This window comes from Pseudonocardia sp. 2-7 (assembly GCF_056341085.1).
The window spans coordinates 3126292-3183962 of sequence record NZ_CP094507.1 but is presented as its reverse complement, the minus strand read 5'-3'; the positions used below and the strand labels follow the sequence as shown (position 1 = coordinate 3183962).

The window sequence follows — 57671 nt, the reverse complement described above, 5'->3', positions numbered from 1 at the left end:
CCGTGGCGCCATGCCACGCGACGGGACCGGCCCGGACTTCATCGAGGCGCTCGCCCGCGGCCTGGAGGTGATCACCGCGTTCCGGCCCGGCCGGCCGGAGATGACCCTGGCCGACCTCGCCGCGGCGACCGGGCTCGCCCGGCCGACCGTGCGCCGGGTGCTGCTCACCCTCGCCGAGCTCGGCTACGTCCGCGCCTGCGAGCGCGGGTACACGCTCACCCCGCGGGTGCTCGACCTCGGGGTCGCCTACGTCCGCTCCACCGGGCTGTGGGACGTCGCGCGTCCGCACCTGGAGCGCCTGGTCGAGCGCACCCACGAGTCCTGCTCGATCGCCCAGCTCGACGGCAGCGACATCGTCTACGTCGCGCGGGTCGCGGTGCCCAAGATCGTCGCGCTCTCGGTCCAGATCGGGACCCGGTTCCCGGCGGCGTCGACCTCGCTGGGGAAGGTGCAGCTCGCCGCGCTGGCCCCCGACGAGCTGGAACGCGTGCTGGCCGAGCCGTCGCGCTCCGGGCTCACCCCGCGCCGCGACCCCGACCCGGCCGAGCGCGTGGCCGAGCTGCGCGAGGTCCGCGCCCGCGGCTGGGCGCTCACCGACGAGCAGCTCGCGCCCGGCATCCGCTCGGTCGCCGCGCCCCTCCGCGACGGCGAGGGCCGGGTGATCGCCGGGGTCAACGTCAACTGCCACGCCGCGGAGACCTCGCTGGAGACCCTGCTCGAACACCATCTGCCGCTGCTGCTGCAGACCGCGGGCGACATCAGCGCCGACTTCGCCCGGCTCGCCACCGCCCCGCACGTGACGGTGTCCGCCCCCGCTTGACCTCCCGGCCCGGACGGGTCCACGATCATCTGGCGGACAAGCGTCCGCACAGCGATCACTTCGGAGGGAACCGATGGCGGAAGCCGGAACCGGCGGGCCGCTCGAGGGCATCCTCGTGGCCGACTTCTCGCGCATCCTGGCCGGCCCGTACGCGACGATGCTGCTGGCGGACATGGGCGCCGACGTCGTCAAGGTCGAGGGACCGGCGGGCGACGACACCCGCACCTGGACCCCGCCCGAGCGCGACGGCGAGGCCACCTACTACCTCGGCATCAACCGGGGGAAGCGGTCGATCGCGCTCGACCTGCGCGACCCCGGCGACCTCGCCGCGGCCCGCGAGCTCGCCCGCCGCGCCGACGTCGTCATCGAGAACCTGCGGCCCGGCGGGATGGCCCGCTTCGGGCTGGACCACGCCTCCGTCGCCGCCGACAACCCCGGTGTCGTCTACGCCTCGATCTCCGGGTTCGGCTCCGGTGCGGGCGCGCACGTCCCCGGCTACGACCTCATGGTGCAGGCGATGTCCGGGCTGATGAGCCTCACCGGCGACCCGGACGGGCCGCCGTACCGGGCCGGGATCTCGGTGTTCGACGTGATGGCGGGCAACCACGCCGCGATCGGCGTCCTCGCCGCGCTGCGCCACCGCGACCGCACCGGCGCCGGTCAGCACGTCGAGGTCAACCTGCTGTCCTCCGCGCTGACCGGCCTGGTCAACCACAGCTCCGCCTGGGTCGCCGGCGGGACGGTGCCCTACCGGATGGGCAACGCCCACCCCTCGGTCTTCCCCTACGAGCCGATGCCCACCGCCGACGACGACCTCATCGTCGCCGCCGGCAACGACGCCCAGTTCCGCAAGCTCTGCGGCGTGCTCGAGGTGCCCGGCCTCGCCGACGACCCCCGCTTCGCCCGCAACGCCGACCGCACGGTCAACCGGGAGGAGCTGCGCCCGCTGCTGGTCGAGCGGCTGGCGACCCGGGGGGCCGTCGAGTGGTTCGAGCTGCTCACCGCCGCCGGCGTGCCGGCCGGGCCGATCCAGACCATCGACGGCGGGTTCGCGATGGCCGAGCGCTTCGGGCTCGATCCCGTCGTCACGGTCGGGGAGGGGGACCGCGCGGTGCCCACCACCCGGCACCCGGTCCGGTTCTCCGCCACCCCGGCCGTCTACCGGCTCCCTCCGCCGCGGCTCGACGAGCACGGCGCCGACCTGCGGAAGTGGCTCGACTCATGACCTACCCCACCGCTCTGGGCGCCTCGTCGAAGGACGCCATCACCCTGCTCGGCCACGACCTCGCCGACGACGTCATGGGGAAGGTCGGGTTCGGCGAGCTCGCGTTCTGGCTCGCCACCCAGCGTCGCCCCACCCCCGGTGAGACCCGCGTGTTCGAGGCCGTCCTCGCCGCGCTGGCCGACCACGGGTTCACCCCGACCGCGATCGTCACCCGGCTCACCCACCTGTCCGCGCCGGACTCGGTGCAGGGCGCACTCGCCGCCGGGCTGCTCGGGGGCGGGTCGCGCTTCCTCGGCGTGACCGAGGACTGCGGCCGGTTCCTGCACGACCACCTGCCCGCCGAGCGCCCCACCACCGACGACGGCTGGAACGCCGTCGCCCTCGACGTCGTCACCGCGCAGCGGGCGGCGAAGCGGTTCGTGCCGGGCCTGGGCCACCACGTCCACAAGGACGGCGACCCCCGCACCCCGCGGCTGTTCGCGATCGCCGCCGAGGAGGGCCTGCTCGGCGACCACCTGAGCCTGTTCGCCGCGATCGGCCGGGTGCACCCGCAGGTCCTCGGCCGCACCCTGCCGCTCAACGGCGCCGGCGTCTGCGGCGCCGCGCTCGCCGACCTCGGGCTGCCGCTCGAGCTGCTGCGCGGCTTCGCCCTGCTCGCCCGCACCGCGGGCCTGATCGGCCAGCTCGCCGAGGAGCTGCGCCATCCCGTCGCCAACGACATTTTCCTGTCCGTGGACCTGCACAACCGGTCCGTCGACCCCGACCCGTACCAGCCCGAGGGAGACCTGCGATGACGCAGCCCACCACCGTCACCGAGGACACGATCACCGACGCCGCCGTCGCGCGCTGGGCGACTGCGCACGACCCGCGCACCGCCGAGCTGATGACCGCCCTGGTGCGCCACCTGCACGACTTCGCCCGCGAGACCCGCCTCACCGAGGACGAGTGGATGGCCGCGGTGCGCTGGCTGACGGCCACCGGGCAGATTTCCGACGACAAGCGCGAGGAGTTCATCCTCGCCTCCGACGTGCTCGGGCTGTCGATGCTCGTCGTCCAGCAGAACCACCGGCTCGACCCGGCCGCGACCCCGGCGACGGTGCTCGGCCCGTTCCACATCGACGGCTCCCCGGAGAAGGCCTCCGGCGAGGACATGTCCGACGGGCTGCCCGGCGACCCGCTGTTCGTGCACGGCAGCGTCCGCGCACTCGACGGCACCCCGGTGACCGGAGCCGTCCTCGACGTCTGGCAGTCCGACGCCGACGGCACCTACGAGGCCCAGCTCGACGTCGACGAGGCCCGGCTGCGCGCGAAGTACACCACCGGCGACGACGGCGGCTACTGCCTGCGCACCATCGCCCCGCTCGGCTACGCCATCCCGATGGACGGCCCCGTCGGCGACCTCGTCTCGCGCACCGACATCAGCCCGATGCGGCCCGCGCACATCCACTTCCTGCTGGCCGTACCCGGCTACGAGCCGCTGATCACCCACCTGTTCCGGGAGGGCACCGAGTTCCTCGACTCCGACGTCGTGTTCGGGGTCAAGCGCGAGCTCGTCGTCGACTTCACCCGCCGCGAGCCCGGCCCCACGCCGGACGGCGGGCACAGCGAGGTGCCCTGGTACGAGGCCCGCTACGACTTCGTGCTCCAGCCCGCCGGGTAGGTCGCCGGGCCGGACTCAGCGCCGGCCGACGACGAGTGCGGCCAGCCCGGTCGTCACCGGGACGGCGGCGACCAGCCCGATGCTGCCCACCAGGGTCCGCACGATCTCGGTCGCCACGTCCTGGCTGGTGAGCACCTGGGTCACGCCGCCCGCCGCCACCGTGAACAGCAGCAGCAGCGGGAGCGCGGCGCCGGCGTAGGCCAGCACCAGGGTGTTCACCGCGGACGCGACGTGGTCGCGCCCGATCCGCATCCCGGCCGCGAACAGCTCGCGCACACCCAGCTCGGGGTTCGCCGCGCCCAGCTCCCACACCGCGGAGGCCTGGGTGACGGTGACGTCGTCGAGCGCCCCGAGCGCGCCGATCACCAGTCCGGCCAGCACCAGGCCGCGCGGGTCGATCGGTACCCCGGGGCCGAGCGTGCCGATCAGCGTGGCGGTGGTGTCGTCGAGCCCGGTGAGCCGCGAGGTGACGGTGAACAGGTAGCCCAGCACCCCGATCAGGGCGAGCGAGGCCAGCGTGCCGAGCACCGCGCACGAGGTCCGCGCGGTGAACCCGTGGGTCAGGTACAGCACCACGAACATGATCAGGCAGGCGCCGGTGACGGCGACCGCGAGCGGGGAGCCGCCGGACAGGATCGCCGGCAGCACGAACCACAGGAGGATCCCGAAGCTCAGCGCCAGGCTGACCAGGGCCGCGAACCCGCGCAGCCGCCCGAGCACCACGACGGCCAGCGCGAACGCCGCCGCCAGCCACCCCAGCGGAGCGCCGCGCTGGAAGTCCACGAGCTGGTAGGAGCCCGCGTCGTCGGGGTTCGCGCCCGACCAGGACAGCGTGACCGGGTCGCCCACCGCGAACCGCGGCGTCGACGGCTCGTTCGGCACCAGCTGCACCAGGTCCCGCCCGGCGCGCGGCCCGTCGGACAGCGCGACCGTCACCCCGGTGCAGCGACGGTCCCCGGCGCCGGGGGAGCAGTCCGCGACCTGCACCGCGGTGACGGTCCCGTGCACCTGCTGGGTGGGTGGGATCTCCGGGACCGGGGTCGCACCCGGCCACAGCAGGGCCACCCCGGCGAGCGTCGCGAGCACGCACGGCACGAGCAGCGCGACCAGCAGTCTGCGCACCCGTCTCCCGGCCGGGGACGCGGCGCCGTGCCCGTACCCGTGTCCGTGCTCGTGTCCCGGCCGGTGTCCCCGGCCGGCTGCGGGCGGGGCCGCCGGGCCGGGTGTGGCGCCGAGGTCGGCCTGGCCGGGGCAGTCGCCCCAGCCGCCCGGGTGCCCGGGGTGGGGGATGGGACCGGTCTCGGCGCCGTCGGCGGGGTCCGCCGCCGCGCCGCGCGCCGGTGCGGGCCCGGGGCGGTCCTCCACGGGGGCCGGACGCCGCGGGGCCGGAGCGTGGCGGGCCCGGTGCCGCGCCGGTTCGCCACCCGGGAGCCGGTGCCCGCCCGAGGCGCCCGGGGGCCGGTCCTCGGCGCGCCGCCGCCCACCCGTCCGCGGGGCGGCGGGCCGCCCGCCGTCGGGGGCGGACGGGTCACGCGGCACGGGCGGGGGCGGGGGCACGTCCGCATCCTTGCAAACGATCTTCGACCTGCGGGGTGCCGTTCGCCCGGACGCGACCGCCCGGCGACGACCGGTTGTCCGACGTTCGAACTTGTGTTCGACTGACTCGGTGCGATGGGACGGACAGCAGGTCGGGGTGGACGGTGTCGGGAACGCGACGGCGCTGCCGGGGATGCGGGGGTTGCTGCGCTCGGTGCGCACGCCGGGGTTCGCGGACACGGTGTTCCACGAGGTCGAGGCGCGCTCGGTGCTGAACCGGGTGCCGTCGTCGTCACCGGTGCCGTTCGGCTGGACGGTCAACCCCTACCGCGGCTGCTCGCACGCGTGCACCTACTGCCTCGTCCCGGAGACCCCGGTACTCACCGCCGACGGCCGGTCGCGGCCGATCGGGGAGCTGCGCCCGGGCGACGAGGTGGTCGGCACCGTCACCGACGGCGGCGGTCGGCGCCGCTTCGTCCGCACCCCGGTGCTCGGGCGCTGGTCGACGCGGCGCCGCGCCCAGGAGGTGACCCTCGACGACGGCACGCGGCTCGTCACCTCCGCCGAGCACCGCTTCCTCACCACCTCCGGCTGGGCGCACGTGCGACCGGGGCGCTGCCGGGCCTCCGCGGACCGGCCGCACCTGAGCCCGGGGACGGCGCTGGTCGGGCCCGGTGCGGCCGCGGTCCCGGGCAGGGCCCGGCCCGACGGATACGCCGAGGGCTGGCTGTGCGGGCTGGTCCGGGCCGACGCGGTGCGCGGCCGGGTGCGGGCCGAGCCGTTCCCGACCGCCTGGGTCGAGCTGGAGGCGCTCGCCCGCGCCCACCACCTGCTGACCGCACGGCCGGCGCCCGTGGCCGCCGGGATGATCGCGGCGCCCGCCCCGTCGCCGACGGCCTGGCCGCAGCGGCCCGCCCGCGGCTGGACGGCCGGGTTCGTCGGCGGGATCGTCGACGCCTGCGGTGAGGTCTCCGCCGGTGTGCTGCGGATCGTGCCCGGCGACGAGGAGCTCACCCGGGCCTGTGTCGACGCGCTGCGCCGGCTCGGGTTCCGCGTGGCCTCCGAGCCGTCGGCCCGGCCCGGGGTGCGGGCGCTGCGGGTGTTGGGCGGGGTCGCCGAGCAGCTGCGGCTGGTCGCGGTGACCGACCCGGCCGTGGCCCGGGTGCGCGACGTCGGCGGCGCCCGCGTCGAGGAGCCGCCGGGGGGAGCGCCGCGGGTCGTGGCGGTCCGCGACACCGGCACCCTCCGCCCGATGGTCGACATCACCACCGGCACGGGGGACTTCGTCGCCGCCGGGGTGGTCAGCCACAACTGCTTCGCCCGCAACACCCACACCTACCTCGACCTCGACGCGGGCGCGGACTTCGACTCCCAGATCGTGGTCAAGGTGAACGTGGCACGGGTGCTGGAGCGGGAGCTGGCCCGGCCGTCGTGGCGGCGCGAGCACGTCGCGATGGGTACCAACACCGACCCCTACCAGCGGGCGGAGGGCCGCTACCGGCTGATGCCCGGGGTGATCACCGCGCTGGCCCGCTCCGGCACGCCGTTCTCCATCCTGACCAAGGGCACCGTGCTGGGCCGGGACCTGCCGCAGCTCGCGGCCGCGAACGCCGACGTCCGCGTCGGCACCGGGGTGTCGATCGCGCTGCTGGACCGGGAGCTGCAGTCGCACCTGGAGCCGGGCACCCCCGGTCCGCTCGCCCGCCTCGACCTCGTCCGCCGGATCACCGACGCCGGCCTGCCCTGCGGGGTCATGGTGGCCCCGGTGCTGCCGTGGCTGACCGACTCCACCGAGGCCCTCGACGCCCTGCTGGCGGAGATCGCCGCCGCCGGGGCGAGCCGGGCCACGGTGCTCGCGCTGCACCTGCGTCCCGGGGCCCGGGAGTGGTTCCTGGCCTGGCTGGGGCGGACCCACCCCGCGCTGCTGCCGCGCTACGAGCGGCTCTACCGCGGCGGGGCCTACGCCACCCGGGACTACCGCGGGACCCTGGCCCGGCGGGTCGCCCCGCTGCTGGCTCGGCACGGCCTGGACCGGCCCGAGCCGAACCCGCGCGACCCGGGGTGGTCCCGGCAGCCGGTCGCGTCGCCGCGGGCTGCGGAGCCCGGGGACGGGCAGCTGAGCCTGCTCTGAGAACCCGCCGGAAACCTGGTGGCAGACGGCCCGGGGGATGCCGATAGCCTTGACCGCCGTGATGCGAACCCACCCCGTCGGCACGCTGCGTGCCGAGAACGCCGGCCAGACCGTGACCCTCGCCGGATGGGTGGCCCGCCGCCGCGATCACGGCGGCGTGATCTTCATCGACCTGCGGGACCGCTCCGGATCGGCCCAGGTCGTGTTCCGCGAGGGCGAGATGGCCGAGCGGGCCCACCGGCTGCGCTCCGAGTTCTGCATCCAGGTCGTCGGCGAGGTCGTCCGCCGGCCCGCGGGCAACGAGAACTCCGACCTGCCGACCGGCGACATCGAGGTCACGGTCACCGAGCTGACCGTCCTGTCGGAGTCGGCGCCGCTGCCGTTCCCGATCGACGAGCACACCGGCGTCGGCGAGGAGATCCGGCTCTCCCACCGCTACCTCGACCTGCGTCGTTCCGGGCCCGCCGCGGCGATGAAGCTGCGCAGCGACGTGAACAAGGCCGCCCGCGACGTGCTGGCCGCGGAGGACTTCATCGAGGTCGAGACGCCGACCCTGACCCGGTCCACCCCCGAGGGCGCGCGCGACTTCGTCGTCCCGGCGCGGCTGCGCCCCGGCTCCTGGTACGCGCTGCCGCAGAGCCCGCAGCTGTTCAAACAGCTGCTCATGGTCGGCGGGCTGGAGCGGTACTACCAGATCGCGCGCTGCTACCGCGACGAGGACTTCCGCGCCGACCGCCAGCCGGAGTTCACCCAGCTCGACATCGAGATGAGCTTCGTCGAGCAGGACGACGTCATCGCACTCGCCGAGAAGGTCCTCACCGCGCTGTGGCGCCTCGTCGGGTACGAGATCGAGACCCCGATCCGCCGGATGCCCTACGCCGAGGCGATGGCCCGCTACGGCTCGGACAAGCCCGACCTGCGCTTCGACATCGAGCTCACCGAGCTCACGTCGTACTTCGCGGGAACCGGGTTCCGGGTCTTCCAGAACCCCTACGTCGGCGCGGTCGTCATGCCGGGCGGGGCGTCGCAGCCCCGCAAGGTGCTCGACGGCTGGCAGGAGTGGGCCAAGCAGCGCGGCGCCCGCGGCCTGGCCTACGTGCTGATCGGTGAGGACGGGCAGGTCGACGAGCGCGGCCCCGTGGTCAAGAACCTGTCCGAGGCCGAGCGGTCCGGCCTGGCCGAGGCCGTCGGCGCGCACCCCGGCGACTGCATCTTCTTCGCCGCCGGCAAGCCCACCGAGGCCCGCGCGCTGCTGGGCGCGGCCCGGGGCGAGATCGCCCGGCGGACCGGTGCGATCGACTCCTCGGCCTGGTCGTTCGTCTGGATCGTCGACGCGCCGCTGTTCGAGTCGGCCGCCGACACCGACGACGTCGCCGTCGGCGGCGGTGCGTGGACCGCGCTGCACCACGCGTTCACCTCTCCGACCCCGGAGTGGATCGACACCTTCGAGAAGGACCCGGGCAACGCCCTGGCCTACGCCTACGACATCGTCTGCAACGGCAACGAGATCGGCGGCGGCTCGATCCGTATCCACTCGGCCGACGTGCAGAAGCGGGTCTTCGAGATCATGGGCCTGTCCGCGGAGGAGGCACAGGAGAAGTTCGGCTTCCTGCTCGACGCCTTCTCGTTCGGTCCGCCGCCGCACGGCGGGATCGCGTTCGGCTGGGATCGGATCACCGCGCTGCTCGCCGGCGTCGACTCGATCCGCGAGGTCATCGCGTTCCCGAAGACCGGCGGCGGGTTCGACCCGCTCACCCAGGCCCCCGCGCCGATCACCGCCGCGCAGCGCAAGGAGGCGGGCGTCGACGCGAAGCCGACGGCGCCCGCGCCCGGCGGGTCGGCGCCCGGCCGCCCCGGGGAGACCGGCGGCGGTGCCCCGGAGAAGCCCGGCCCGGCCGCGTAGGCGCTGCACCTGCGGGTGGTCTGCCCACCCGGGCGGACGGTCGAAGGTCCGCAGCGTCCTCGACGCCCAACCCGGGGTGGGCCACCTGGTGGTCCACCCCGGGGTGGCGGTGTACCCGGCCGGTGACCTGGTCGAGGCCGACGTGGTGGGCGCCATCGATGCGGCGGCCGCGGTGCTGGTGCTCACCCGTCGCGGATCGCGTCGTCGGGGCGCGGACCGCGCGCTCTCCGAAGGGTAGGGTCCCCTTCGATGACCGATCCGCAGTCGACTCCCGGCGCGGTCGCGGCGGTGGCCGGGGCCGCGCGGTTGCTGTCGCGGCGGGCGGGCTCGGAGGTCGAGCTGTTCGAGCCCGAGGACCTGGGCGGCAGCGGCCGTTCCGTCGTCGCCCGGGCCCGGATGGCGAAGAACCCGTTCTCCGACCGGCGCAGCGTCGTCGTGAAGCACTACGCGCCGCCCGAGGACGGCACGGACCTGGCGTCGGACCCGTTCCGCTACGAGGTCGCGTCCTGCCAGCTGTTCACCGCGCTGCCGAGCGACGTCCGGCCCAGCCCTGTGATCATCGCGCACGACCCGGTGCAGCGGCTGCTCGTACTGGAGGACCTCGGCCGCAGCCTGACCCTGGCCGACAAGCTGTTCGGCCCGGACCCCCAGGCCGCCCGGACCTGCCTGCTCGGCTGGGCCCGCGGCCTGGGCCGGATGCAGGCCGCGACCGCCGGCCGGGAGGGCGACTTCGGGGCGCTGCTGCGCCGGCTGGGGGAGAAGGCGCGCCGGGACCCGGTCGCCGACCAGGCCCGCGCCGCGCTGGCCGGTCTGCCGGAGCTGCTGGCCGGGATCCTCGGCGTCGAGGTGCCGGAGATGGCGCTGTTCGAGGCCCAGGGCGGGGTGCGCCTGCTCGGCGGCACCGGGTTCCGTGCGTTCAGCCCGTCCGACACCTGCCCGGACAACAACCTGGTCACCAGCCGCGGGGTGCGGTTCGTCGACTTCGAGTGGGGCTGCTTCCGCGACGTCGTCCTCGACGCCGCCTACGTGCGGGTGCCGTTCCCCGGCTGCTCGTCGAGCTTCGCCCTGCCCGACGCCGTCGCCCACGCCATGCTCGACGCCTGGCGGGCCGAGGTCGCGCCGGTGTGGCCCGAGCTGGACGACCCCGAGCTGCTGGAGTCGCGCCTCGCCGACGCCCACGTGCTGTGGGTGTGGTGGTCGACCTGGCAGCTGCTGCCGCGGGTGCCCGAGCGCGACGGCCCGATCGGCCCCGACGCCGGCCGGTCCCCGCGGATCTCCACGGCGCTGCGGCACTACTGGCGGGGCCTCGGCGTCACCGCGGAGGCGACCGCCCGGCCCGGCACGGCCGCGCTGGCCGCGGCCGTGGTGACCGCGCTCGACACCCGTTTCCCCGACGCGTCGTCGACGCTGCCGCTGTTCCCCGCCTTCCGCGGCGGCGAGTGGTAGGGCCCCGCCCCGAGAGTTCCCACGGCGGTACGGGACCCGTCACCGGTTGCACACGGAAACGGTGGCTGCGGCGGTGATCGTGTCGGCGTGTCCCCGATGACCGTGCGCCCGTCCGTCGTCGATCCGGTCCTCCGCCCCGTCGCCGTACCGCACGTGACCGGCCGGCCCGTCCGGCACCTCGTCCTGCTGGGCGACTCCACCGCCGTCGGGCTGGGTGACCCCCTGCCCGGCGGTGGCTGGCGTGGGTTCGGCCCGCTGCTGCGCGACGCCCTCGACGATCCCGCCCACCCCGGCTCGGTCCGGCTGGACAACCACGCCCGGACCGGGGCGCGGATGGCCGACGCCCGGCACGGGCAGGTGCCCGCGGCCGCGGCGTCGGGGCCCGACGTCGTCGTGCTGTGCGCCGGGATGAACGACACCCTGCGCTCGGACTTCGACCCGGCCGCGATCCGGCGGGACTGCGCCGGGTCGCTGGAGCTGCTGCTGCGGGCCGGTGCGACCGTGCTGCTGCTCCGCTTCCACGACCACACCCGCGTCTGGCCGCTGCCGGGGCCGTTGCAGCGGGCGCTCGCCACCCGGATCGCCGCCCTGAACGGGGCCGTCGACGGAGCGGTGGCCGACGCCGTCGCCGCGACGGGACGGTCCGCCGTCGGGATCCTCGACCTCGACACCGCCGGCAGCTACGACCCGGCGGCGTGGAGCGTGGACCGGTTGCACCCGTCCGAGCTGGGGCACCGGTTGCTGGCGCGTGGTTTCGCCGCGCTGCTCGGCGCCGCAGGGTTCGTGGTGCCGGGGGAGATCGGGCTCGACGCCGCCGGCGGGCGGGAGGTGACGGCCTGGCAGCGGGGGGCGTGGCTAATGGTGCAGGGGGTGCCGTGGCTCGTGCGGCGGTCCCGGGACCTCGGGCCGGTGATGGTGCGGGGGCTCGTGGAGGGGGCGCGGGCGCGGAAGGTGCCCGCCTGATCCCGCCGACCCGGTCGCAGTCGATCACTCCGGCGCGGGGCGTGCCCGCCGTGGTCGGACCCGACGCGATCCGGGGGAGCGGCTGCCGGCGTCAGACCCTGAGCACGTCCGTTGTCCTCGACCGTCCCGAGACATCTCATCACCTCGGGTAGTGCATCATCGTTGCAGTTCACGAGTTCGCGATAGCGAACGAGAACTGGCGATCGAACGCACGTTCGAGTATCGTCGATGATGTGACCGCCACCCAGGAACCACCCGCCCACGCCACCGGCGTGCGCGGCGACGGGTTCCCTTCCGGTGACCTCACCCTGCTCCAGTTCCAGGTCGAGCAGGCACTCGCCACTGACACCGAAGGGCTGTCCGAGGCCGAGCTGATCGACCAGATCCAGGAGATCGAATCCCTCCAGGCCTCCCTGGCTGCCCTCCAGGCGAGCCGGATCCGCGCCTTCGCCCAGGCCCATGTCGACAGCCACCGCGTCGATGACCGGATCGACGTCGACAAGGTCCACCGCAGCGTCGTCGCCCAGATCCAACTGGCCTGCCGGGTCTCCACCACCGAGGCCCGCACCCGCGTCGCCGACGCCCGCGACCTGCACGCCGGGCTCGACGACGTCCGGCGCCTCCATGAGACCGGGCAGCTCAGCGCCGCCAAGGTCACCGCGATCGCCGTCGAGTGCCGCGACCTCGACACCACCCAACGCGCGCGGGTCGACGCCCGGCTCGCTGCCGTGCACGACCTCACCCGCTACGGCATCGGGCGCCTGCGGGCGATGACGCGGCGTCTGGTCGCCGAGATCGCTCCCGACCGGTTCCGCGCCCGCGTCCACGCGGCCAGGGTCGAGCGCCGGGTCACCCTGCGGCCCGCGCCGGATGCGATGAGCTACCTGACCGCGTACGTGCCGGTCGAGCAGGGCGCCGCCTGCCTGGCCGCGCTGCAGAAGGCGTTCGTCGAGATCCAGGTCGACCCGCAGCCCCTGACCCGCACCCGCGGACAGGTCCTCGCCGACACCCTGGTCGAACGCGTCACCGGGCAGGCCACCGCGACCGCCGTGAACCTGGAAGTCCAGGTCACCGTCCCCGTCCAGGCGCTGCTCGACCCCACCTCCCCGCTGCCCGCGGAGATCCCCGGCTTCGGACCGGTCCCGGCCGACCTGCTCGCCACCCCCGAGGGCGCCAAGTCCCTGCGCCGTCTGCTCACCGACCAGGGCATCGTGATCGGCGGGGACTCCCGGAGGCGTACTTTCACCGGCCTGCTCGCCACCCTTGTGAAGGCCCGGGCGCAGAACCGGTGCACCGAGCCCTACTGCGACGCACCCGTCCGCCACCTCGACCACATCCGGCGGGATGCCGACGGCGGACGCACCGAACTCGACAACGGGCGCGGGGTCTGCGAGTTCCACAACCACGTCCGCGAACAACCCGGCTGGCACATCGCCCGGGCCCCGGACGGGACCGTTGTCACCAGGACCCCGACCGGGCACACCTACCGCGGCCCGGACTGATCGCCTGCCGCCCGCGGTCGTCGCGGGGTCTCGTGTGCCGCCTGCCGGGCGTGCCCGGGCGTGCCCTCGTGCCGCCCGGTCGCGGGCGCGACCCGGCTACAGGCGTCGCAGGAAGTTCCCGATCCGCTCCACGGCCTGCTCCAGCTGCGGCAGCGCCGTCGCGTACGAGCAGCGGATGTGCCCCTCGCCGGAGGGCCCGAACACGCTGCCCGGGACGACCGCGACCGACTCCTCCCGCAGCAGCCGCTCGGCGAAGGTCTCCGAGTCCAGCCCGGAGGCGCGGATCGAGGGGAACGCGTAGAACGCGCCCGCCGGCTCCGGGCAGTCCAGCCCGGCCTCGCGCAGCCCCTTCACAAACACCCGGCGGCGACGGTCGTAGTCGGCCACCATCTCCGCGACGTCGCCCTCCGCGCTGGTCAGCGCCTCCACGGCGGCGATCTGCGAGATGTGCGGCGCGCACAGCATCGTGTACTGGTGCACCCGCAGGCACAGCTCCGCGATCGGTTCCGGCGCGGCGAGCCAGCCGACCCGCCACCCCGTCATCGCCTGGGCCTTGGAGAACCCGCCCAGGACCACCGTCCGCTCCCGGGCACCCGGGACCGCGCCGAGGCAGGTGTGGGCGCCGGTATAGGTGAGGCGGTCGTAGATCTCGTCGGAGAGCAGGTACAGGTCGTGCCGCTCGGCCAGCGCGACGAGCTCGCGCAGCACCTCGGGCGGCTGCACCGCGCCGGTCGGGTTGGCCGGGGAGCCGATCAGGATCGCCTTCGTCCGCGGCGTCATCGCGGCCTCGACCGCGGCGATGTCGATCGCGAACCCGTCCTCGGCGCGGGTCGGCACCCCGACCGGCACCCCACCGGCGAACGCCACGCACGGCTGGTAGGCGACGTAGCAGGGCTCCGGGACGATGACCTCCTCGCCCGGGTTCAGCAGCACCCGGAACGCCAGGTCCAGCCCCTCGGACACCCCGGTCGTCACCAGGCACTCGGTGGCGGGGTCGTAGTGGGCGTCGTAGCGCGACGCCAGGTCCGTGCACACCAGCTCACGCAGCTTCGGCAGGCCCGCGTTCCCGGTGTAGGTGGTGTAGCCGCGCTCCAGCGCGTAGATCCCGGCCTCGCGGATGCGCCACGGCGTCACGAAGTCGGGCTCACCGACACCGAGGGAGATGACGTCGTCCATCTCGGCGGCGATGTCGAAGAACCGCCGGATCCCCGACGGCGGGATCGCCGAGATCGTCGCGTTGAGCGCCTTCACGGGGTCACCGGCAGCCGGTGGTCGGGCTCCGGCTCGGCGAAGGAGTCGCCGTCGCGCTTGTGCGTGGCCAGCACGAAGTGCGTGGCGGTCGAACGGACCCGGTCGATCGTGGACAGCTTCTGGGACACGAAGTCGCTGATCGCGCGGATGTCCGGGCCGACGACCGTGCAGCGCAGGTCGTGCCCACCGGAGACGAGGTAGCAGTCGCGGACCTCGTCGAAGCGGGAGATGCGGGCGGCGACGTCGTCGAACCCGACCCCGCGGGCCGGGGCGACCGACACGTCGATGAACGCCGTCACCTGCGCCCCGGCGCGGCCGGCGCCGGAGTGACCGTTGCCGCCGTCCTCGTACCGGGCCCAGTCCACGACGGCCTTGTGCCTGCGGATCACCCCGGAGCGTTCCCACTCCGCGATCCGGGCGTCGACCTCGTCCCGGGGCAGACCCAGCATGGTGGCGACGGTGTCGTGGCTCAACGACGCGTCACGTTCGAGCAACTCGAGGATCTCGCGCACGGCGTGACCCTACGACGACCGCCCGTCGCCGTGCCGCGGGCCGGGCGGGTCGGTGGTGGCCCGCCCCGTCCGACCGGTCAGGCCGCGTGCGGCAGCGGGGCCGCGGCGTCCGGAGCGACACCGCCGCGTGCCGGGTCGAGCAGCCCGCACTCGAGGTCGACGAGGTGGGTGCGCGTGCACGGACCGCACACGTACACCGTGCCGGCCGGGCCGTGGTGGCTGCTCCAGGCGAGTCCGCGGACGTCGGCGGGGGTGCGCGGACGGGAGCAGAGCGGGCAACTCGGGATCGTGTCCATGCCCCATGAGCGTGCACGGGGTCTGTTGCGGGCCGGTGACACCGCGCGTCCGCGGCGTTGCGTTCCGGCGACGATCCGGGGTCGGAGACGATCACGCTGCGTACGCGTCGGTCACGAATCGGGGGCGAGCCGGTGAATTCGGCACCGTCCCACCCCGCCCGCAACTAGGGTCCGCGCGCATGAGCAGCAACGAACCGCCGCGGGGCGAGGACCCGCAGGCCGGTCCCGGGGGAGCCGCGACGCCCGGTGGCGCCCAGGAGCCCGGGCAGGCGGCCGGGAGCGGGGACCGGCCGGGCACGCCGTACCCCGGCGGGCAGCAGGCCGGGCAGGACGACGCCACCGGCGCGCAGGAGCCGGGACAGCACGGCACCGCCGCCCCGTCCCCGCACGGCCAGCAGTACGGCCAGGACCCCGGGCAGCAGTACGGCCGGCCGTACGCGCAGGACCCCGGCCAGCAGTACGGCCAGCAGTACGGCCAGCAGTACGCGCAGGACCCCGGCCAGCGGTACGGCCAGCAGTACGGCCAGGCCCCGTACGGCCAGGCCCCGTACGGCCAGGACCCGGGGCAGCAGTACCCCGGCCAGCCCTACGGACAGCAGCAGTACCCCGGCCAGTACCCCGGCGCAGGCCAGTACGGCGGCCAGCAGCAGTACGGGGCCCCGTACCCCGGCCAGTACTCCGGGGCCGGGCAGCAGTACCCCGGCCAGTACCCGACCGGCCAGCAGTACGGCGGCCAGTACCCGCAGGCCGGCTACGGCCAGCCCGTCCACCCCTCCGGCGGTGCCCCGCCCGGCGGTACCTCCCCGGACCCGCTGGTGCCGTTCTCCTTCGGCGACTGGTTCGCCAAGGTCGTGGCGGGTACCAGACGAAGCTGGAAGCCCCTGCTGGCTATTCAGGGGATTCTCTTCGGGGTGCTGGCGCTGCTGGGCCTCGTCGTGGCGGCGATCGTCGGGGCGGCGATCATGAACATCCTCAGTTCGGTCCTCACCGGCCGGATGGGCTTCGGGTCGATCGCGGGGATCGTCGTCGCCTACATCGCCTTCGTGCTCGTGGCCATCGTGCTCGGGGCCGTCGCTCAGGCCGCCTCGGAGTTCGTGGTGGTCCGTGACGCGGCCCAGCGTCCGTACACGGCAGGACAGGCATTCGCCTTCGCCCGTAGCCGAGCGCTGCCGTTGATCGGCTGGTCGCTGCTGCTCGGGCTGCTCTTCGGGATCGTCTACTTGATTGGGATAGCACTCGTCGCGTCGGAGTCGGCGATCGCAACGGTCCTCGGCGTCCTGGTCGTGCTAGGGGTGTTCCTCTACTTCGGAACAGTCACCTTCGCCGCGTTCGGCGGCACCGTGGTGATCGAACGTGGAGGCCTTGGCCGGATGTTCCAGCTGGTCAACCCGCGTTTCCCGTCGATCCTGGGCCGGATGGCGACTCTGTTCGTCCTGTCCGGTGTGATCGTGCTGATCACGATGGCGATCGTGTTCTCGCTGGTCCAGTCCCAGGTTGTCGTGCTCGCTGTGCTCGGGGGACTGATCTATCTCGCGGTGATCGTGGGTCTTTCCCTGGTGGGGACGGTGGCTACTGTGGTCACCTACGCCGAGTGCCGCTTTCGCGAGCACAACCCGGTGCACACCCCCGTCCTCGCCGACGAGATCGACCGCGCCTGAGAGCGTGTTGTGAAACCTGGTGTCCCCGCGGCGTGGCGTAGTTGGTGGGGGCCGTGTGGTGGTGATCATCCGGTCGGGTGTGCCCATGCTCCTGCCGTCCGGCTTATGACTCGTCGTTGACCGATGCGCAGTGGGCGGTGGTCGAACCGCTGCTGCCGGTTCGGGCGCCGGTTCTAGGTGGCTGGCCGCGCCGGTACTCCCCGCGGTTGGTGATCGACACGATCAGCTGTGTGCTGGTCAGCGGGTGTGCGTGGCGGATGGTCCCGCGCGACCTGGTCCCGTGGTCCACGGCGTATCGCTGGTTCGCCGCTTGGACCGCCGACGGGACCTGGGCGCGGGTACACGACGTTCTGCGCGATCGGGTCCGGGTCGCCGACGGGCGCGATCCGCAGCCCTCGGCGGCGGTGTTGGACTCCCAGTCCGCCTGCTCGGCCGAGGGCGGTGCGGAGATCGGCTACGACGCTGGTAAGCGGGTGAGGGGCCGCAAGCGGCATCTGCTGGTCGACAGCTGCGGGTTGGAGCTGCGGGCGGTGGTGCACTCGGCGTCGGTGCAGGACCGGGCCGGGGCCAAGCTGGTGCTGGCCGGTCTGCACCGTGAGTTCCCGCAGGTCGGGCTGGTCTGGGTTGACGGCGGCTATGTCCACTCCGTGGATGCCCGCCTGATCGACTGGGCGCACGAGCATGAGCAGCTCGAGGTGGTGTGCGTTCCGCGGAACGCGGACGTGAAAGGCTTCCAGGTGCTGCCCCGCCGCTGGGTGGTGGAACGGACCTTCGCCTGGATCTCGAGGTGTCGACGGTTGGCGCGCGACCATGAACGTAAGACCTCGCACTCCGAGGCCATGCTCAAGGTGGCGATGATCCGTCTGATGGCGGCCCGTCTGGCCGGCGAGCAGCTTCCTGCGCCCCCGCAGTGACGTGGAGAAAGTAGCAGCCCGCCGCCTAGCAGAAGACCTCGAGAGCTGACCTCACGAGGTTTCACAACACGCTCTGAGGTGTCCGTCCCCCGGGCCCGGTGTCCTGGCAGGCTGGAACGGATGAGCACCGACGGCCTGTTCGACATCGACCCCGGGGGCGACGGGCGCGACACCGGTGACGGCGACGCCGTCCGTCCCGACGCGCCGCTCGCCGCGCGGATGCGCCCGCGCACCCTTGACGAGGTCGTCGGCCAGGCCGACCTGCTCACGCCCGGCGCGCCGCTGCGCCGCCTGCTCGACGGCGGCGCCGCGGCGTCGGTGCTGCTCTACGGCCCGCCCGGCACCGGCAAGACCACCCTCGCCCGGCTGATGGCCGGCGCCGGGGGAGCGGAGCGGCACTTCGTCGCCCTGTCGGCGCTCTCGGCCGGGGTGAAGGAGCTGCGGGCCGTGATCTCCGAGGCCCGCCGGCGTCGCGACCGCAGCGGCACCACCACGGTGCTGTTCATCGACGAGGTGCACCGCTTCTCCCGCACCCAGCAGGACGCCCTGCTCGGAGCGGTCGAGGACCGGCTCGTCCTGCTCGTCGCCGCGACCACCGAGAACCCGTCGTTCTCGGTGGTGTCCCCGCTGCTGTCCCGCTCCCTGGTGCTGCAGCTGCAGTCCCTCGGGGAGGACGACGTGCGCACCCTGCTCCGGCGCGCCGTCACCTCCGAGCGGGGCCTGAACGCGGCCGTCCAGCTCGCCGAGGACGGCGAACAGGCACTGGTCCGGCTCTCCGCGGGCGACGGGCGCCGCGCGCTCACCGCGCTGGAGGCGGCCGCCGACGGTGTCCTCGGTGCCGGCGGCGAGCCGGTGATCGACCTCGCCGCCGTCGAGCGCGCCGTCACCGAGGTCGCCGTGCGCTACGACCGCGCGGGCGACCAGCACTACGACGTCATCAGCGCGTTCATCAAGTCCATCCGCGGCTCCGACCCCGACGCCGCCCTGCACTACCTGGCCCGGATGCTCGTCGCGGGGGAGGACGCCCGGTTCATCGCGCGCCGGCTGATGATCCACGCCTCGGAGGACGTCGGGCTGGCCGACCCGACCGCGCTGCCCGCCGCGACGGCGGCCGCCCAGGTCGTGCAGCTCGTCGGGATGCCGGAGGCGCGGATCGCGCTCGCCCAGGTCACCGTGCACCTGGCGACCGCACCCAAGTCGAACGCCGTGATCACCGCGATCGACGCCGCGATGGCCGACGTCCGCTCCGGCAGGGTCGGCGGGGTGCCCCCGCACCTGCGCGACGGCCACTACGCCGGCGCGCAGAAGCTCGGCAACGCCGTCGGCTACCGCTACCCGCACGACGACCCGGACGGGGTCCTGCGCCAGCAGTACCCGCCCGACGACGTCGTCGGCGTCGACTACTACGCGCCGTCCGGGCGCGGGCACGAACGCGTCCTCGCCGAGCGCCTGCCCAAGCTGCGCCGCGTCGTACGCGGCACCCGGGACTGAGCCGGCGCGCTCAGCCGGTGGTCAGGGTCAGCCCGAGCGCCCCGGTCGCGGTGCGGATCGGGGTGAAGTAGCTGGTGCAGTTGCCGTCGCCGCCCGCACCGGTGTGCACGCCCTGGGCCTGCCCGGACGAGGTGATGTAGGGGGCGCCGGAGTCGCCCTCCTGGGCGCACGCCGCCACCGAGGTCAGCCCGGACTGGCTCTGGCCCTCGAAGTTCACCGTCATGTCGGTGCGCTGGACCGTGCCGCAGGACCGCCCGCTGGTGGACCCGTACAGGCAGACCGTGGAGCCCACCGGCGCCGGACGGCTCCCGGCCACCCGGATCCCCGACACGGTCGCCGACACGCTGCCCGACTCGACCGCGATCGCGCCGACGTCCACCCCGCGGCCCGCGGTCTCGACCTCGGAGCCGATCGTCGAACCGTCGGTGGCGTACCAGGACGACGAGCCCCGGGTGCAGTGCCCGGCGGTGATCAGCCAGTCGCTGCTGCCGTCGGAGGCGGCGAACCCGGCCGTGCAGCGGCGGGTCCCGTCGGTGATGGTGTCGCCCCCGCCGACCGCGGCCTGCCGGTGCGCCGGCGCCGCCACCCGCTCCACCCGCACCGCGGACGGGTCGAGACCGCCGGTCAGGTCCGCGGCCAGCGCGTCGGCGCCCGGCCCGTCGACGACGCTCACGACGACCTGCTCGGTGCGGGGGTCGACACCGTAGGAGTCCAGACCGGCGGGCATCCCCGTCGCGGTGCGCCCGGCCAGCGCCGAGAGCACCGCGGCCGGGTCGCGGCGCGGCTCGTCGCGCACCACCGGCGTCGCGCCGAGCGCGGTGACCAGCGGGGCGGCCGCGGCGTCCCAGGTGCCCACCATCAGCCGCCCGTCGGCCAGCCACGTCCCGGCCAGCGCGGGCCCGAGGGCCTCGGTCACCGCGGGCACCAGCGCCGCGGCCGCGTCCTCGCCGACCGTGACCGGGGGGAGCGCCGGGGCCGCGGTCGCCGGCACGGCCACCCCCACACCGATCGCGACGGTGCCGAGAGCGGCGAGCAGGAGGCGGTGCGGGCGACGCAGAGACACGAGCGGTCCTTCGGGCGAGCGGAGCGTGACACCCGGCCCAACGACGCCGCCCCGCCCGGGTCACGGCCCGCAGGCGGAGGACACCCCTCCGACAGGGGTGGACGCCCGCCCGAGCCCGAGGTTGCCCCCATCAGGACCAAAGTCCCTACTTTCCGTCGACGTATACCGCAAATTGTGCATGTTGATTGACCCCGAAAGGGTGCACCGGAAGGGTTGATCGCAGGCCGGGGCGCGGCCGAGCGGACCTGCCGGCAGCGCCGACCACCACCGGCGGAGGACAGCGCGACAGTCGCGCCGCCCGACCTCTCCTGGGTCGGACGGGCGGTGCCGGCGCCTGACGCGGCCCCCGGGTCGCGACCGAGGAGAGCTGGGCAGATGCACGACGGACCCGTGGCCATCGCGACCGCACCCGAGGACGCCGCCGAGGAGGTCGACTCCCGGCAGGCGGCGGACCTCCTCCCGCCGGAGATGCTGGCCGCGGCCGTCGCCGGCGACGAGCGCGCGGTCGCGCTGCTCCTGGCGAAGGTGCACCCGCAGGTGGAGCGCTTCTGCCGGGCCCGGCTGGGCCGGCGCGAGACGATCCTCGGCTCGGCCGACGACGTCGCGCAGGACGTCTGCATGGCCGTGCTCTCCGTGCTCCCGGACTACCGGCCGTCGGGGATGTCGTTCCGGGCGTTCGTGTTCGGCATCGCCCGGCACAAGATCGCCGACGCGTTCCGGGCGATGGCCCGCAACCGCTGCGACGCCGTCGAGGAGCTCCCCGAGCGGCTCAGCCGCGAGGACGACCCGGAGCAGGTCGTGCTCGACGCCGAGCGCAACGACCGCCTCTCCGAGCTCATGGGCCTGCTCGGCCCGCGCCAGGTCGAGATCCTCACGCTGCGCATCGCGGTCGGGCTGACCGCGGAGGAGACCGCCGACGCGCTCGGCTCCACCCCCGGTGCGGTCCGCGTCGCCCAGCACCGCGCGCTGCAGCGGCTGCGCCGCGAGCTCGAGGAGCGCGCGTCCCGCCGGGCCGGCGTCCGGGTCGTCGCCGTCCCCGCCCCGCGGACCCCCGTCCGCGCCCACCGCGTCCTCGTCCCCGCGCCGCGGACCCCCCTCGACGCCCCGCTGCCGGTCGCGGTCTGACCGGAGCGAGACGGCGGACCCGCCGGCCCTCCGGTCGACCCCCCGGACCGGGAGCACGGCGGGACCCGCAGACGGCCGGTGCCGGTGCGCTCGGGCGCGCACCGGCACCGGCCGTTCCTCCTCCGGGTGCCGGTAACCTGGTACGACCGGCCTCCCGCGGCGTCCCCACGCCGCGCGGCCTACGGTGTGGCGCGGGCGCAGGGCGCCCGCCCCGTCGCCGACCCGTCGCCAGCCGTACCCGTCACGAGAGACCCACCGGTGCAGACCCACGAGATCGTCCGTCGTTTCACCGCCCACTTCGAGAGCAACGGGCACACGCCCGTCCCCAGCGCCTCGCTGATCCTCGAGGACCCGCAGCTGCTGTTCGTCAACGCGGGCATGGTGCAGTTCAAGCCGTACTTCCTCGGCGACGTCCCCGCGCCCTACCCGCGCGCGACGTCGATCCAGAAGTGCGTCCGCACCCCGGACATCGACGAGGTCGGCAAGACCACCCGGCACACCACGTTCTTCCAGATGGCCGGGAACTTCTCCTTCGGCGACTACTTCAAGCGCGGCGCCATCGAGTTCGCCTGGTCGCTGATCACCCGCAGCCAGGACGAGGGCGGCTACGGCTTCGACCCCGAGATCATCTGGGTCACCGTCTACCACGACGACGACGAGGCGATCGCGCTCTGGAAGGAGATCGCCGGCCTGCCCGAGGAGCGCATCCAGCGCCGCGGCGGCGACGACAACTACTGGGACATGGGCGTCCCCGGGCCCGGCGGCCCCTGCTCGGAGATCTACGTCGACCGCGGCCCGGAGTTCGGCGCCGAGGGCGGCCCCGAGGCCGACGAGGACCGCTACCTCGAGATCTGGAACCTCGTCTTCATGCAGGACGAGCGCGGCGCGCTGTCCCCGAAGAAGGGGCACCCCCCGATCGGCACCCTGCCGCACAAGAACATCGACACCGGGATGGGTGTCGAGCGGGTCGCGTTCCTGCTCCAGGGCGTCAACAACGTCTACGAGACCGACCTCGTCCGCCCGGTCATCGCCAAGGCCGAGGAGCTGTCCGGGAAGCGCTACGGCGCGGGCGGCCCGGACGGCGAGATCGACGACGTGCGCTTCCGCGTCATCGCCGACCACGCCCGCTCGTCGCTGATGATCGTCGGCGACGGCGTCACCCCCGGCAACGAGGGCCGCGGCTACGTGCTGCGCCGGCTGCTGCGCCGCATCGTGCGCTCGGCCCGGCTGCTCGGCGTCACCGGGCCGTGCCTGGGCGAGTTCGCCGCCGTCGTCCGCGACACCATGGCGCCGACCTACCCCGAGCTCGCCACCGACTTCGAGCGGATCTCCGCGGTCATCCGGGCCGAGGAGGACACCTTCCGCGCCACGCTGACCGCCGGCGAGCGGATCTTCGAGGGCGCGGTGTCCCGCGCCCGTTCCGCCGGCAGCGACACCCTGCCCGGCGACCAGGCGTTCGCGCTGCACGACACCTACGGCTTCCCGATCGACCTGACGCTGGAGATGGCCGCCGAGGCCGGGCTGACCGTCGATCGGGAGCGCTTCACCGCGCTCATGGACGAGCAGCGCTCGCGGGCCAAGGCCGACGCCGCCGGGCGCAAGGTCGGCTTCGTCGACGCCTCGGTCTACCGCGCCGTCCTCGACACGCACGGCGCCACCGACTTCCTCGGCTACCAGACGCTGCAGTCGGAGTCCCGCGTCGTCGGGCTGCTGCGCGACGGCGCCACCGTGCCCGCCGCCCACGAGGGCGAGCAGGTCGAGGTGCTGCTCGACCGCACCCCGTTCTACGCCGAGGCGGGCGGCCAGCAGGCCGACACCGGCCTGCTGCGCGGCGCGTCCTTCGAGGTCCGGGTCGACGACGTCCAGTCCCCGGTCGCCGGGCTGCGGGTGCACCGCGGCGTCGTCACCGCCGGCACCGTGACCCTCGACGCCGAGGTCGTCGCCGAGGTCGACCGCACCCGCCGGTCCGCGATCTCGCGCGCGCACACCGCCACCCACCTCGTGCACGCCGGGGTCCGCGGCGCGCTCGGCAGCGCCGCCGCCCAGGCCGGGTCGCTCAACGCCCCGGGCCGGCTGCGGTTCGACTTCACCTCCCCGACCGGAGCCGTGCCGCCCGCGGCGCTGGTCGAGATCGAGGAGGAGGTCAACTCGGTGCTCCAGGAGGACCGGGAGATCCAGACCTACGAGACCTCCATCGACGAGGCCCGCACGCTCGGCGCGATGATGCTGTTCGGCGAGAAGTACGGCGACCGCGTGCGCGTCGTCGACATGGGCGACTACTCGCGCGAGCTGTGCGGAGGCACCCACGTCGGGCGCACCGGTGAGCTCGGCCTGGTCCGGGTGCTGTCCGAGGCCTCCATCGGCTCCGGGGTGCGCCGCGTCGAGGCGCTGGTCGGGCTGGACGCCTTCAAGCACGCCACCACCGAGCACCTGCTGGTCAACCAGCTCGCCGACCAGCTCAAGGCCCGCCCGGAGGAGCTGCCGGAGCGGATCAACGGGATCGTCGAGCGGCTGCGGACCGCCGAGCGCGACCTGGAGAAGCACCGCGCCGACGCCGTCCTGGCCTCGGCCGGGGCGCTCGCCCAGCAGGCCGAGGACCTCGACGGGACCGCCCTGGTCGCCGTCACCGCGCCGGACGGTGTCGGTGGCAACGATCTGCGGACCCTCGCCGCCGACGTCCGGGGCAAGCTGGGCGACCGGCCCGGCGTGGTCGTGCTGTTCGGCGTCGACGGGGAGAAGGTGTCGTTCGTCGTCGCCACCACGAAGGCGGCCCGGGACAACGGGATCGCCGCCGGGAAGCTGATCGGGGAGTTCGCCGCGGCCGTCGGCGGGCGCGGCGGCGGCAAGCCCGACCTCGCCCAGGGCGGTGGCACCGACCCGGCCGGGATCGACGCCGCGGTGCAGAAGCTGCGCGCCGCGCTGCGTCCGTGACCCCCACCCGCGGGCGGCGCCTGGGCATCGACGTCGGCGCCGTCCGCGTCGGGGTCGCCATGTGCGACCCGGACGGGATCCTCGCGACCCCGGTCGAGACCGTGCCCCGCGACGCCGAGGGCGGCGCCGACGTGCGCCGGATCGCCGCGCTGGTGGCCGAGCACGACGTCGTCGGCGTCGTGCTCGGGCTGCCCCGGAACCTGCGCGGCGAGGACGGCCCGGCCGCCGTCGCCGCACGGGAGTTCGCCGCCGCACTGGAGGCGGGGCTCGCCGCGGCCGGCTGCGCGGTCCCCGTCGAGCTGACCGACGAGCGGATGACGACCGTCGTCGCGACCCGGCAGCTGGCCGGGCGCGGCGTGCGCGGCCGCAAGCAGCGTGCGGTCATCGACCAGCAGGCCGCGGTGGCCATCCTGCAGGGCTGGCTGGATACCACCCGCGGGACCTGATCACCGTGACCGGGGGTGACCACGGGCCGTGCCCGCGGCGGATACCCTCGAGCCCGTGACCGGCGCCGGCGAGAACGACGTGACGTCCCGGGGCCCGATGTGAGCGTGACCGCGGGGCCCGTACGACACCGTCCGACCCCGGTGCATTTCCGGCGTCGGCGGCTCGCCCTGCTGGGGTCGGCGTTGCTGGCCGGTGCGGTGCTCGTCGCCGTCGGCCTGTACCTGCGCGGCGCCGACGACTACTCCGGCTCCGGCAGCGGCTCGGTCGTGGTGCGCGTCGAGTCCGGCGACACCACCAGCGCGATCGGGGAGACCCTGACCGGGCTGGACGTGGTGAAGTCCCGGGCCGCGTTCGTCGAGGCCGCCGCCGAGGAGCCCGGCATCCAGCGGGTCCAGCCCGGCTACTACGAGCTGCGCTCGCAGATGTCCGGCGACTCCGCGGTCGAGGGGCTGCTCGACCCGGAGCGGCGCGTCGGGTTCTTCGACGTCAAGGGCGGTGTCCAGCTGGACGACACCCGCGCCCCGGACGGCACCGTCTCCCCGGGCGTGCTGTCCCAGATCTCCCGTGCCACCTGCCTCGGCACCGCGGACGGGGACGCCCGCTGCACCGGCGTCGACGCGCTGCGCGCCGCGATGGCCGACGCCGACCCGGCCGCGATCGCCGTCCCCGAATGGGCCCGCGCGGGCTACCGGGCGGCCGCCCCGGAGCGCCGGATGGAGGGTCTGGTCGCCCCCGGGCCGTACGACCTGGATCCGCGCGGCACCCCGGAGCAGGTGCTGCGTCAGGTGCTCACCGCGTCGGCGACCAGGCTGGAGGCCGCCGGGCTGGGCGGGGAGAACGCCTACCGCACCCTCGTCCTCGCCTCCGTCGTGGAGAAGGAGGCGCTCGTCCCCGACATGCCGAAGGTGGCCCGGGTGATCGAGAACCGGCTCGCGGTGAACCAGCGCCTGGAGATGGACTCCACCGTCAACTACCCGCTGGACGTGCAGGCGCTGCGCACCACGGCCGAGGCCCGCAGCACCCCCGGGCCGTACAACACCTACCTCAACACCGGGCTGCCGCCGACGCCCGTCGCTTCGGTGTCCACCGCGGCGCTGTCGGCCGCGGAGTCCCCGGCCGCGGGCCCGTGGCTGTTCTTCGTGCGGTGCACCACCGAGGGCGCCTCCTGCTTCGCCACGACCTACCCCGAGCACCTCGGCAACGTCGACCGCGCCCGCGCCGCCGGAGCGTTCTGACCCATCACCGGGCGCGCATGCAACCTGGGCCCAACCCGTGACGGCGCTCACCCCCCGCCGGTAGACCGGGACCCGACAGCGATGTCAGGCGAGAGGAGCCAGCGATGCGTGCGGTCGTCTACCGGGGGCCCGGGGACCTCGACATCACCGACGTGCCCGAGGGCGAGGTGGGTCCCGGCGAGGTCCGTCTCCGGGTCGGGTTCAACGGCATCTGCGGCTCGGACCTGCACGAGTACTACGCGGGCCCGATCTTCATCCCGAACGGGGAGAAGCACCCGCTGACCGGCCGCGAGCTGCCGCTGACCCTCGGCCACGAGTTCTCCGGCACCGTCGTCGAGATCGGGGCCGGCGTCGAGGGCGTCGCCGAGGGCGACCGGGTCGCGGTGATGCCGCTCTACACCTGCGGGACCTGCTCACGCTGTTCCGAGGGCCGCTACAACGTGTGCGCGCAGATCGGCTTCCACGGGCTGATGGCCGACGGCGGCATGGCCGAGACCACCGTCGTCCCGGCGCACATGCTGCACCCGCTGCCGGAGAACGTGTCGCTGGAGATGGGCGCGCTCGTCGAGCCCATGGCCGTGGCCTACCACGCGGCCGAGCTCGGCGGGGTGAACCCGGGCGACACCGCGCTGGTGTTCGGCGCCGGGCCGATCGGGATCGGCCTGTGGTTCGCGCTGCGCGGCATGGGCGTGGAGGACGTCCGCGTCGTCGAGCCGTCGGCGACCCGGCGCGGCGCGATCGAGCGGCTCGGCGCGCACACCCTCGACCCGACCGCCCAGGACGTACCGGCGATCGTGGCGGAGGCGACGAACGGGCGCGGCGCCGACGCCTGCTACGACGCCGCGGGTGTCGCCCCGGCGGTCGCGACCGCGCTGGAGTCGCTGGGCGCCGGCCGCCCCATGGTCAGCGTCGCGATCTACGAGACGCCGCTGGTGACCCCGCTGCTCAACCTGGTCCTCGGGGAGTCCCGCATCCAGGGCTCGCTCTGCTACACCCACTCCGACTACCGGGCGGTGATCGAGCTGATGGCGAACGGTCACTACGACACCACCGGCTGGATGGAGAAGATCGCCATGCGCGACGTCGTCGAGGAGGGCTTCGAGGCGCTGCACGCGGGCCGGAAGATGAAGGTCCTGGTCGACCCGTCCCTGGCCTGAGCCGGGGGTCACTGCCCCCAGAAGCCCTCCGGCGGCCGGGGCGAGGGTGCGGCGCACGCGTCGGTGACGACGCCCGCGCCGCGCCCGAGGGCGCGGGTGCCGGCGTCGTCGAGGACCCGGGCCGGGAACGGGTCCCCGGCCGCCCGGCGGGTCACCCCGGGCACCGGCAGCTCCCGGTCCGACGCGGCCAGTACGAGGTTGCCGAACCGGCGTCCGTGCAGCACGTCCGGGGCGGCGACGAGTGCGAGCTCGGCGAACGCCGCCCCGGCCGTCGCGATCTGGCCGGGCAGGAACGGCCAGGGGGCGCCGTCGCCGAGGTTCGCCACGTGCATCCCGGTCGGCGCGAGCACCCGGCGGACGGCGGTGAGGAACTCCGTCGTCGTGACCTGGGCCGGGGTGCGGGCCCCGGCGAACACGTCGACGACCACGACGTCGAACGACGCGGGCGCGAACCGGCCCAGGGTGGCGCGCGCCTCCCCGGTGACCACGGACAGCCCGTCGGCGACCCCCGGGCCCGGCAGCCGGTGCGCGACCAGGGCGGCCAGCTCGCCGTCGAGCTCGACGACGGTCTGGGCCGACCCGGGGCGGGTCGCGGCGACGTAGCGGGCCAGCGTCCACGCCCCGCCGCCCAGGTGCAGTACCCGCAGCGGCACCGCGGGCGGCGCGGCGAGATCGACGAGGTGGGCGATCCGGCGGACGTACTCGAACTCGAGGTGCTCGGGGTCGTCGAGGTCGACATGGGACTGGGCCGTCCCGTCGAGCAGCAGCGTCCACGACGACGGCCGCGCCGCGTCCTGCACCAGCTCGGCGACACCGTGGTCGACCTCGGCGCGGACCACCGCCCCGGCCCGGCGGTCACCCTGCGGCGCACTGGAACCCATTCCGGTCATCCTGCCCGCGCCCGGCGGGCTGTCCACAGGCGGGCAACCCGTCGGTCCGGACGGCCCGGCCCGCCCCAGGATCGAGGCATGGACCTCGCCGCCACCGCCACCGTCCTCGTCGCCGCCGTCCTCGGCGGGGGTGCCGGCGTCGCGACCCGGCGCTGGCTGGCCCGGCTGCCGCGCGGCGCACCGGTGCCGGCCGGGTGGTGCGAGGCGGGGCTGGCGCTGTCCGGGGCGGCGACGGCGGGGCTGGTCGTGTCGGGGCTGCTCGACCCGCGGTGGACGGCGCTGCTCGCGGTGCTGTCCTGGCTGGCCGTGGCGGGATCCGCGACCGACCTGCTGGTGCGGCGGCTGCCGAACGCGCTCACCCTGCCCGCGCTCGCGCTGGTGCCCGCGGCGCTCGTCCCGGCCGGGGGTGCTGCGGTGGGGCGCGGCCTGGCCGGGGCGGTGCTGCTCGGCGGCGCCTACCTGGTGGTGCACCTGGTGTCACCGCGGGCGATGGGCGGCGGCGACGTGAAGCTCGCCGGTCCGGTGGGCGCCGCGGCCGCCGGTGCGGGATGGGCGGCGCTGCCGGTGGTCGCGGTGCTGGCCGCGGTCGTCTCGGCGGCGGTGGCGCTCGTCGCAGTCGGGGCCAGGCGGGCCGGGTGGGGGAGCAGGCTGCCGCACGGCCCGGTCCTGCTCGGTGCGGCACTGGCGGTCGTGGTGCCCGCGGTCGTGGTGCTGTCGGGCGCCCGGATCCCCGGGTGAGAGGATGGTCGCCGTGCTGCGATGGATCACCGCCGGGGAGTCCCACGGTCCGGCCCTGGTGGGCGTGCTGGAGGGCATGGTCGCCGGGGTCTCGGTCACCACCAAGGAGCTGCAGGCCGAGCTGGCCCGCCGCAAGCTCGGCTACGGCCGCAGCCCGCGGATGGCGTTCGAGGCCGACGAGCTGGAGGTCATCGGCGGCCTGCGGCACGGCCTCACGCAGGGCGGGCCGGTCGCGGTCCGCATCGCCAACACCGAGTGGCCCAAGTGGGAGACGGTGATGGCCGCCGACCCGGTGGACCCGGAGCTGATCGCGCACCGCGCCCGCAACGCGCCGCTGACCCGGCCCCGTCCCGGCCACGCCGACCTCGCCGGCATGACCAAGTACGGCTTCGACGAGGCCCGCCCGGTCCTGGAGCGCGCCAGCGCACGCGAGACCGCCGCCCGCGTCGTGCTCGGCACCGTCGCCAAGGCGTTCCTGCAGCAGGCCCTCGGCGTGACGATCGTGTCCCACGTCGTGGGCATCGGCGCCGTCGACGCCCCGGACGACGAGCCGCTGCCCGGCCCCGCCGACCTCGACCGCATCGACGCCAACCCGGTGCGCGCCTTCACCGACGCCACCGGCGCCGCGATGGCCGCCGAGATCGACGCCGCGCACGAGGCGGGCGACACCCTCGGCGGGGTCATCGAGGTCATCGCCTACGGGATGCCGGTCGGCGTCGGCACCTACGTGCAGGCCGACCGTCGGCTCGACGCCCGGCTCGCCGCCGCGCTGATGGGCATCCAGGCGATGAAGGGCGTCGAGATCGGCGACGGCTTCCGCACCGCGCACCGCCGCGGCTCCGTCGCTCACGACGAGATGGTCCCCGCCGGTTCGCCCGGGCAGGGACCGGCGGGCACCGTGCCGGTCACCCGGCTCACCAACCGGGCCGGCGGCATCGAGGGCGGCATGACCAACGGTGAGCCGGTCCGGGTCCGCGTCGCGATGAAGCCCATCTCCACCGTCCCCCGGGCGCTGCGCACCATCGACACCACCACCGGCGAGGAGGCCACCGCCATCCACCAGCGCTCCGACGCCTGCGCCGTGCCGCGCGCCGGGGTCGTCGTCGAGACGATGGTGGCGCTGGTGCTGGCCCAGGCCGCACTGGAGAAGTTCGGCGGCGACTCGCTCGACGAGACCCGCCGCAACCTGGCCTCCTACCTGGCGGGGCAGCGGTGACCGCGCCGGCCCCCACCCCGGCCCCCGACGCCGAGGGCCGCCCCTGGGTGGTGCTCGTCGGCCCGCCCGGGTCCGGCAAGAGCACGGTCGGCTCGCTGCTCGCGCAGCGGCTCGGGCTGAACTTCGCCGACACCGACGCCGCGATCGTCGCCCGCATCGGCAAGCCGATCGCGGAGATGTTCGTGCAGGAGGGCGAGGCCGCGTTCCGCGCGCTGGAGCGCGAGGTCGTCGCCGAGGAGCTGCGCGCCGGGCACGGCGTCCTCGCCCTCGGCGGCGGCTCCGTGCTGGCCGCCGAGACCCGCGCACTGCTCGCGGGGCACCGCGTCGTCGCCCTCGAGGTGGACCTCGCCGACGGGATGCGCCGCACCGGGATGTCCACCGCGCGCCCGCTGCTGGCCGGGGTGAACCCGCGGGCGACGTTCCGGGCGCTGCTCGCCGAGCGGGCCCCGCTCTACGCCGAGGTCGCCACCGTGGCGGTCACGACGGTGCGCCGCAGCCCCAACCAGGTCGTCGCCGCCGTGCTGGCCGAGCTCGGGCACGGCCCGTCCGCGCTGCCCGAGGCCTCCCCGGACGCCGCCGACCCGTTCGACCGGCCCACCCCGCGCCAGGACTCGACACTGCCGGCGCCCGGCTTCGGCTCGCCGCAGGACGGGGCCGGCACCGAGCGGGCGGAGGCCCGATGACGTCCACCCCGTCCGGCACGCTGCCCGACACCTCCGGCACCACCGAGTCCGACGGCTCGGTCCGCATCGACGTCCGCACCGAGCAGCCCTATCCGGTGCTCGTCGGCGCCGGGGTGGCCGGGCGGCTGGCCGAGGTCGTCGCCGGCACCGGTGCGGGCCGGGTCCTCGTGCTGCACCCGCCGACGCTCGCCGACCGCGCCGGTGCCGCCCGCGCCGAGCTGGAGGCCGCCGGGCTGGCCGCGTTCACCCACGAGGTGCCCGACGCCGAGGACGGCAAGTCCCTGGCCTCGCTGGCCGACTGCTGGGACGCCTGTGCCGGTGCCGCGCTGACCCGGGCCGACGTGGTCGTCGGGTTCGGCGGGGGAGCGGTCACCGACCTGGCGGGGTTCGTCGCCGCGACCTGGATGCGCGGGGTGCGGGTCGTGCACGTCCCGACCACGCTGCTCGCGATGGTCGACGCCGCCGTCGGCGGGAAGACCGGCATCAACACCGCCGCCGGGAAGAACCTGGTGGGCGCCTTCCACGAGCCGTCCGCGGTGCTCGTCGACCTCGACACGCTGCGCACGCTGCCGCGTCCCGAGCTCGTCGCCGGGTCCGCGGAGGTGTGGAAGGCCGGGTTCATCGCCGACCCGGTCATCCTCGACCGCGTCCGCGCCGACCCGGCGGCCGCGCTGGACCCGGCCGGGCCGGTGCTCGGCGAGCTGGTGCGCCGCGCGATCCGGGTGAAGGCCGACGTCGTCGGGGCGGACCTGCGCGAGTCGCACCTGCGGGAGATCCTCAACTACGGCCACACCCTCGGCCACGCCGTGGAGCGCCGCGAGCGCTACCGGTGGCGGCACGGCAACGCCGTCGCGGTCGGCCTGGTGTTCGCCGCCGAGCTGGCCCGCGCCGCGGGGCGGCTCGACGACGCCACCGCCGACCTGCACCGCGAGGTGCTGGAGCTGGTCGGGCTGCCGACGCGCTACGAGCCCGGCGTGCTCGACGAGCTGACCGAGACCATGCGCGGGGACAAGAAGTCCCGGGCCGGGACGCTGCGCTTCGTCGTGCTCGACGGCCTCGCAGAGCCGGGGCGGCTGGAGGGCCCGGACCCGGCGCTGCTGAAGACCGCGTACGCCGCGATCTCCGGCTGAGACCGCTGTAGGCACACCTCAGCCGAGGGCGGGGTGGGTACGCGACCCGACGGCCTGCACGAGCAGCAGCACCCCTGCGGCCAGGGCGAACGTCCCGACCAGCCACAGCATCGCGAGGATCCCGGACGCGGGCCACAGCAGCAGCAGTACTCCGAACAGCACGTCGAGAACGGCCCGTCCGGCGACCCACCCCCACGGCCCGCCGTGCCTGCGGACCTCGTTGGCCGAGACCGCGGTGACGACTCCGGCGACGATCGCCCAGAACGCGACCACGTAGAGGAAGAACAGCGCCGCGGTCGCGGGCAGCGCGAAGGCCGCCAGACCGGCGACGACCGACACCACGCCCTGCGCGACGGCCCAGCCCCAGCCGGGGCGCTCGCCCCGGTGCCGGATCCCGAGCACGACCGCGACGACGCCGTCGACCAGCGCGTACGCGGCGAAGACGTAGATCAGCACCAGCAGGGCCAGACCAGGGGTCACCAGCACGGCCAGCCCGAACAGCAGGACCAGGACACCGCGGAGCACGACGAGTCCGCGGACCCCGTGTGACGTGGCGTCCTCGGCGGTGGGCGCCCGACCTGTTCCGTCACTCGCGTCGACCATGGTCGTGCTCCGTCCGGGTGGAGGGGTTGTGGCGGGGAACGATCCCACCCGCGCCGGAGCCGCGACCGGGGCGAAGGTCCCCCGCGGCACCGGCGTTCCGGCGCGGATCGCGGTGGGGACCGTGGGAGAGGATGACCGGGTGCGCGACGTGATGCGGGACGGCCTGCGACGGCTCCGGGAGCTCCCCGCCCGGTCGCCTCTGGCGGGGCACGCCCGCCTGGCCGCCGACCGCTACCGCCACCAGCGCGGCAACCACCTGTCCGCCGCGGTCGCGTTCTACACCGTGATCGCGGCGGTGCCGCTGCTGCTCGTCCTGTTCTTCGCCCTCGGGCTGCTCGTGTTCTGGCGCACCACCACCCGCGACGACCTGGTCCTCGCCGTCGAGGCGGCGTTCCCGGCCGGGCTGACCGGCGCCGTCGCCCCCGCGGTGGAGGCCGCCGCCGACCGCAGCGGGTCGCTCGTCGGGATCGGTGCGCTCGGGGTGCTGTGGGCCGGGTCGACGTGGACGTCGTACCTGCGGGAGGCGCTGTCGGCGCAGTTCCGGCTGCCCGCCGAGCGGATCGTCTCGCCGCGCCGGGTCCTGTGGGACCTGGGCGCGCTGGGCGTGCTCGGCGCGGCCGTCCTCGCCTCGGTGGTGGTGACGTTCGCCGTGACCGGGCTGGCCGGGTTCACCCTGGAGCTGGTCGGCGTCCGCGACGCGCTCGGCGGCCGGGTCGCGCTGCGGGTGCTCGGCGCCGTCGTGGTGCTGGTCCTGGACTGGGCCGTGTTCTGCTTCGTGCTGGCCCGGCTGCCGCGCCGGCCGGTCCCGCCGGGCCGGGTCGTGCGTCCCGCCGCCGTCGGCGCGGTCGCGCTGGAGCTGCTCAAGCTCGGGGTCGCGCTCGTCGTCGGCGCCGTGTCCGACACCGCGGGCGGGGCCGTGTTCGGCACCGTGCTCGCGACGCTGTTCTTCCTGTTCCTGCTGTCGCGGCTGCTGGTGTTCTCCGCGGCGTGGATCGCGACCGACGGGACCGACCCCGCACCCCGGTCAGAGACCGACGTCGTCGAGGACCCGGCGCAGCGGGTCCGGTAGCGCCCGCAGGTCCAGCTCGGCGGCGAACAGCGCGCCGTAGCGGGCCTTGCGCCCGGAGCGCGCCGAGAGGAACCGGCGCAGGTTCTCGTCGTCGCCGCGGCCGCGGCGGCCGGGCTGACGGGCCAGGGCGTGCAGCGCGGCGAGCTCACCGCAGGCGTCGAGGACGGCGTGCACCCGCGCGGTGCCGAGCGCGCGCAGCAGCTCGTCCTCCAGGTCGGCGTCGCACACCCGGACCGGCACCGCCGCCCCGGCGGCCCGGCGGCAGTACGCCGCGGCCCCGGCGTCGCACAGCACGGCGACCCGGTCCGGGGCGGCCGGGGCGAGGGCCGCCAGGGCGGTGCCCAGGTCGGTGTAGCCGTGCAGGACGACGATCGCCACGTCGCCGGGCGGGGCGCCGCGACGTCGCGCGAGGGTCTCGAGCACCGTGGCGTCGCCGGCCCCCTCGACGAGCACCACCGCGGCCGGGGTCACGACCCGGCCGTCATGACCCGAACGCGGCCACGAACTGCTCGGCCGAGGTCGCCCGGTAGACGGTGTTGGTGGCCCGCACGTCGTCGAGCGGGGCGTTCGAGGCCGGCGAGTACCGGTGCCCCGGGTAGACCGTCGGGTTGCCCTTCAGCGCTGCCAGCTGCTGCAGCGAGTGGTACATCTGCGCGGTGTCGCCGCCCGGGAAGTCGGTGCGCCCGCAGCCCTGCAGGAACAGCGTGTCCCCGGCGACGAGCCGGTCGCCGTCCGGGCCGGGCACCAGGAAGCACTGGCTGCCCGGGGTGTGGCCGGGGGTGTGCAGCAGCCGGATCGCGACGTTCCCCACCTCGACGACGTCGTCGTGGTCGTGCGGGGTCAGGTCGGTCGCCGACAGCCCGGTCACCCGCGTCACGTAGTCGGCCTCGGCGCGCTGCACGTGGATCGGCACCGGGTGCGACCCGATCAGCTGCGCGACGCCGACGAGGTCGAAGCCCATCATCGTGCCGCCGACGTGGTCGGGGTGGTGGTGCGTGGCCAGCACCCCGGTCAGGCGCATGCCGTCGGCGTCGAGGGTCGCGAGCAGCTCGTCGGGGGAGTAGGCCGGGTCGACGACGACGGCCTCGCGGGTCTCGTCGTCGCCGATCAGGTACGAGAAGTTGACCATCTGGGTGGCCACCGGGTCACCCACGGCGTAGTCCTGGCCCGACAGCAGCTGGCGGAAGTAGAGACCCATGCCGGTGACCCTAGACAGCCGCGACACCGCACATAGGGTTCGGGCCATGTCCCACCCCGCCCGGCGCGACGCCCTGCGCGCCCTGCTCCCCGCCGCCGGACTGGACGCGCTGCTGGTCACCGACCTGCTCGACGTCCGGCACCTGACCGGGTTCACCGGCTCCAACGCCGCCGCGGTGATCGCCGCCGGCCCGGGCGGCGACCTGCTCTGCACCGACGGGCGCTACCGGGTCCAGGCCGCGGAGCAGTGCCCCGGCCTGGAGGTCCTCGTCGACCGGCCGAGCGCGCCGGCCGCCGCGGCCCGGGTCCCCGCCGGGCTGACCCTCGGCTACGACTCGGCGACCCTCACCGTCGACGGGCTGGCCGCGGTCCGCGACGCCGTCCCCGGCCGCAGGCTGCGCCGCGCCCCCGGCCTGGCCGGGCGGCTGCGCGCGGTCAAGGACGCCGGCGAGGTCGAGCGGATCGCCGCGGCCTGCGCGCTGGCCGACACCGCGCTGCGCGCCCTGCTCGACGACGGCGGCCTGCGCCCGGGACGCACCGAGGCCGACGTCGCGCTCGACCTCGACGACCGGATGCGCCGCCTGGGCGCCGACGGCCCCGCCTTCGACACCATCCTCGCCGCCGGCCCGCACTCCGCGGTGCCGCACCACCGCCCCACCGGCACCGAGCTGCGTCGCGGCGACCTCGTCAAGATCGACTTCGGGGCGGCGCTGGACGGCTACCACTCCGACACCACGCGCACGTTCTGCCTGGGCCCGGCCGCGGACTGGCAGCGTGAGCTGCACGCCCTGGTCGACGCCGCCGCCGCGGCCGGGCGGGCCGCACTCGTCGCCGGGGCGTCGGTGAGCGCCGTCGACGCGGCCGCCCGGGACGTGATCACCGCAGCCGGGTACGGCGAACGGTTCCCGCACGGCCTCGGGCACGGGGTCGGGCTCGCGGTGCACGAGCCGCCGTGGCTCGGGACCACCGCCACCGGGCGGATCGACGCCGGCAACGTCGTGACCGTCGAGCCGGGCGTCTACCTCGACGGACGGGGCGGGGTGCGGATCGAGGACACCCTGCACGTCGTCGCGGGCGGCCCGGCCGTGCCGCTGACCGGGCTGCCCCACGAGCTCATCGAGATCTGAGCGCCTCCCGCCACGGCACGGTCGCCCCGATCCGCAGCACCGACCGCTCGTAGACCCGGGCGCCCGCCTTCGCCAGCAGGACCAGCGCCACCAGCATGACCAGGGCCGACCCGGCGACGTGCCAGGCGGTCGCCGACCCGTCGGCGATCATCAGCGGCATCAGCATCGCCGGGAACGGCGGGATCCACGACAGCACGCCGAGCACCGCGGAGTCCGGCGAGCCCAGGAACCAGAACGAGACGCCGTACATCGCGAACAACAGCATCATCAGCGGCCCGGTGGTGCTGTTGACGTCCTCCTGGCGCGACACGAGGGACCCGGCGGCGGCGTAGAGCACGGCGAAGAACGCGTAGCCGAGGACGAACCAGCCCAGCGCGGCGCCGAACACCCCGAGCGCGGTGCCGGTGATCGTCAGCAGTCCGGTGGCGATCCCCGCGCCGATGCCGACGACGCCGTAGAGCAGCAGCTGGACCAGCCCGACGGCGCCGATCCCCAGCACCTTGCCCCACAGCAGGTGCAGCGGGCGGATCGTCGACAGCAGCAGCTCCACCACGCGGCTGGACTTCTCCTCGACCACGCCCATGGCGACGGTGAGGCCGAAGCCCACGATCTGCATGAACATCACGATCAGCACGACGAACGACAGCGCGGTGCGCTGCCCGGACTCGGGGTCGGCGGGGTCGAGCGCGTCGACGGTGAGCCCGGCGGGCGGGGTCGCGGCGGCCAGCTCGGCCGGGGTGAGGCCCACCGTCGCCAGCGCGGCCGCGGTGGCCCGGTCGGCGAGCGCGGCGTCGAGCACCGCGCGGGTCGCCGACGGCACGTCCGAGTCGACGACGGCGACCGCGCCCGCCGGGCCGTCCGCGGTCAGGGCGACGTCGAGGTCCCCGGCGGCGACGGCGTCGCGCCCGGCGGCCGCGGACGGCACCTCCCGGACCTCGACGGGCAGGCCGAGCCGCTCCCCGGCGGCCGCGACCGCCGCGGCGAGCGAGGCGTCCCCGGCCACCCCGACGGTGGGACGGTCGTCGCCGCCGGAGCCGAACACCGCGTAGGCGACCATGCCGCCGACGATGACCAGCACCATGATCGCGTTGCTGATCCAGAAGCTGCGCTTGTGCACCTGCACCCGGAACTCGCGACGCGCGACGAGCGCGACCGCGCGGTGCGCGGGCAGTGTGGCGGACCCGGTCATGTGACGACCTCCCGGTACAGATCGGTCAGCGACGGCGTGGTGACGGTGAAGCCGCGCACGGGCCCGGTGGCGAGCGCCGCGGCGAGGACCCGCTGGTCGTCGGCGCCGTCGCCGAGCGCCAAGACGGTGCGGCCGCGGTCCTGGGCGAGCACGGTGACCCCGGGCAGGCCCTGCGCCCAGCCGGGCGCGGCGGCGGGGGCGTGGACCTCCAGCCGGGTGCCGCCGCCGCGGCGCACCTCGCCGACGGTGCCGACGGTCCGCATCCGGCCGGCCACGAGGATCCCGACCCGGTCGCACAGCCGCTGCACCAGGTCGAGCTGGTGGCTGGAGAACAGCACCGGCACCCCGGCACGGGCCTTCTCCCGCAGCACCTCGCTCATCACGTCGACGGCGACCGGGTCCAGCCCGGAGAACGGCTCGTCGAGCACCAGCACCGCCGGGTCGTGCACGAGCGCGGCGGCCAGCTGCACACGCTGCTGGTTGCCCAGGCTGAGCGCGTCGACGGTGTCACCGAGCCGGTGATCGACGCCGAGCTGCTCGGCCCAGCGCAGCACCGCCCGGCGCGCCGCGGCCCGGTCGACGCCGTGCAGCTCGGCCAGGTAGGTGAGCTGCTCGCCGACCTTCATCTTCGGGTACAGCCCGCGCTCCTCGGGCATGTAGCCGATCGTGCGGCGCACGTCGAGATCGACCGGGCGCCCGCCGAGGCGGACCTGCCCGGAGTCCGCCGCCAGCACCCCGAGGGCGATCCGCATCGTCGTCGTCTTCCCGGCGCCGTTGGAGCCGACGAAGCCGAAGATCTCGCCCGGGCGGACGTCGAAGCTCACCCCGTCCAGGGCGACGGTGCCGCCGTAGCGCTTGGTCAGCGCGTCGATCTCGAGCGTCGCGCCGGTGCCGGTCACCGGACCGGCCCGGAGCTGCTGCTGTGCTGTCATCGGTCCCTCCCCGCTCGTGGGGGCCGACGCTACGAGCCGGGTGCCCCCTCGCGGATCGGCGCGCAGGACGAGATCGGCGACGCGGCGGGGTCGTCCTCGCGGACGAGCGGGCTGCGGGGCAGCACCGCGCGGACCGTCCACCCCGGACCGTCGCCGGGGCCGGTGTACAGGTCGCCGCCGAGCAGCGCGACCCGCTCCCGCATGCCGAGCAGGCCCAGGCCGGAGCCGGTGCCGTCGGGCCGGTGGCCGGGCACCGGGCCGTCGTCGTCGACCTCCACGACGACGGGGTCGCCGTCGCCGCCCCGGGTGACCCGCACCCGGGTGGGGGTGGGCCCGGCGTGGCGCAGGGTGTTGGTCAGGGCCTCGGTGACGATGCGCCGCGCGAACAGCTCCGCCTCACCGGGCGTCCCCGACGGGGAGCCCCCGACCGTCACCTCGACCGGCAGACCCGCCGAGCGGGACGGCGCGACCAGCGCCTCCAGCGCGGCGGGGGACAGGTCCGCGCCGTCCGGGTCCGGACCCAGGTCGGCCAGTGCGGGCAGCGCCTCGGCGACCCGCCGGACCGAGTCGGCGATGTGCCCGAGCGCCTCGGCGCGCGTCGCCGGGTCGGCGGCGAGCCGCGCGGCCCCGGCCTGCACCGCCACCGCGGAGACGTGGTGGGCGACGACGTCGTGCAGGTCGCGGGCCACGCGCAGGCGTTCGCGGGTGAGCGCGTCGCGCACGCCCGCCTCGGTGAGCGCGCGCCGCCGGGCCGCGGTGTCGAGCCGGTGGTGGCGGACCGCGACCCCGGCCGCCCACAGCGGCACCACGGCCAGGAAGTTCAGCACCACCACCGACTCCGGGTAGCCGAGCCGGTCCCACACCCCCGTCAGGACACCCCCGGCGACGACGACGAGCGTCGACACGACCACGGCCACCGCGGACGGCACGACCGGCGCCGCCGTCGCCGCGCCCCAGACCAGCAGGACCCAGGCCGACTCGGCGAACACGTTCGAGCCGTCGAGCAGACCCGCGGCGAACGACCCGGCCCCGGCGAGCAGCAGCGCCGGCACCGGCGCGGTCCGCCACCAGGCGACGAGTGCGAACTGCGCCACCACGACGACCGCCGCGGCCGGGTTCCGCCACGGCAGCGCCAGCATGCGCAGGAACCCGTCGACGACCGGCTGCCCGGTGTCCACGCCGGCCACCGGGGCGACCAGCGCCCCCATCAGCAGCGCCGGGACCACGAACGCGACGAGCGCCCACAGCCCGGCCCGGTCGGGTACCGGCAGCCGGCGCCGGCGCGGGGGTGCGGCGGGCTCCGGCACCGCGACGGCGACGGGGCCCGGCTCGACGGCGGCGGGCGCGCGCAGCACGCCCAGGACCCGGCGCATCGCGGCCAGCACCGACCGGGCCCGCTCCCGTACGGCACGCAGGTCGGCCTCGGTCGCGCCGGGACCCAGCGCCCCGGCCTGGGCGACCAGGCCACGCAGACCGCTGAGCACCCCGCCGCCGATCTCCTCGGCGATCCGGGACCGCTCGGCGTCCAGCGCTGTGCCGTGCCGCAGCCGGTCGGTCTCGGCCCGTTCCCGGTCGGCGCGCAACGCGGCGGACCGGCTCCAGCGCCCCGCGAGGGCGGCGATCACCAGCAGCGGCGCCACCACCGTCGAGCCGCCGACGAGCATCCCCGCCTCGGTCGCCGGGTCCGGCGACAGCGGGACGCGCAGGAGCCCGGCCAGGCCGAGCGCCCCGAGCCAGGGCAGCGTCACCCAGGCCGCCGCGCCGACCGGTCCGCGCTGCGGGGCCCGCGCGACGGAGAAGGCCAGCAGCGGCCACAGCAGCGCCGCGAACCCGGTGAGGAACGCCATCGCCGGGGCGGCGAGCACGGCCAGGACCAGGTAGGCGTGCCGCGGCCGGTGGCGGCGCAGCAGCACGGTGGCGGCCATCGCCGGGCTCAGCACCGCCGCCAGCGCCACGGACAGCGGCAGGGCGAGCCGGTGGGTGTAGCCGGGGATCTCCAGGACCAGGGCGGTGACCAGCTCCTGGGCGACCAGGATCAGCGCCAGCACCGCCAGCGCGACGTCCCCGGCGCGCGTGCCGGGCAGCGGGGTGGGGGCGGGAGCGGGGGCGTCCGGGCCGGGCTCAGCCGTCGGCACCGGCCGCTCCCACCAGCCCGTGCTCGTAGGCGAACACCACCAGCTGCACCCGGTCGCGCAGCTCCAGCTTGGTGAGCAGGTTCGAGACGTGGGTCTTGACCGTCGTGCCGCCGAGCACCAGCCGGTCGGCGATCTCGGCGTTGGACAGCCCGGCGGCGACCAGCCCGAGCACCTCCCGCTCCCGCTCGGTCAGCCCGGCCGCGGGCCCGGCCTGGGCGGGCGGGTCGGCCGGGACGAACGAGCCGACGAGCCTGCGGGTGACCGACGGCGCGAACAGCTCGTGCCCGGCGTGCACGGTGCGCACCGCGACCTGGAGGTCCTCCGGCTCGACGTCCTTCAGCACGAAGCCGGACGCGCCGGCCCGCAGGGCGTCGTAGACGTGGCGGTCCAGGTCGAAGGTCGTCACCACCAGCACGCGGATGCCGGGGTCGCGCAGCGCGCGGATCCGCCGGGTCCCCTCGATGCCGTCGGTTCCGGGCATCCGGACGTCCATCAGCACGACGTCCGGGCGCAGGGTCTCGGCCAGCTCGGCGGCCTCCGCGCCGTCCCCGGCCTCCCCGACGACGTCGATGTCCGGCGCCGCCGCCAGCACCGTCCGCAGCCCCGCCCGCACCACCGCCTGGTCGTCGGCCACCACCACCCGCACCGTCATGGCGCCCATCCTGGCAGGTCGCCCGCCCCTCGGGCGGGCCGGTGAACCGGGTGGCGGTACCCTGACCGACGCACGAATCCGAGATCCGAGCAGGAGAGCGCGCACGTGGCGACCACGAACGACCTGAAGAACGGCCTGGTCCTGAACATCGAGGGCCAGCTGTGGACCGTGACGGCGTTCCAGCACGTCAAGCCCGGCAAGGGCGGTGCGTTCGTTCGCACCACGCTGAAGAACGTGATGTCCGGGAAGGTCGTGGACCGGACCTTCAACGCGGGCACCAAGGTCGACACCGCGACGGTGGACCGCCGCGACATGACCTACCTGTACCGCGAGGGCACCGACTTCGTCTTCATGGACGGCGACACCTTCGACCAGATCCCGATCCCGGAGAAGGCCGTCGGCGACGCCGCGCGCTACCTGCTAGAGAACGCCTCCGCCCAGGTGTCGCTGCACGAGGGGGAGCCGCTGTTCATCGAGCTCCCGACCTCGGTCGAGCTGGTCATCTCCCACACCGACCCGGGCCTGCAGGGTGACCGCTCCACCGGCGGCACCAAGCCCGCGACCCTGGAGACCGGCGCCGAGATCCAGGTGCCGCTGTTCCTGGAGAGCGGCACCACGGTCAAGGTCGACACCCGGGACGGCCGTTACCTCGGCCGCGTGAGCTGAGGTGCGCGCACGCACCAAGGCCCGTAAACGGGCACTGGACATCCTCTTCGAGGCCGAGGCCCGCGGTGAGGACGCCCTGTCCGTGCTCGCCGCGCGCCGCGAGACCGACGACGCGCCGCCCGTGCAGGACTACGCGGCGCGGCTCGTCGAGGGCGTCGCGACCCACCGGGACCGGATCGACCAGCTGATCGCCGAGCACGCCGAGGGCTGGGACGTCGACCGGATGCCCGCGGTCGACCGCGGCCTGCTGCGGCTCGGGATCTACGAGCTGCTGTGGGTCGACGACGTCGACGACCCGGTCGCGATCACCGAGGCCGTCGAGCTGGCCCGGACGCTGTCGACCGACGACTCCCCGCGCTACGTCAACGGGGTGCTCGGCCAGATCTCCGACATCGCCGAGCACCTGCGCGCGACCCTCTGACCAGGGCCTGAACGCACGAAGGGCGGTGGCCGGGGGACTGTGCAGACCCCGGCCACCGCCCGACCGGTCGCGTCACCCTTCCCCTGGGACGCGGCCGGTGGAACAGATCATCCCACGTGCTGCCCGGGACGCGCCTCGGGCGGGAGCACTCCCCAGTCGATGAGCTGGTCGGTCAGCTCGCCGGGGGACATGTCGTAGATGATCGCGAGCGAACGCAGGTCCTCGGCGCGGATCGAGAGCACCTTGCCGTTGTAGTCGCCGCGCTGGCTCTGGATGGCCGCGGCGTAGCGGGCCAGCGGCCCGACCTTGTCCGCGGGGAGCTGCTGCAGCCGCTCCAGGTTGATCACGATCTTCGTCGCGGGCTCGCTGCCGGACGGGATGCGGCCCTCGGGGAGCAGCTCGGCCACCGGGACGCCGTAGAAGTCGGCCAGCTCGGCCAGCTTCTGCACGGTCACCGCACGGTCCCCGCGCTCGTAGGAGCCCACGACGACCGCCTTCCAGCGTCCGCCCGACTTCTGCTCGACGCCGTGCAGGGAGAGCCCCTGTTGCTGCCTGATCGCCCGGAGCTTGCCCCCGAGCGCCTTGGCGTAGTCGCCCATCGATCTCCTCGTTCCTGACGGTCCGTACCGGTGTGGCCGGACCGGCCGGTCACCGGCGGTGCACCGGTGGCGTTGTCGCGCCTGCCGCGTCGTCGCCCCTGTGGGTGGTCCCGTTCGGGGCGGCAGCTCCGGCGGGGGCCGGCGTCCCGGCCGTCCCGCTCGTCGCGGCGCTGCTGCACGCGTGCTGATTGATACGGAGAGTAATCCTCCGGGTCCGGTCCGGCACCGTCAAGTTCGACCCCCTGCTCGGGGGGTTGACGAGCGGTTTCCCACACGAACGGGGCAGTCCACGTCCCTCGTCAGCGGTAGCGCAGGGTGCGGGTACGCGATCCCACCACCCGCCCCTGTGGGTGCGCATGGGCAGAATCGGGTATCGCAAGGTGTCGCGCCGGTCGGCCGGCGGCCATCGCGCATCGTGACGGGAACGTGACCTCGAACGGGTGACGCGGCTGTGGCGCGGCTCGCGGTGTGACGCGCTGCGGCCGTCCCGCGCGGACACCCGCCGAGTTGCTAGGTTGGCGCACAGCTCGTGCACGACCGTCCTTTAAGACCCGTCCGGTGAGGCGGGGAAGGAGACCACCTCGTGGCGCAGAACCGCCTCGGGGACGCCGACGCACAGCAGCCCGCACGGGAACTGCTGTCCGCCGCCGACGTCACCCGCACCGTCGCGCGCATCGCGCACCAGATCATCGAGAAGACCGCCTTCAGCGCCGAGAACCCCGACGGGCTCGTGCTCCTGGGCGTCCCCACCCGCGGCGTGCACCTGGCCCACCGGCTCGCCGCCGCGATCACCGACTTCGCCGGCGCCGCACCGGCCGTCGGCTCGGTCGACGCCACCCTCTACCGCGACGACCTGCGCCGCGGCCCGGCCCGCGCGCTGGAGTCCACCGCGGTGCCCGAGGGCGGCGTCGACGACCGGCTCGTCGTGCTCGTCGACGACGTCCTCATGTCCGGGCGCACCACCCGCGCCGCGCTCGACGCCCTGCGCGACGAGGGCCGTCCGCGCGCGGTGCAGCTCGCCGTGCTGATCGACCGCGGCCACCGGGAGCTCCCGATCCGCGCCGACTACGTCGGCAAGAACGTCCCGACGTCGCGCTCGGAGCAGATCCTGGTCTCGCTGACCGAGATCGACGGCAGCGACGGCGTCTGGATCACCCAGGGAGAGGGGGACAGGTGAGACACCTGCTCTCGGTCGCCGACCTCGACGCCGCCGAGGCGACCGCGCTGCTCGACACCTCCGACCGGCTGCGCGAGGCGCTGCTCGGCCGCGAGGTGCGCAAGCTGCCGACGCTGCGCGGCCGCACGGTCATCACGATGTTCTACGAGAACTCCACCCGCACCCGGGTGTCGTTCGAGATCGCCGGCAAGTGGATGAGCGCCGACACCGTGAACGTGTCCGCCTCCGGCTCCTCGGTCTCCAAGGGCGAGTCGCTGCGCGACACCGCGCTGACCCTGTCCTCGATGGGCGCGGACTGCGTGATCGTGCGCCACCCCGCCTCGGGGTCGGCGCACCGGCTCGCGCACTGGGTGGACGCCGACCGCGAGGTCACCGGCACCCCCACCGCGATCGTCAACGCCGGTGACGGCACCCACGAGCACCCCACCCAGGCGCTGCTCGACGCCGCGACCCTGCGCGACCGGCTCGGCGGCATCGCCGGGCGGCGGATCGGGATCGTCGGCGACGTCCTGCACTCCCGGGTCGCCCGGTCCAACGTGCTGCTGCTCGCGACCCTCGGGGCCGAGGTCGTGCTCGTCGCGCCGCCGACGCTGCTGCCCACCGGCGTCGAGTCCTGGCCGTGCCGGGTGTCCCACGAGCTGGACGCCGAGCTGCCCGCGCTCGACGCGGTCATGATGCTGCGCGTGCAGTCCGAGCGGATGCACGGCGGCTTCTTCCCCTCCGCGCGCGAGTACGCGATGCGCTTCGGGCTGTCCGAGGACCGCGCGAGGCTCCTGCCCGACCACGCGGTCGTCCTGCACCCCGGCCCGATGATCCGCGGCATGGAGATCGCCCCCGCGGTCGCCGACGCCCCCAACTCCGCCGTCCTGGCCCAGGTGCGCAACGGCGTGCACGTGCGGATGGCCGTCCTCTACCACCTTCTCGCCGGAGCTCCCGAATGACCGACCTGCTGATCCGCAACACCCGGCCCTACGGCGGGGACCCGGTCGACGTGCTCGTCGCCGACGGCGTCGTCGCCACCATCGGCACCGGCCTGACCGCGCCCGAGGGCGCCGAGGTCCTCGACGCCGACGGCGCCGTGCTGCTGCCCGGCTTCGTCGACCTGCACGTGCACCTGCGCGAGCCCGGCGGCGAGGAGTCCGAGACCATCGAGACCGGCAGCCGTGCCGCGGCGCTCGGCGGGTTCACCGCCGTGTTCGCGATGCCGAACACCACCCCGGTCGCCGACTCCGACGTCGTCGTCGAGCACGTGCGCCGGCGCGGCGAGGAGATCGGGCTGGTCGACGTGCACCCGGTCGGTGCGGTCACCGTCGGCCTCGGCGGCGAGAAGCTCGCCGAGCTCGGCACGATGGCCGCCTCCCGCGCCGCGGTGCGGATGTTCTCCGACGACGGCCGCTGCGTGAACGACCCGCTGATCATGCGCCGCGCGCTGGAGTACGCCTCCGCGCTCGACGTCGTCATCGCCCAGCACGCCGAGGACCACCGCCTCACCGGCGGCGCCCAGGCGCACGAGGGTGCCGTCGCCGCGCGCCTCGGGCTCGCCGGGTGGCCCGCCACCGCGGAGGAGACGATCGTCGCCCGCGACTGCGCGCTGGCCCGCGAGGCCGGCGCGCGGCTGCACGTCTGCCACATCTCCACCGCCCGCACGATCGACGTGCTGCGCGCGGCCAAGGCCCAGGGCGTGCGGGTGTCGGCCGAGGTCACCCCGCACCACCTGCTGCTCACCGACTCCCGGCTGACCGGCTACGACCCGGTGAACAAGGTCAACCCGCCGCTGCGCACCGCCGACGACACCCGCGCGATGCGCGAGGCGCTGGCCGAGGGCGTGATCGACGTCGTCGCGACCGACCACGCCCCGCACGCCGCGCAGTACAAGGACACCGAGTGGCAGGCCGCGAAGCCGGGCATGCTGGGCCTGCAGACCGCGCTGTCGGTGCTGGTCGAGACGATGGTGGAGCCGGGCCTGCTGGACTGGCACGGCGTCGCGCGGGTGCTGTCGGAGCGCCCCGCGGAGATCGGGAACCTGCCCGACCAGGGCCGTCCGATCGCGGAGGGGGAGCCGGCGACGTTCGCGCTGGTCGACCCGGACGGGGTCTGGACGGTCCGCGGTGCGGAGCTGGCGAGCAAGGCGGCGAACACGCCGTACGAGGGAATGCGGCTGCCCGGAACGGTGGTCGCGACGGTGCTGCGGGGACGCATCACCGCGCAGGACGGGAAGGTTGTGCAGTGATGGGGGACAGGACAGCGCTACTGGTGCTCGAGGACGGGCGGATCTTCCGCGGACAGGCGTACGGCGCCACCGGGGAGACACTCGGTGAGGCCGTGTTCACCACCGGCATGACCGGGTACCAGGAGACCCTGACCGACCCGTCGTACCACCGCCAGATCGTGCTGCAGACCGCACCGCAGATCGGCAACACGGGCTGGAACGACGAGGACGACGAGTCGCGGGCGATCCAGGTCGCCGGCTACGTCGTGCGCGACCCCGCCCGGCGGGCGTCGAACTGGCGGGCGACCGGCTCGCTGGAGGACGCGCTGCGGGCCCAGGGGGTCGTCGGGATCGCCGGGATCGACACCCGCGCCGCGGTGCGCCACCTGCGCGAGCAGGGCGCCATGCGCGCCGGGATCTTCTCCGGCACCGCCCTCGCCGCCGACGACGAGCTGGTCGAGCGGGTCAGGCAGGCCCCGCAGATGGAGGGCGCCGACCTCTACGGCGCCGTCACCACCGCCGAGACCTACGTGGTGCCCGCGGTGGGTGAGCGGCGCTTCGTCGTCGCCGCCCTGGACGTCGGCATCAAGTTCAACACCCCGCGGATGATGGCCGCCCGCGGCATCGAGGTGCACGTGCTGCCCGCGTCGAGCACCATCGAGACCGTCGAGTCGCTGCGCCCGGACGGCTTCTTCCTGGCCAACGGCCCGGGGGACCCGGCCACCGCCGACGGCCCGGTCGCACTCGCCCGGCAGGTCCTGGAGCGGCGCATCCCGCTGTTCGGGATCTGCTTCGGCAACCAGATCCTCGGCCGCGCGCTCGGCCGGTCCACCTACAAGCTGCGCTACGGCCACCGGGGCATCAACATCCCGGTCGTCGAGCACGCCACCGGGCGGATCGCGATCACCTCGCAGAACCACGGCTTCGCGGTGTCCGGCGAGGCGGGCGAGGAGTTCGACACCCCCTACGGCCGCGCGCAGATCACCCACACCTGTCCCAACGACGGCTGCGTCGAGGGCATGGCCGGGCTCGACTTCCCGGCGTTCTCCGTGCAGTACCACCCGGAGGCCGCCGCGGGCCCGCACGACGCGTCGGACCTGTTCGACCGCTTCGTGGAGCTCATGACCGAGTACCCGGTCGGCTACGCCGGCGTCGCCGGGCAGCGGCCCGAGGGCGCCGCGCCCGCGCCGTACCCGCGGCCCGAGGCCGAGGCCCGTTCCGAGTCCGCGTCCGAGGCCCGGCCCGGGTCCGGGACCGGGGCGGCGCCCGCGATGACCGCCCAGCCCGACCCGGCCACGCCGCCGTCGGCGACCGCGGCCCCGTCGGTCGACCTGCGGCCCACCCCGCCCGCTTCGACCCCGACCCCGGCCGCGGGCGGGTTCGAGCCGGGCAGCCCGGAGGGCCCGCACACCGGGGCCGACGCCGGACCGGACGCCGCCGACGAGCACACCACCCGGCTGCCCGTCACCCCGCCGGCCGGGACCCCGGCCACCGGCCGCGACGAGATCGAGCCGCCCACCAGCCGGATGCCCGCCGTGGGCCGCCCCGGCACCCCGGACCCGCTGACGGCGCCGTTCTCCGACATCGAGGACGCGCTGCGCCGCGACGGCGGCACGCCCGCCCACCCGGGCGCCACCGCCGACCCGGACGCCGAGGACACCCCGGCCGAGCCGGCACCGGGCGGCGACCCGGTGTCCGGCCGTGCCCGGCCCGTCGACGACCGCCCGTGGCCGCCACCGCCCACCGGATCCCCATCCACCCCGCAGCACCCGGACCGGCACGACCAGGCCCGGCAGGAGGACCACTGATGCCCCGCCGCGACGACATCGACCACGTCATGGTGATCGGCTCCGGGCCGATCGTCATCGGTCAGGCCTGCGAGTTCGACTACTCCGGCACCCAGGCGTGCCGGGTGCTGCAGGCCGAGGGCATCCGGGTCTCCCTGGTCAACTCCAACCCGGCGACGATCATGACCGACCCGGAGTTCGCCGACGCCACCTACGTCGAGCCGATCACCCCGGAGTTCGTCGAGAAGGTCATCGTCGCCGAGCGCGACAACGGCACCCCGGTCACCGCGATGCTCGCGACCCTCGGCGGGCAGACCGCGCTCAACACTGCGATCGCGCTGCACGAGAACGGTGCCCTGGAGCGCCACGGCGTCGAGCTGATCGGTGCCGACGTCGACGCCATCGAGCGCGGCGAGGACCGGCTCAAGTTCAAGGACATCGTGATCGGGGTCGGCGGCGACGTCCCCCGCTCCCGGGTCTGCCACTCCATGGAGGAGGTCCGCTCCGCCGCCGGCGAGCTGGGCCTGCCCGTGGTCATCCGGCCGTCGTTCACCATGGGCGGGCTCGGCTCGGGCATGGCGCACTCGGCGCAGGACCTGGAGCGCCTCGCCGGCGCCGGGCTCGCCGCCTCCCCGGTCACCGAGGTCCTCATCGAGGAGTCGGTGCTCGGCTGGAAGGAGTACGAGCTGGAGCTCATGCGCGACCACCACGACAACGTGGTCGTCATCTGCTCCATCGAGAACATCGACCCGATGGGCGTGCACACCGGTGACTCGATCACCGTCGCCCCGGCGATGACCCTGACCGACCGCGAGTACCAGCACATGCGCGACGTCGGTATCGCCGTGCTGCGCGCGGTCGGCGTCGACACCGGCGGCTGCAACATCCAGTTCGCGATCCACCCCGAGACCGGGCGCCTGGTCGTGATCGAGATGAACCCCCGGGTCTCCCGGTCCTCGGCGCTGGCGTCGAAGGCCACCGGCTTCCCGATCGCCAAGATCGCCGCGAAGCTCGCCGTCGGCTACACCCTCGACGAGATCCGCAACGACATCACCGGCGAGACCATCGCCGCGTTCGAGCCGTCGCTGGACTACGTCGCGGTCAAGATCCCGCGGTTCGCGTTCGAGAAGTTCCCCGGCGCCGACCCCGAGCTGACGACGACCATGAAGTCCGTCGGCGAGGCGATGGCGCTGGGCCGCTCGTTCCCGGAGGCGCTGGGCAAGGCGCTCCGCTCGATGGAGCGGGCCCGGGCCGGGTTCTGGACCGCTCCCGACCCGGAGGGCGAACCGCAGTACACCGTCCCGGTCGACGGCCGCATCTACGAGGTCGAGCGGGCGCTCCGCTCCGGCCAGTCGGTCGACGACGTGGCCAAGAACTCCGGCATCGACCCCTGGTTCGTCGACCAGATCGCGCTGCTGGGGGAGATCCGCGCCGAGCTCGAGGCCGCACCCGTCCTCGACGCCGACCTGCTGCGCCGGGCCAAGCGCCACGGCCTGTCCGACCGTCAGCTCGCCGCGGTGCGCCCCGAGTTCGCCGGTGAGGACGGCGTGCGCACCCTGCGCCACCGCCTCGGCATCCGGCCGGTCTACAAGACCGTCGACACCTGCGCCGCCGAGTTCGCGGCGAGGACGCCGTACCACTACTCGGCCTACGAGACCGACCCCGCGGCCGAGTCGGAGATCGCCCCGCAGACCGAGAAGCCGAAGGTCCTGATCCTCGGCTCCGGCCCGAACCGCATCGGGCAGGGCATCGAGTTCGACTACTCCTGCGTGCACGCGGTCATGGCGCTGCGCGCCGCCGGGTTCGAGACCGTGATGGTCAACTGCAACCCGGAGACGGTGTCCACCGACTACGACACCGCCGACCGTCTCTACTTCGAGCCGCTGACCTTCGAGGACGTCCTGGAGGTCGTGCACGCCGAGCAGGCCTCCGGCACCGTCGCGGGCGTCATCGTGCAGCTCGGCGGGCAGACCCCGCTGGGGCTCGCGCAGCGTCTCACCGACGCCGGGGTGCCCGTCGTCGGGACCTCCGCGGCCGCGATCGACCTGGCCGAGGACCGCGGCGCGTTCGGCGGGGTCCTGCGCAAGGCCGGCCTGCCCGCCCCGGAGTTCGGCATGGCCACCTCCTTCGAGCAGGCCCGGGGGATCGCCGGCCGGATCGGCTACCCGGTGCTCGTGCGGCCGTCCTACGTGCTCGGCGGCCGCGGCATGGAGATCGTCTACGACGAGGCGACCCTGGCCGGCTACATCGCCCGCGCCACCACCATCTCCCCGGACCGCCCGGTGCTGGTCGACAAGTTCCTCGACGACGCCATCGAGATCGACGTCGACGCCCTGTGCGACGGCGAGGAGATCTACCTCGGCGGCGTGATGGAGCACATCGAGGAGGCCGGGGTCCACTCCGGGGACTCCTCCTGCACCCTGCCGCCGATCACGCTGGGCTCCTCGGTGCTGGCGAAGGTCCGCGAGGCGACCGCCGCCATCGCGCACGGCGTCGGCGTGCGAGGGCTGCTCAACGTCCAGTACGCCCTGCACGGCGACGTGCTCTACGTGCTGGAGGCCAACCCGCGGGCGTCGCGGACGGTGCCGTTCGTGTCCAAGGCGACGTCGGTGCCGCTGGCCAAGGCCGCCGCCCGGATCATGCTCGGCGCCACCATCGCCGGCCTGCGCGGCGAGGGCCTGCTCCCGGCGACCGGCGACGGCGGCGCGCTGCCCGCCGACTCCCCGGTCGCGGTCAAGGAGGCGGTGCTGCCGTTCAACCGGTTCCGCAACACCGCGGGCCAGGGCGTCGACCCGCTGCTCGGCCCGGAGATGAAGTCCACCGGCGAGGTCATGGGCTTCGACTCCGCCTTCGGCCCGGCGTTCGCCAAGTCGCAGGCCGCCGCCTACGGCTCGCTGCCGACCTCGGGCACGGTGTTCGTGTCCATCGCCGACCGCGACAAGCGGGCGATGGTGTTCCCGATCCGCCGCCTGGCCGACATGGGCTTCCAGGTCCTCGCCACCGAGGGCACCGCGGAGATGCTGCGCCGCAACGGGATCGACGTCGCCGTGGTGCGCAAGCACAGCGAGGGATCCGGACCGGAGACCCCGACGATCGTCGACACCATCCTCGCCGGGGACGTCGACCTGATCGTCAACACCCCGGTCGGGAACCCCGGCCCGCGCGTCGACGGCTACGAGATCCGCGCCGCCGCGGTGTCGCGCGGGGTGCCGTGCATCACCACGGTGCAGGGGACCGCGGCCGCGGTGCAGGGCATCGAGGCGCTCGCCTCGGGCGGGATCGGCGTGCGGTCGCTGCAGCAGGCGCACGCGGCGCTGAAGGCCAAGGCGTGAGCTTCGCCGCCCGGCTCGACGGGGCCGTCGCCGCCCACGGGCCGCTGTGCGTCGGGATCGACCCGCACCCGGCACTGCTGGCGGCCTGGGACCTCACCGACGACGCCGACGGCCTCGCCGCGTTCGCCGACCGCTGCCACGCGGCGTTCGCCGGGGCGGTGTCGGTGGTGAAGCCGCAGGCGGCGTTCTTCGAGCGGCACGGCTCGGCCGGCGTCGCGGTGCTGGAACGGCTGCTCGCCGGGTTCGCGGGCTCGGGCACCCTGACCCTGCTCGACGCCAAGCGCGGCGACATCGGGTCCACCATGGACGGCTACGCCGACGCCTACCTGCGCGTCGGCGCGCCGCTCGGGGCGGACGCGCTCACGCTGTCGCCCTACCTGGGGTTCGGGTCGCTGGAGCCGGCGCTGACCGCCGCCGACGAGGCCGGGCGCGGGGTGTTCGTGCTGGCCCGCACGTCCAACCCGGACGGTGCCGCGGTGCAGTGCGCCACGACGGCGGACGGGGTGAGCGTCGCCCAGCGGATGGTCGACGACGCCGCCGCCCGCAACGCCGGTGCCCGGCCCCGCGGCGCGGTGGGCGTCGTCGTCGGCGGCACCCACGAGCACGGCCTCGACCTGACCGCGCTGAACGGCCCGGTGCTGGTGCCCGGGCTCGGTGCCCAGGGCGCGAGCCCGGCCGACGTGGTGTCGCGGTTCGCGGGCACCGCGGGCCCGGTCCTGCCGGTGTCGGCGCGCGGTGTGCTGCAGGCCGGCCCCGACGCCGTCGCCCTGCGGGACGCGGCGCACCTGCTCGGGGAGGAGCTGGCCTCCACCGCCGCCGGGTCGAACTGAGCGGGCGCCGGGCCCGGTGATCGTCCGCCGTGAGGTATCCGGCACCGGACACCTCACGCGTCGCGATCACGGATTCCCGGACGGCATGGGCCCGGTGGTGGCCGGCGACGCCGGACGCGCGCCGGACGGTCCGCTCCACCCGCCGGGCGCCCCCGGGCGCACCGGGACGTCGATCGGGCGCGTCCGGTGGTGGTCCGGCTGCCCCGTCCGGCGGGCAGCACTGCGCCGACCCGCCCTACGGGGGAGCCGGATGGCACTCCTGTCGTGGTTCGAACAGGGTGCCGTTGATCACCTCCTGACGGCCGAAACCGGAGGTGGGACCCCCATTGACGCTTCCGTGGAGGTCGTGGGTACGTTCGAATACGACGCCGGGGACGTCCCCCGGACGGGTCGGTGCGACCCACCACCCGATCGCTGACGCGACACCCCGGCGCGAGCCGGGATCACGGCGGCGAGAACGACGAGAACGACACAGGAAAGTACGGAGGAACCAACCGTGGCCCTTCCCCAGCTGACCGAGGAACAGCGCGCCGCCGCGCTGGAGAAGGCCGCGGCCGCGCGCCGGGCCCGGGCCGAGCTGAAGGACCGCCTCAAGCGCGGCGGCACCACCCTCGAGGAGGTGCTGAAGAAGGCCGAGACCGACGAGGTGCTCGGCAAGATGAAGGTCTCGGCGCTGCTCGAGGCCCTGCCGAACGTCGGCAAGGTCCGCGCCCAGCAGATCATGGAGGAGCTGGAGATCGCGACCAGCCGCCGTCTGCGTGGCCTGGGTGACCGCCAGCGCAAGGCGCTGCTCGAGCGCTACCCGAGCTGATCCGGGCGTCCCGTGACCGACACCTCCTCCGTCATGTCCTCCGGCCGGACCGGCCCCGCCCGCGGGCGGCTGCTCGTGCTGGCCGGGCCCTCCGGGGTGGGCAAGAGCAGCGTGGTCGCGGGACTGCGCGAGGCGCTGCCGGAGCTGCTGTTCAGCGTGTCCGCCACGACCCGGCCCGCGCGGCCGGGCGAGGTGGACGGCCGTGACTACCGCTTCGTGTCCCGCGAGGAGTTCGACGCGCTCGTCGAGCGCGGCGAACTCCTCGAGTGGGCCGAGGTGCACGGCGGGCTGCAGCGCTCCGGCACCCCCGCCGCGCCCGTCGAGCAGGCGCTCGCCCAGGGCCGCCCGGTCCTGGTCGAGGTCGACCTGCAGGGCGCCCGGTCGGTCAAGCGGGTCCGTCCCGAGGCCGTCACCGTCTTCGTCGCGCCGCCGTCGATGGAGGAGCTGGCCCGCCGGCTCACCGACCGCGGCACCGACACCCCCGAGCAGCGCGAGCGCCGGCTGCGGACCGCCATCGAGGAGATGGACGCCCAGGGGGAGTTCGACGAGGTGGTCGTCAACGACGACCTGCAGGCCGTGATCGGCCGGTTGGTAGCATTGGCGGTCGACCGCGGCGCCGTCTGAGCGCCCCCGGTCCCCCTCGTTCTTCAGGAGTCCACCACGTGAGCACGCCCACCGGCACCTCCACCGCCCCCGAGGGCATCACCTACCCGCCGATCGACGACCTGCTCGGCCAGGTCAGCTCGAAGTACGCGCTGGTCATCTACGCGGCCAAGCGCGCCCGGCAGATCAACGACTACTACTCCCAGCTCGGTGAGGGCCTGCTCGAGTACGTCGGCCCGCTCGTCGAGCCGGGCCCGCGCGAGAAGCCGCTGTCGATCGCGATGCGCGAGATCCAGGCGGGGATGCTCGAGCACACCGAGGGCGAGTAAGACCTCTCGATGGCTCCTCCCGAGGTGCTCCTCGGCGTCTCCGGCGGCATCGCCGCCTACAAGAGCGCCGAGGTGCTGCGTCGCCTGACCGAGTCCGGCCACGCGGTGCGGGTGATCCCCACCGAGTCCGCGCTGCGGTTCGTCGGGGCCGCGACGTTCGAGGCCCTGTCCGGCCGTCCCGTCGCCACCGGGGTGTTCCACGACGTCCACGAGGTGCCGCACGTGGCCCTGGGCAAGGGCGCGGACCTCGTCGTCGTCGCCCCGGCGACCGCGGACCTCATGGCCCGCCTCGCGCACGGCCGCTCCGACGACCTGCTGACCGCCGCGCTGCTGACCGCCCGGTGCCCGGTGGTGCTGGCGCCCGCGATGCACACCGAGATGTGGGAGCACCCCGCGACGGTCGACAACGTCGCCCTGCTGCGCGCCCGCGGCACCGTGGTGATCGAGCCCGCCGCGGGCCGGCTGACCGGCGCGGACACCGGCAAGGGCCGGCTGCCCGACCCGGCCGAGATCGTCGACCTGGCCCGGCTGCTGCTGGAGCGCCCGGACGCGCTGCCGCGCGACCTGGAGGGCCGCCACGTGGTCGTCAGTGCCGGCGGGACCCGGGAGGACCTCGACCCGGTCCGGTTCCTCGGCAACCGGTCCTCGGGCCGGCAGGGCTGGGCGCTGGCCCGGGTCGCCGCCCAGCGCGGCGCGCGGGTGACGCTCGTCGCCGGGCACACCGCGGACCTCGGCGCCCCGGCCGGGGTGGACGTGGTCGCCGCGGGGACCGCCGTCGCCATGGAGGCCGCCGTCCGCGGTGCCGCCGCCGACGCGGACGCCGTGGTGATGGCCGCCGCCGTCGCGGACTTCCGGCCGGTCGACACCGCCGCCGACAAGATCAAGCGCGGCGACGCGGAGCCGGCGCCGCTGCGCCTGACCCAGAATCCCGACATCCTCGCCGGGCTCGTGGCCGACCCGCCGCGGCCGGGTCAGGTCGTGGTCGGGTTCGCCGCCGAGACCGGCGACGCCGACGGCGACGTGCTCCACCACGGCCGCGCCAAGCTCACCCGCAAGGGCTGTGACCTGCTGGTGGTGAACGCGGTCGGCGACGGCAAGGCCTTCGAGACCACGGACAACGCCGGCTGGCTGCTCGCCCGCGACGGCGGCGAGGACGAGCTGCCGTTCGGCTCCAAGGCGCTGCTCGCCTCCCGCATCTGGGACGCGGTCGTCCCGCGCCTGCGCTGAGCATCCCCGCACACGACGACGGGCCCGCACCGGGGAACTCCCGGCGCGGGCCCGTCGTCGTGTGCGACCGGACTCAGTCCTCGTCGAAGAAGGAGCTGCGCGTCGGCTCCGCCTCGTCGGAGGAGGAGTCGGACCCCTCGCCCGACCCCTCACCCGACGTGGACGGCGTGGCCGACGAGGTCGACCGCGGCGAGGACGTGGACGGCGTCGCCGAGGAGGTCGAACGCGGGCTCGCGGTCGACGGCGACGAGGTCGACGGGGCCGACCGCTCGGTGCTGCTCGGGGTCAGCGAGTCCTCCGAGGACCCGGAGCGCTCGGCGCCGGAGGTCGAGACGTACCGGGACATCGCCCAGCCGCCGTACTCGGGGAGCTCGACGAACCCGTCCTGGGTCTCCCCGGTCGAGGTGGACTCACCCCGCTCGCACACGCCGACGATCGGCGCGTCGGCCTCGGGCTCGGAGCGGACGTTGACGCTCTGGGTGCAGGTGCCGGTACCGGCGGCCGACGCGGTGCCGGCGATGATCCCGGTGGTGGTGACGCCGGCCACGGCCAGTGCGCCGAGGACGGCTGCGACGCGTCGCGAGTTCGGCTTCATGGTGGAACAACCTCCGTGCCGCCGGGGCCGGGGCGGCCACCGTGCGGATCCGTTCGTGGGCGACCCCGCGGGGCGTGCGAGGTGTTGTCCCGCCCAACGAGCCGACGCCCGTTCGATTCGTGAGCGGAGGGTCAATCACCCCATCCGGCGACGCCGGGTAGCGAACTCGCCGGGCGTTGTCACGCTCCGTGTGTGAGTTCCTTCGTGCGAGTCCCGTACGGGCGGCCGAACTGGACTACCCTGCATCCCGAGGGGCGCTCGCGATCATGGTCGTGCGTCCGAGCGAGCGCGGCGGGGTCGTCGCGCCGGAGCGGAGAACGTTTCCAACGGGATGGAGAAACTGCGCGTGTCAACCACGAGCCGTCGCCTGTTCACCAGCGAGTCGGTCACCGAGGGCCACCCCGACAAGATCTGTGACGCGGTCAGCGACACCATCCTCGACGCGATGCTCGCGCAGGACCCGAGCAGCCGGGTGGCCGTCGAGACCCTGGTGACCACCGGTCAGGTGCACGTCGCCGGGGAGGTCACCACCAACGCCTACGTCGAGATCCCGCAGCTGGTCCGGGACAAGATCCTCGAGATCGGCTACGACTCCTCCGCCAAGGGCTTCGACGGCGCGTCCTGCGGCGTCAACATCGCGATCGGTGCGCAGTCGCCCGACATCGCCCAGGGCGTCGACACCGCCTACGAGAAGCGCGTCGAGTCCGCCGAGGACGAGATCGCCAAGCAGGGCGCGGGCGACCAGGGCCTCATGTTCGGCTACGCCTGCGAGGACACCCCCGAACTGATGCCGCTGCCGATCGCGCTGGCGCACCGCCTGTCGCGCCGGCTGACCGAGGTCCGCAAGAACGGCACGCTGCCGTACCTGCGCCCGGACGGGAAGACCCAGGTCACCATCGAGTACGACGGCGACAAGCCGGTCCGCCTCGACACCGTGGTCCTGTCCTCCCAGCACGCCGCGGACGTCGACCTCGACGGCATGCTGGCCCCCGACATCCTCAAGCACGTCGTCACCCCCGAGGTGGAGGCGCTGGGCTGGGACCCGTCGCAGCCGCGGCTGCTGGTCAACCCGACCGGCCGCTTCGTGCTCGGAGGCCCGATGGGTGACGCGGGCCTCACCGGCCGCAAGATCATCGTCGACACCTACGGCGGCATGGCCCGCCACGGTGGCGGCGCCTTCTCCGGCAAGGACCCGTCGAAGGTCGACCGCTCCGCCGCGTACGCCATGCGGTGGGTCGCCAAGAACGCCGTCGCCGCCGGGCTCGCCGGGCGGATCGAGGTCCAGGTCGCCTACGCGATCGGCAAGGCCGCCCCGGTCGGGCTGTTCGTGGAGACCTTCGGCACGGAGAACGTCGACCCGGCGCGGATCCAGGCCGCCATCGAGGAGGTCTTCGACCTGCGCCCGGCCGCGATCATCCGCGACCTGAAGCTGCTGCGCCCGATCTACGGCCCGACCGCCGCGTACGGCCACTTCGGCCGCACCGACGTCGAGCTGCCGTGGGAGGACACCTCCCGCGCCGACGCCCTGAAGTCGGTCGCCGGCGGCTGAGCGCCGAGCACGTGCCCCGTGGCCGTCGACCGCCCCGCGCGGTCGGCGGCCACGGGCGTCTCCGGGGGGCGTCGGTGCCGCGTGGTAGACCCTCGGCGTGAGCTCTCCGCGTACGGCCCCGGCGGCCCGCGCCCGCCGCCCGGGGCGCGACCGGGGGCAGTGGCAGCCCGCCCCGGCCCGTCCGGTCGCGCGGGTGCTGGTCGACGTCGCGCTGCCGCACCTGGACCGGGCCTTCGACTACCGCGTCCCGACCCATCTCGACGACGCCGCCGTCCCCGGTGTACGGGTGCGGGTGCGGTTCGCCGGCCGGCTGGTCGACGGGTTCCTGCTGGAGCGCTCCGACGACACCGCCCACGCCGGGAAGCTCGCCTGGGTCGACAAGGTCGTCTCGCCCGAACCGGTGCTCACCGCCGAGGTGGCCGGGCTGGCCCGGGCCGTCGCCGACCGCTACGCCGGGGTGATGGCCGACGTCGTGCGCCTCGCGGTACCCGCCCGGCACGCCCGCGTCGAGTCCGAGACCCCGCGGGAACGCGGCGCCGCCGAGCCCGCCCCGGTCGACCGTGCGGGCTGGGAGGCCTACCCGCGCGGCGGTGCGTTCCTCGACGCGCTGGCGGGCGGGCGCGCCGCGCACGCCGTCTGGCAGGCGCTGCCGGGGGAGGAGTGGGCGGCCCGGCTGGCCGAGGCCGCCGTCGCCACCCGGTCGGCCGGT

At 74.9% G+C, this 57671-nt stretch carries 53 protein-coding genes and 1 pseudogene (1 of these 54 running past the window's edge); 38 read left to right on the top strand and 16 right to left on the bottom strand.

What is annotated here, in order from left to right; translation table 11 throughout:
- The first annotated feature begins 10 nt into the window (after nt 1-10).
- The 4 genes from MTO91_RS15440 (at nt 11) to MTO91_RS15425 (ending at nt 3705) form a co-directional block, all read left to right on the top strand.
- Nucleotides 11-820, top strand: coding sequence for an IclR family transcriptional regulator domain-containing protein (locus MTO91_RS15440; protein WP_346107184.1), 810 nt, complete (start codon nt 11-13; stop codon nt 818-820).
- A 73-nt stretch (nt 821-893) separates the two neighbouring features.
- Nucleotides 894-2045, top strand: coding sequence for a CaiB/BaiF CoA transferase family protein (locus MTO91_RS15435; protein WP_346107182.1), 1152 nt, complete (start codon nt 894-896; stop codon nt 2043-2045).
- Nucleotides 2042-2839 (top strand): citryl-CoA lyase, encoded by a 798-nt coding sequence (locus tag MTO91_RS15430; protein WP_476651639.1) that lies wholly within the window; start codon nt 2042-2044, stop codon nt 2837-2839. Before MTO91_RS15435 ends, MTO91_RS15430 begins: the two co-directional genes overlap by 4 nt.
- On the top strand, nt 2836-3705 hold the full coding sequence (locus MTO91_RS15425; RefSeq protein ID WP_476651637.1) for a dioxygenase family protein: 870 nt from the start codon (nt 2836-2838) through the stop codon (nt 3703-3705). Before MTO91_RS15430 ends, MTO91_RS15425 begins: the two co-directional genes overlap by 4 nt.
- Nucleotides 3706-3720: 15 nt before the next feature.
- On the opposite strand, the gene MTO91_RS15420 is transcribed toward MTO91_RS15425, so the two are convergent.
- The gene (locus MTO91_RS15420) at nt 3721-4827 is read right to left on the bottom strand and encodes a YibE/F family protein (protein WP_405416791.1); all 1107 of its coding nucleotides are present in this window, start codon (nt 4825-4827) and stop codon (nt 3721-3723) included.
- 571 nt (nt 4828-5398) lie between these two features.
- Between MTO91_RS15420 and MTO91_RS15415 the strand changes: the two genes are divergently transcribed.
- From MTO91_RS15415 to MTO91_RS15390, 6 genes are all read left to right on the top strand, one after another.
- Nucleotides 5399-7372 carry an intein-containing Rv2578c family radical SAM protein gene (locus MTO91_RS15415; RefSeq protein WP_476651636.1) on the top strand — a complete coding sequence of 658 codons (1974 nt, stop codon included), beginning with the start codon at nt 5399-5401 and terminating at the stop codon, nt 7370-7372.
- A 58-nt stretch (nt 7373-7430) separates the two neighbouring features.
- Nucleotides 7431-9275 (top strand): aspartate--tRNA ligase, encoded by a 1845-nt coding sequence (gene aspS / locus MTO91_RS15410; RefSeq protein WP_073574668.1) that lies wholly within the window; start codon nt 7431-7433, stop codon nt 9273-9275.
- An 88-nt stretch (nt 9276-9363) separates the two neighbouring features.
- Nucleotides 9364-9513, top strand: a complete 150-nt coding sequence (locus MTO91_RS15405) for a hypothetical protein (protein WP_337826029.1) — start codon at nt 9364-9366, stop codon at nt 9511-9513.
- A gap of 11 nt (nt 9514-9524) precedes the next feature.
- Entirely contained in the window at nt 9525-10721 is a 1197-nt protein-coding gene (locus MTO91_RS15400) for a hypothetical protein (RefSeq protein WP_251782364.1), read from the top strand.
- A 96-nt stretch (nt 10722-10817) separates the two neighbouring features.
- The gene (locus MTO91_RS15395; protein ID WP_405421791.1) at nt 10818-11684 is read left to right on the top strand and encodes an SGNH/GDSL hydrolase family protein; all 867 of its coding nucleotides are present in this window, start codon (nt 10818-10820) and stop codon (nt 11682-11684) included.
- A gap of 233 nt (nt 11685-11917) precedes the next feature.
- The gene (locus MTO91_RS15390; protein WP_405416796.1) at nt 11918-13186 is read left to right on the top strand and encodes an HNH endonuclease; all 1269 of its coding nucleotides are present in this window, start codon (nt 11918-11920) and stop codon (nt 13184-13186) included.
- A gap of 96 nt (nt 13187-13282) precedes the next feature.
- On the opposite strand, the gene MTO91_RS15385 is transcribed toward MTO91_RS15390, so the two are convergent.
- The 4 genes from MTO91_RS15385 to MTO91_RS15370 form a co-directional block, all read right to left on the bottom strand.
- A complete protein-coding gene (locus tag MTO91_RS15385; RefSeq protein WP_476651635.1) occupies nt 13283-14437 on the bottom strand; it encodes an aminotransferase class I/II-fold pyridoxal phosphate-dependent enzyme in 1155 nt (384 codons plus the stop codon).
- Nucleotides 14434-14949 (bottom strand): Lrp/AsnC family transcriptional regulator, encoded by a 516-nt coding sequence (locus MTO91_RS15380; RefSeq protein WP_405416799.1) that lies wholly within the window; start codon nt 14947-14949, stop codon nt 14434-14436. Before MTO91_RS15380 ends, MTO91_RS15385 begins: the two co-directional genes overlap by 4 nt.
- 77 nt (nt 14950-15026) lie before the next feature.
- Nucleotides 15027-15245, bottom strand: coding sequence for a hypothetical protein (locus MTO91_RS15375; RefSeq protein WP_062395679.1), 219 nt, complete (start codon nt 15243-15245; stop codon nt 15027-15029).
- Nucleotides 15246-15409: 164 nt separating this feature from the next.
- The gene (locus tag MTO91_RS15370; protein ID WP_476651633.1) at nt 15410-16015 is read right to left on the bottom strand and encodes a hypothetical protein; all 606 of its coding nucleotides are present in this window, start codon (nt 16013-16015) and stop codon (nt 15410-15412) included.
- Between the two features lie 45 nt (nt 16016-16060).
- On the opposite strand from MTO91_RS15370, the gene MTO91_RS15365 reads away from it, so the two are divergent.
- From MTO91_RS15365 to MTO91_RS15355, 3 genes are all read left to right on the top strand, one after another.
- Complete coding sequence (locus MTO91_RS15365) at nt 16061-16903, top strand: hypothetical protein (protein WP_405416801.1); 843 nt, start codon at nt 16061-16063, stop codon at nt 16901-16903.
- A 77-nt stretch (nt 16904-16980) separates the two neighbouring features.
- Nucleotides 16981-17866, top strand: a protein-coding gene (locus MTO91_RS15360) for an IS5 family transposase (RefSeq protein WP_476651632.1) whose coding sequence is annotated in 2 segments (ribosomal slippage) — nt 16981-17805 and nt 17807-17866 — 885 coding nt in all. Because the reading frame shifts where the segments join, the coding sequence is not laid out codon by codon here.
- Nucleotides 17867-17937: 71 nt separating this feature from the next.
- On the top strand, nt 17938-19308 hold the full coding sequence (locus tag MTO91_RS15355) for a replication-associated recombination protein A (RefSeq protein WP_405416803.1): 1371 nt from the start codon (nt 17938-17940) through the stop codon (nt 19306-19308).
- Between the two features lie 10 nt (nt 19309-19318).
- Here the strand turns inward: MTO91_RS15355 and MTO91_RS15350 are convergent, their stop codons facing one another.
- A complete protein-coding gene (locus MTO91_RS15350; protein ID WP_476651630.1) occupies nt 19319-20371 on the bottom strand; it encodes a S1 family peptidase in 1053 nt (350 codons plus the stop codon).
- A 375-nt stretch (nt 20372-20746) separates the two neighbouring features.
- Here MTO91_RS15350 and shbA point away from each other — a divergent pair, with 375 nt between their 5' ends.
- From shbA to MTO91_RS15325, 5 genes are all read left to right on the top strand, one after another.
- Complete coding sequence (gene shbA / locus MTO91_RS15345; protein ID WP_405416805.1) at nt 20747-21496, top strand: RNA polymerase sigma factor ShbA; 750 nt, start codon at nt 20747-20749, stop codon at nt 21494-21496.
- Between the two features lie 258 nt (nt 21497-21754).
- Nucleotides 21755-24427 (top strand): alanine--tRNA ligase, encoded by a 2673-nt coding sequence (gene alaS / locus MTO91_RS15340; RefSeq protein WP_208826926.1) that lies wholly within the window; start codon nt 21755-21757, stop codon nt 24425-24427.
- A complete protein-coding gene (gene ruvX / locus MTO91_RS15335) occupies nt 24424-24873 on the top strand; it encodes a Holliday junction resolvase RuvX (RefSeq protein ID WP_208826928.1) in 450 nt (149 codons plus the stop codon). The genes alaS and ruvX overlap by 4 nt, the downstream gene beginning before the upstream one ends.
- Before the next feature lie 141 nt (nt 24874-25014).
- Complete coding sequence (locus MTO91_RS15330) at nt 25015-26109, top strand: endolytic transglycosylase MltG (protein ID WP_476651629.1); 1095 nt, start codon at nt 25015-25017, stop codon at nt 26107-26109.
- 104 nt (nt 26110-26213) lie between these two features.
- On the top strand, nt 26214-27266 hold the full coding sequence (locus tag MTO91_RS15325; RefSeq protein ID WP_476651628.1) for a 2,3-butanediol dehydrogenase: 1053 nt from the start codon (nt 26214-26216) through the stop codon (nt 27264-27266).
- A gap of 8 nt (nt 27267-27274) precedes the next feature.
- On the opposite strand, the gene MTO91_RS15320 is transcribed toward MTO91_RS15325, so the two are convergent.
- Nucleotides 27275-28147 carry a spermidine synthase gene (locus tag MTO91_RS15320; protein ID WP_476651626.1) on the bottom strand — a complete coding sequence of 291 codons (873 nt, stop codon included), beginning with the start codon at nt 28145-28147 and terminating at the stop codon, nt 27275-27277.
- An 87-nt stretch (nt 28148-28234) separates the two neighbouring features.
- On the opposite strand from MTO91_RS15320, the gene MTO91_RS15315 reads away from it, so the two are divergent.
- The 4 genes from MTO91_RS15315 to aroB are packed head-to-tail and all read left to right on the top strand — an operon-like array spanning nt 28235 to nt 31923.
- Nucleotides 28235-28894 carry a prepilin peptidase gene (locus tag MTO91_RS15315; RefSeq protein WP_476651625.1) on the top strand — a complete coding sequence of 220 codons (660 nt, stop codon included), beginning with the start codon at nt 28235-28237 and terminating at the stop codon, nt 28892-28894.
- Nucleotides 28895-28907: 13 nt separating this feature from the next.
- A complete protein-coding gene (gene aroC, locus MTO91_RS15310; protein WP_073575277.1) occupies nt 28908-30110 on the top strand; it encodes a chorismate synthase in 1203 nt (400 codons plus the stop codon).
- On the top strand, nt 30107-30793 hold the full coding sequence (locus tag MTO91_RS15305) for a shikimate kinase (protein ID WP_307799306.1): 687 nt from the start codon (nt 30107-30109) through the stop codon (nt 30791-30793). The genes aroC and MTO91_RS15305 overlap by 4 nt, the downstream gene beginning before the upstream one ends.
- Entirely contained in the window at nt 30790-31923 is a 1134-nt protein-coding gene (aroB, locus tag MTO91_RS15300; protein ID WP_476651623.1) for a 3-dehydroquinate synthase, read from the top strand. Before MTO91_RS15305 ends, aroB begins: the two co-directional genes overlap by 4 nt.
- A gap of 18 nt (nt 31924-31941) precedes the next feature.
- On the opposite strand, the gene MTO91_RS15295 is transcribed toward aroB, so the two are convergent.
- Complete coding sequence (locus MTO91_RS15295) at nt 31942-32526, bottom strand: HdeD family acid-resistance protein (RefSeq protein ID WP_476651622.1); 585 nt, start codon at nt 32524-32526, stop codon at nt 31942-31944.
- A 121-nt stretch (nt 32527-32647) separates the two neighbouring features.
- Here MTO91_RS15295 and MTO91_RS15290 point away from each other — a divergent pair, with 121 nt between their 5' ends.
- The gene (locus MTO91_RS15290) at nt 32648-33595 is read left to right on the top strand and encodes a YihY/virulence factor BrkB family protein (RefSeq protein ID WP_476651621.1); all 948 of its coding nucleotides are present in this window, start codon (nt 32648-32650) and stop codon (nt 33593-33595) included.
- On the opposite strand, the gene MTO91_RS15285 is transcribed toward MTO91_RS15290, so the two are convergent.
- Together MTO91_RS15285 and MTO91_RS15280 are read right to left on the bottom strand one after the other, a co-directional pair.
- Nucleotides 33551-34066, bottom strand: a complete 516-nt coding sequence (locus MTO91_RS15285; RefSeq protein WP_476651619.1) for a hypothetical protein — start codon at nt 34064-34066, stop codon at nt 33551-33553. The genes MTO91_RS15290 and MTO91_RS15285 overlap by 45 nt on opposite strands.
- Before the next feature lie 10 nt (nt 34067-34076).
- The gene (locus MTO91_RS15280; protein ID WP_062395645.1) at nt 34077-34793 is read right to left on the bottom strand and encodes an MBL fold metallo-hydrolase; all 717 of its coding nucleotides are present in this window, start codon (nt 34791-34793) and stop codon (nt 34077-34079) included.
- Nucleotides 34794-34839: 46 nt separating this feature from the next.
- Here MTO91_RS15280 and MTO91_RS15275 point away from each other — a divergent pair, with 46 nt between their 5' ends.
- Nucleotides 34840-35919: a M24 family metallopeptidase gene (locus MTO91_RS15275; protein ID WP_476651617.1), complete on the top strand. Its 1080-nt coding sequence runs from the start codon at nt 34840-34842 to the stop codon at nt 35917-35919.
- On the opposite strand, the gene MTO91_RS15270 is transcribed toward MTO91_RS15275, so the two are convergent.
- The 4 genes from MTO91_RS15270 to MTO91_RS15255 are packed head-to-tail and all read right to left on the bottom strand — an operon-like array spanning nt 35906 to nt 40827.
- Nucleotides 35906-37108: an ABC transporter permease gene (locus tag MTO91_RS15270; protein WP_476651615.1), complete on the bottom strand. Its 1203-nt coding sequence runs from the start codon at nt 37106-37108 to the stop codon at nt 35906-35908. The genes MTO91_RS15275 and MTO91_RS15270 overlap by 14 nt on opposite strands.
- On the bottom strand, nt 37105-38040 hold the full coding sequence (locus tag MTO91_RS15265) for an ABC transporter ATP-binding protein (protein WP_476651613.1): 936 nt from the start codon (nt 38038-38040) through the stop codon (nt 37105-37107). The genes MTO91_RS15270 and MTO91_RS15265 overlap by 4 nt, the downstream gene beginning before the upstream one ends.
- A 29-nt stretch (nt 38041-38069) precedes the next feature.
- Nucleotides 38070-40175, bottom strand: coding sequence for a histidine kinase (locus MTO91_RS15260; RefSeq protein WP_476651611.1), 2106 nt, complete (start codon nt 40173-40175; stop codon nt 38070-38072).
- Nucleotides 40162-40827 carry a response regulator gene (locus MTO91_RS15255; protein WP_476651609.1) on the bottom strand — a complete coding sequence of 222 codons (666 nt, stop codon included), beginning with the start codon at nt 40825-40827 and terminating at the stop codon, nt 40162-40164. The genes MTO91_RS15260 and MTO91_RS15255 overlap by 14 nt, the downstream gene beginning before the upstream one ends.
- A gap of 105 nt (nt 40828-40932) precedes the next feature.
- Between MTO91_RS15255 and efp the strand changes: the two genes are divergently transcribed.
- Both efp and nusB read left to right on the top strand, forming a co-directional pair.
- Nucleotides 40933-41493 (top strand): elongation factor P, encoded by a 561-nt coding sequence (gene efp, locus MTO91_RS15250; RefSeq protein WP_100877618.1) that lies wholly within the window; start codon nt 40933-40935, stop codon nt 41491-41493.
- Nucleotide 41494: 1 nt separating this feature from the next.
- On the top strand, nt 41495-41914 hold the full coding sequence (gene nusB / locus MTO91_RS15245; protein WP_073574690.1) for a transcription antitermination factor NusB: 420 nt from the start codon (nt 41495-41497) through the stop codon (nt 41912-41914).
- A gap of 107 nt (nt 41915-42021) precedes the next feature.
- Here nusB and bldD read toward each other — a convergent pair whose 3' ends face one another.
- Entirely contained in the window at nt 42022-42513 is a 492-nt protein-coding gene (bldD, locus tag MTO91_RS15240) for a transcriptional regulator BldD (RefSeq protein WP_020625790.1), read from the bottom strand.
- 583 nt (nt 42514-43096) lie between these two features.
- Here bldD and pyrR point away from each other — a divergent pair.
- From pyrR to coaBC, 10 genes and pseudogenes are all read left to right on the top strand, one after another.
- Nucleotides 43097-43690 carry a bifunctional pyr operon transcriptional regulator/uracil phosphoribosyltransferase PyrR gene (gene pyrR, locus MTO91_RS15235; RefSeq protein WP_476651607.1) on the top strand — a complete coding sequence of 198 codons (594 nt, stop codon included), beginning with the start codon at nt 43097-43099 and terminating at the stop codon, nt 43688-43690.
- Nucleotides 43687-44631, top strand: a complete 945-nt coding sequence (locus MTO91_RS15230) for an aspartate carbamoyltransferase catalytic subunit (RefSeq protein WP_476651605.1) — start codon at nt 43687-43689, stop codon at nt 44629-44631. Before pyrR ends, MTO91_RS15230 begins: the two co-directional genes overlap by 4 nt.
- Nucleotides 44628-45920: a dihydroorotase gene (locus tag MTO91_RS15225; RefSeq protein ID WP_100877621.1), complete on the top strand. Its 1293-nt coding sequence runs from the start codon at nt 44628-44630 to the stop codon at nt 45918-45920. Before MTO91_RS15230 ends, MTO91_RS15225 begins: the two co-directional genes overlap by 4 nt.
- A pseudogene (gene carA, locus MTO91_RS15220) lies at nt 45920-47023 on the top strand (glutamine-hydrolyzing carbamoyl-phosphate synthase small subunit); the annotation flags it as partial. The gene MTO91_RS15225 and the pseudogene carA, both read left to right, overlap by 1 nt.
- A 683-nt stretch (nt 47024-47706) precedes the next feature.
- Nucleotides 47707-51018, top strand: a complete 3312-nt coding sequence (gene carB / locus MTO91_RS15215; protein WP_476651603.1) for a carbamoyl-phosphate synthase large subunit — start codon at nt 47707-47709, stop codon at nt 51016-51018.
- Nucleotides 51015-51848, top strand: a complete 834-nt coding sequence (pyrF, locus tag MTO91_RS15210; protein ID WP_476651602.1) for an orotidine-5'-phosphate decarboxylase — start codon at nt 51015-51017, stop codon at nt 51846-51848. The genes carB and pyrF overlap by 4 nt, the downstream gene beginning before the upstream one ends.
- A gap of 496 nt (nt 51849-52344) precedes the next feature.
- On the top strand, nt 52345-52659 hold the full coding sequence (gene mihF / locus MTO91_RS15205; RefSeq protein WP_020627642.1) for an integration host factor, actinobacterial type: 315 nt from the start codon (nt 52345-52347) through the stop codon (nt 52657-52659).
- Nucleotides 52660-52671: 12 nt separating this feature from the next.
- The gene (gene gmk, locus MTO91_RS15200) at nt 52672-53283 is read left to right on the top strand and encodes a guanylate kinase (protein ID WP_459559828.1); all 612 of its coding nucleotides are present in this window, start codon (nt 52672-52674) and stop codon (nt 53281-53283) included.
- 38 nt (nt 53284-53321) lie between these two features.
- Nucleotides 53322-53591, top strand: coding sequence for a DNA-directed RNA polymerase subunit omega (rpoZ, locus tag MTO91_RS15195; protein ID WP_020627644.1), 270 nt, complete (start codon nt 53322-53324; stop codon nt 53589-53591).
- Between the two features lie 9 nt (nt 53592-53600).
- On the top strand, nt 53601-54818 hold the full coding sequence (gene coaBC, locus MTO91_RS15190; RefSeq protein WP_251782383.1) for a bifunctional phosphopantothenoylcysteine decarboxylase/phosphopantothenate--cysteine ligase CoaBC: 1218 nt from the start codon (nt 53601-53603) through the stop codon (nt 54816-54818).
- Nucleotides 54819-54891: 73 nt separating this feature from the next.
- On the opposite strand, the gene MTO91_RS15185 is transcribed toward coaBC, so the two are convergent.
- Nucleotides 54892-55413 (bottom strand): SH3 domain-containing protein, encoded by a 522-nt coding sequence (locus MTO91_RS15185; protein ID WP_224402321.1) that lies wholly within the window; start codon nt 55411-55413, stop codon nt 54892-54894.
- 346 nt (nt 55414-55759) lie between these two features.
- Between MTO91_RS15185 and metK the strand changes: the two genes are divergently transcribed.
- Together metK and MTO91_RS15175 are read left to right on the top strand one after the other, a co-directional pair.
- The gene (metK, locus tag MTO91_RS15180) at nt 55760-56962 is read left to right on the top strand and encodes a methionine adenosyltransferase (protein ID WP_238590020.1); all 1203 of its coding nucleotides are present in this window, start codon (nt 55760-55762) and stop codon (nt 56960-56962) included.
- Nucleotides 56963-57059: 97 nt separating this feature from the next.
- Nucleotides 57060-57671, top strand: the 5' portion of a protein-coding gene (locus MTO91_RS15175) for a primosomal protein N' (protein ID WP_476651601.1). It continues 1482 nt past the right edge of the window; only the first 612 of its 2094 coding nucleotides appear in the window; its start codon is at nt 57060-57062; its stop codon lies beyond the right edge, outside the window.

What these genes read in the sequence shown, in the direction of transcription:
- MTO91_RS15440 (WP_346107184.1), top strand. Translation starts at nt 11, where the DNA reads ATGCCACGCGACGGGACCGGCCCGGACTTCATCGAGGCGCTCGCCCGC.
- MTO91_RS15435 (WP_346107182.1), top strand. Translation starts at nt 894, where the DNA reads ATGGCGGAAGCCGGAACCGGCGGGCCGCTCGAGGGCATCCTCGTGGCC.
- MTO91_RS15430 (WP_476651639.1), top strand. Translation starts at nt 2,042, where the DNA reads ATGACCTACCCCACCGCTCTGGGCGCCTCGTCGAAGGACGCCATCACC.
- MTO91_RS15425 (WP_476651637.1), top strand. Translation starts at nt 2,836, where the DNA reads ATGACGCAGCCCACCACCGTCACCGAGGACACGATCACCGACGCCGCC.
- MTO91_RS15400 (WP_251782364.1), top strand. Translation starts at nt 9,525, where the DNA reads ATGACCGATCCGCAGTCGACTCCCGGCGCGGTCGCGGCGGTGGCCGGG.
- MTO91_RS15395 (WP_405421791.1), top strand. Translation starts at nt 10,818, where the DNA reads ATGACCGTGCGCCCGTCCGTCGTCGATCCGGTCCTCCGCCCCGTCGCC.
- MTO91_RS15375 (WP_062395679.1), bottom strand. Translation starts at nt 15,245, where the DNA reads ATGGACACGATCCCGAGTTGCCCGCTCTGCTCCCGTCCGCGCACCCCC.
- MTO91_RS15355 (WP_405416803.1), top strand. Translation starts at nt 17,938, where the DNA reads ATGAGCACCGACGGCCTGTTCGACATCGACCCCGGGGGCGACGGGCGC.
- shbA (WP_405416805.1), top strand. Translation starts at nt 20,747, where the DNA reads ATGCACGACGGACCCGTGGCCATCGCGACCGCACCCGAGGACGCCGCC.
- MTO91_RS15325 (WP_476651628.1), top strand. Translation starts at nt 26,214, where the DNA reads ATGCGTGCGGTCGTCTACCGGGGGCCCGGGGACCTCGACATCACCGAC.
- MTO91_RS15320 (WP_476651626.1), bottom strand. Translation starts at nt 28,147, where the DNA reads ATGGGTTCCAGTGCGCCGCAGGGTGACCGCCGGGCCGGGGCGGTGGTC.
- MTO91_RS15315 (WP_476651625.1), top strand. Translation starts at nt 28,235, where the DNA reads ATGGACCTCGCCGCCACCGCCACCGTCCTCGTCGCCGCCGTCCTCGGC.
- aroB (WP_476651623.1), top strand. Translation starts at nt 30,790, where the DNA reads ATGACGTCCACCCCGTCCGGCACGCTGCCCGACACCTCCGGCACCACC.
- MTO91_RS15295 (WP_476651622.1), bottom strand. Translation starts at nt 32,526, where the DNA reads ATGGTCGACGCGAGTGACGGAACAGGTCGGGCGCCCACCGCCGAGGAC.
- MTO91_RS15280 (WP_062395645.1), bottom strand. Translation starts at nt 34,793, where the DNA reads ATGGGTCTCTACTTCCGCCAGCTGCTGTCGGGCCAGGACTACGCCGTG.
- MTO91_RS15275 (WP_476651617.1), top strand. Translation starts at nt 34,840, where the DNA reads ATGTCCCACCCCGCCCGGCGCGACGCCCTGCGCGCCCTGCTCCCCGCC.
- MTO91_RS15270 (WP_476651615.1), bottom strand. Translation starts at nt 37,108, where the DNA reads ATGACCGGGTCCGCCACACTGCCCGCGCACCGCGCGGTCGCGCTCGTC.
- MTO91_RS15265 (WP_476651613.1), bottom strand. Translation starts at nt 38,040, where the DNA reads ATGACAGCACAGCAGCAGCTCCGGGCCGGTCCGGTGACCGGCACCGGC.
- MTO91_RS15255 (WP_476651609.1), bottom strand. Translation starts at nt 40,827, where the DNA reads ATGACGGTGCGGGTGGTGGTGGCCGACGACCAGGCGGTGGTGCGGGCG.
- bldD (WP_020625790.1), bottom strand. Translation starts at nt 42,513, where the DNA reads ATGGGCGACTACGCCAAGGCGCTCGGGGGCAAGCTCCGGGCGATCAGG.
- MTO91_RS15225 (WP_100877621.1), top strand. Translation starts at nt 44,628, where the DNA reads ATGACCGACCTGCTGATCCGCAACACCCGGCCCTACGGCGGGGACCCG.
- carB (WP_476651603.1), top strand. Translation starts at nt 47,707, where the DNA reads ATGCCCCGCCGCGACGACATCGACCACGTCATGGTGATCGGCTCCGGG.
- coaBC (WP_251782383.1), top strand. Translation starts at nt 53,601, where the DNA reads ATGGCTCCTCCCGAGGTGCTCCTCGGCGTCTCCGGCGGCATCGCCGCC.
- MTO91_RS15185 (WP_224402321.1), bottom strand. Translation starts at nt 55,413, where the DNA reads ATGAAGCCGAACTCGCGACGCGTCGCAGCCGTCCTCGGCGCACTGGCC.